Source organism: Candidatus Thiodictyon syntrophicum (genome assembly GCF_002813775.1).
Taxonomy (GTDB): domain Bacteria; phylum Pseudomonadota; class Gammaproteobacteria; order Chromatiales; family Chromatiaceae; genus Thiodictyon; species Thiodictyon syntrophicum.
Genome location: NZ_CP020370.1, coordinates 2,061,776 through 2,116,278 on the forward strand (window position 1 = coordinate 2,061,776; position 54,503 = coordinate 2,116,278).

Annotated in this window: 57 protein-coding genes (1 of these 57 cut by a window edge); 25 read left to right on the forward strand and 32 right to left on the reverse strand. The window is 66.1% G+C overall.

The window, feature by feature from the left end; all coding sequences use genetic code 11:
• From lysS to THSYN_RS08810, 4 genes are all read left to right on the forward strand, one after another.
• Positions 1-801 carry the 3' portion of a lysine--tRNA ligase gene (lysS, locus tag THSYN_RS08795; RefSeq protein WP_100918801.1) on the forward strand. The gene continues 699 nt to the left of window position 1, outside the view, so the window shows 801 of its 1,500 coding nt (coding positions 700-1,500); its start codon lies beyond the left edge, outside the window; it ends in the stop codon at positions 799-801.
• A 3-nt stretch (positions 802-804) separates the two neighbouring features.
• Positions 805-975 (forward strand): hypothetical protein, encoded by a 171-nt coding sequence (locus tag THSYN_RS08800; protein WP_216644717.1) that lies wholly within the window; start codon positions 805-807, stop codon positions 973-975.
• 20 nt (positions 976-995) lie between these two features.
• Positions 996-1,484, forward strand: a complete 489-nt coding sequence (locus tag THSYN_RS08805; RefSeq protein WP_100918802.1) for a glutaredoxin domain-containing protein — start codon at positions 996-998, stop codon at positions 1,482-1,484.
• Positions 1,485-1,697: 213 nt separating this feature from the next.
• Positions 1,698-2,990 carry a DUF3422 family protein gene (locus tag THSYN_RS08810; RefSeq protein WP_100918803.1) on the forward strand — a complete coding sequence of 431 codons (1,293 nt, stop codon included), beginning with the start codon at positions 1,698-1,700 and terminating at the stop codon, positions 2,988-2,990.
• Between the two features lie 333 nt (positions 2,991-3,323).
• On the opposite strand, the gene THSYN_RS08820 is transcribed toward THSYN_RS08810, so the two are convergent.
• Complete coding sequence (locus tag THSYN_RS08820; protein ID WP_100918804.1) at positions 3,324-3,872, reverse strand: Smr/MutS family protein; 549 nt, start codon at positions 3,870-3,872, stop codon at positions 3,324-3,326.
• A gap of 160 nt (positions 3,873-4,032) precedes the next feature.
• On the opposite strand from THSYN_RS08820, the gene surE reads away from it, so the two are divergent.
• The 4 genes from surE to rpoS are packed head-to-tail and all read left to right on the forward strand — an operon-like array spanning position 4,033 to position 7,297.
• Positions 4,033-4,779 (forward strand): 5'/3'-nucleotidase SurE, encoded by a 747-nt coding sequence (surE, locus tag THSYN_RS08825; protein WP_100918805.1) that lies wholly within the window; start codon positions 4,033-4,035, stop codon positions 4,777-4,779.
• Positions 4,761-5,441 carry a protein-L-isoaspartate(D-aspartate) O-methyltransferase gene (locus THSYN_RS08830; RefSeq protein WP_236848830.1) on the forward strand — a complete coding sequence of 227 codons (681 nt, stop codon included), beginning with the start codon at positions 4,761-4,763 and terminating at the stop codon, positions 5,439-5,441. The genes surE and THSYN_RS08830 overlap by 19 nt, the downstream gene beginning before the upstream one ends.
• On the forward strand, positions 5,438-6,205 hold the full coding sequence (locus tag THSYN_RS08835) for a peptidoglycan DD-metalloendopeptidase family protein (protein WP_100918806.1): 768 nt from the start codon (positions 5,438-5,440) through the stop codon (positions 6,203-6,205). The genes THSYN_RS08830 and THSYN_RS08835 overlap by 4 nt, the downstream gene beginning before the upstream one ends.
• Positions 6,206-6,235: 30 nt before the next feature.
• Positions 6,236-7,297: an RNA polymerase sigma factor RpoS gene (rpoS, locus tag THSYN_RS08840; RefSeq protein WP_236848831.1), complete on the forward strand. Its 1,062-nt coding sequence runs from the start codon at positions 6,236-6,238 to the stop codon at positions 7,295-7,297.
• A gap of 425 nt (positions 7,298-7,722) precedes the next feature.
• Here the strand turns inward: rpoS and THSYN_RS36635 are convergent, their stop codons facing one another.
• Positions 7,723-7,851, reverse strand: coding sequence for a hypothetical protein (locus THSYN_RS36635; RefSeq protein ID WP_257791239.1), 129 nt, complete (start codon positions 7,849-7,851; stop codon positions 7,723-7,725).
• Between the two features lie 19 nt (positions 7,852-7,870).
• Here THSYN_RS36635 and ccoN point away from each other — a divergent pair, with 19 nt between their 5' ends.
• The 11 genes from ccoN (at position 7,871) to THSYN_RS08890 (ending at position 19,954) form a co-directional block, all read left to right on the forward strand.
• Positions 7,871-9,304, forward strand: a complete 1,434-nt coding sequence (ccoN, locus tag THSYN_RS08845) for a cytochrome-c oxidase, cbb3-type subunit I (protein WP_100918808.1) — start codon at positions 7,871-7,873, stop codon at positions 9,302-9,304.
• Positions 9,305-9,327: 23 nt separating this feature from the next.
• A complete protein-coding gene (gene ccoO / locus THSYN_RS08850) occupies positions 9,328-10,125 on the forward strand; it encodes a cytochrome-c oxidase, cbb3-type subunit II (RefSeq protein WP_100918809.1) in 798 nt (265 codons plus the stop codon).
• Entirely contained in the window at positions 10,118-10,333 is a 216-nt protein-coding gene (locus THSYN_RS08855) for a CcoQ/FixQ family Cbb3-type cytochrome c oxidase assembly chaperone (RefSeq protein ID WP_100918810.1), read from the forward strand. Before ccoO ends, THSYN_RS08855 begins: the two co-directional genes overlap by 8 nt.
• Entirely contained in the window at positions 10,320-11,234 is a 915-nt protein-coding gene (gene ccoP / locus THSYN_RS08860; protein ID WP_100918811.1) for a cytochrome-c oxidase, cbb3-type subunit III, read from the forward strand. Before THSYN_RS08855 ends, ccoP begins: the two co-directional genes overlap by 14 nt.
• Before the next feature lie 82 nt (positions 11,235-11,316).
• Complete coding sequence (locus THSYN_RS33575; protein WP_157817538.1) at positions 11,317-11,472, forward strand: hypothetical protein; 156 nt, start codon at positions 11,317-11,319, stop codon at positions 11,470-11,472.
• Positions 11,473-11,770: 298 nt separating this feature from the next.
• The gene (gene ccoG / locus THSYN_RS08865) at positions 11,771-13,204 is read left to right on the forward strand and encodes a cytochrome c oxidase accessory protein CcoG (protein ID WP_100918812.1); all 1,434 of its coding nucleotides are present in this window, start codon (positions 11,771-11,773) and stop codon (positions 13,202-13,204) included.
• Between the two features lie 295 nt (positions 13,205-13,499).
• A complete protein-coding gene (locus THSYN_RS08870) occupies positions 13,500-14,015 on the forward strand; it encodes a FixH family protein (protein WP_100918813.1) in 516 nt (171 codons plus the stop codon).
• Positions 14,016-14,254: 239 nt separating this feature from the next.
• Entirely contained in the window at positions 14,255-16,765 is a 2,511-nt protein-coding gene (locus tag THSYN_RS08875; protein ID WP_100918814.1) for a heavy metal translocating P-type ATPase, read from the forward strand.
• Positions 16,766-16,782: 17 nt separating this feature from the next.
• Positions 16,783-16,998, forward strand: a complete 216-nt coding sequence (ccoS, locus tag THSYN_RS08880; RefSeq protein ID WP_100918815.1) for a cbb3-type cytochrome oxidase assembly protein CcoS — start codon at positions 16,783-16,785, stop codon at positions 16,996-16,998.
• A gap of 384 nt (positions 16,999-17,382) precedes the next feature.
• The gene (locus tag THSYN_RS08885; protein ID WP_100918816.1) at positions 17,383-19,248 is read left to right on the forward strand and encodes a M6 family metalloprotease domain-containing protein; all 1,866 of its coding nucleotides are present in this window, start codon (positions 17,383-17,385) and stop codon (positions 19,246-19,248) included.
• A 94-nt stretch (positions 19,249-19,342) separates the two neighbouring features.
• Complete coding sequence (locus THSYN_RS08890) at positions 19,343-19,954, forward strand: hypothetical protein (protein WP_100918817.1); 612 nt, start codon at positions 19,343-19,345, stop codon at positions 19,952-19,954.
• 366 nt (positions 19,955-20,320) lie between these two features.
• Here the strand turns inward: THSYN_RS08890 and THSYN_RS08895 are convergent, their stop codons facing one another.
• From THSYN_RS08895 to nifH, 16 genes are all read right to left on the reverse strand, one after another.
• Positions 20,321-20,710, reverse strand: coding sequence for a VOC family protein (locus tag THSYN_RS08895; protein ID WP_100918818.1), 390 nt, complete (start codon positions 20,708-20,710; stop codon positions 20,321-20,323).
• Positions 20,711-20,771: 61 nt separating this feature from the next.
• Complete coding sequence (locus THSYN_RS33580; protein WP_157817539.1) at positions 20,772-20,987, reverse strand: hypothetical protein; 216 nt, start codon at positions 20,985-20,987, stop codon at positions 20,772-20,774.
• 31 nt (positions 20,988-21,018) lie between these two features.
• Positions 21,019-21,882, reverse strand: a complete 864-nt coding sequence (locus THSYN_RS35770) for a toll/interleukin-1 receptor domain-containing protein (RefSeq protein WP_236848832.1) — start codon at positions 21,880-21,882, stop codon at positions 21,019-21,021.
• Positions 21,855-22,343 (reverse strand): Fic family protein, encoded by a 489-nt coding sequence (locus THSYN_RS08910; RefSeq protein ID WP_100918819.1) that lies wholly within the window; start codon positions 22,341-22,343, stop codon positions 21,855-21,857. Before THSYN_RS08910 ends, THSYN_RS35770 begins: the two co-directional genes overlap by 28 nt.
• A gap of 236 nt (positions 22,344-22,579) precedes the next feature.
• Positions 22,580-23,068 (reverse strand): DUF2147 domain-containing protein, encoded by a 489-nt coding sequence (locus THSYN_RS08915; RefSeq protein WP_100918820.1) that lies wholly within the window; start codon positions 23,066-23,068, stop codon positions 22,580-22,582.
• Between the two features lie 200 nt (positions 23,069-23,268).
• Entirely contained in the window at positions 23,269-23,832 is a 564-nt protein-coding gene (locus THSYN_RS08920) for a hypothetical protein (protein WP_100918821.1), read from the reverse strand.
• A gap of 151 nt (positions 23,833-23,983) precedes the next feature.
• Entirely contained in the window at positions 23,984-24,385 is a 402-nt protein-coding gene (locus THSYN_RS08925; RefSeq protein WP_100918822.1) for a Rieske (2Fe-2S) protein, read from the reverse strand.
• Positions 24,375-25,331: a hypothetical protein gene (locus tag THSYN_RS08930; protein WP_172965251.1), complete on the reverse strand. Its 957-nt coding sequence runs from the start codon at positions 25,329-25,331 to the stop codon at positions 24,375-24,377. The genes THSYN_RS08925 and THSYN_RS08930 overlap by 11 nt, the downstream gene beginning before the upstream one ends.
• A 384-nt stretch (positions 25,332-25,715) precedes the next feature.
• Entirely contained in the window at positions 25,716-26,456 is a 741-nt protein-coding gene (locus THSYN_RS08935) for a 4Fe4S-binding leucine-rich repeat protein (RefSeq protein ID WP_100918823.1), read from the reverse strand.
• Positions 26,457-26,493: 37 nt separating this feature from the next.
• A complete protein-coding gene (locus THSYN_RS08940; protein WP_100918824.1) occupies positions 26,494-26,778 on the reverse strand; it encodes a hypothetical protein in 285 nt (94 codons plus the stop codon).
• Positions 26,775-27,479, reverse strand: coding sequence for a dinitrogenase iron-molybdenum cofactor biosynthesis protein (locus THSYN_RS08945; RefSeq protein WP_100918825.1), 705 nt, complete (start codon positions 27,477-27,479; stop codon positions 26,775-26,777). The genes THSYN_RS08940 and THSYN_RS08945 overlap by 4 nt, the downstream gene beginning before the upstream one ends.
• Positions 27,480-27,676: 197 nt before the next feature.
• Positions 27,677-27,871, reverse strand: coding sequence for a 4Fe-4S dicluster domain-containing protein (locus THSYN_RS08950; RefSeq protein ID WP_100918826.1), 195 nt, complete (start codon positions 27,869-27,871; stop codon positions 27,677-27,679).
• 66 nt (positions 27,872-27,937) lie between these two features.
• On the reverse strand, positions 27,938-28,153 hold the full coding sequence (gene nifT / locus THSYN_RS08955) for a putative nitrogen fixation protein NifT (RefSeq protein WP_100918827.1): 216 nt from the start codon (positions 28,151-28,153) through the stop codon (positions 27,938-27,940).
• Positions 28,154-28,301: 148 nt separating this feature from the next.
• Complete coding sequence (gene nifK / locus THSYN_RS08960; RefSeq protein WP_100918828.1) at positions 28,302-29,873, reverse strand: nitrogenase molybdenum-iron protein subunit beta; 1,572 nt, start codon at positions 29,871-29,873, stop codon at positions 28,302-28,304.
• 120 nt (positions 29,874-29,993) lie between these two features.
• Positions 29,994-31,478 carry a nitrogenase molybdenum-iron protein alpha chain gene (gene nifD / locus THSYN_RS08965; RefSeq protein WP_100918829.1) on the reverse strand — a complete coding sequence of 495 codons (1,485 nt, stop codon included), beginning with the start codon at positions 31,476-31,478 and terminating at the stop codon, positions 29,994-29,996.
• A gap of 117 nt (positions 31,479-31,595) precedes the next feature.
• The gene (nifH, locus tag THSYN_RS08970; RefSeq protein ID WP_100918830.1) at positions 31,596-32,471 is read right to left on the reverse strand and encodes a nitrogenase iron protein; all 876 of its coding nucleotides are present in this window, start codon (positions 32,469-32,471) and stop codon (positions 31,596-31,598) included.
• A gap of 211 nt (positions 32,472-32,682) precedes the next feature.
• Between nifH and THSYN_RS08975 the strand changes: the two genes are divergently transcribed.
• On the forward strand, positions 32,683-33,534 hold the full coding sequence (locus tag THSYN_RS08975) for an NAD(+)--dinitrogen-reductase ADP-D-ribosyltransferase (protein WP_100918831.1): 852 nt from the start codon (positions 32,683-32,685) through the stop codon (positions 33,532-33,534).
• A gap of 148 nt (positions 33,535-33,682) precedes the next feature.
• Here THSYN_RS08975 and THSYN_RS08980 read toward each other — a convergent pair whose 3' ends face one another.
• The 6 genes from THSYN_RS08980 to THSYN_RS09005 form a co-directional block, all read right to left on the reverse strand.
• Positions 33,683-34,267 (reverse strand): Uma2 family endonuclease, encoded by a 585-nt coding sequence (locus THSYN_RS08980; protein ID WP_100918832.1) that lies wholly within the window; start codon positions 34,265-34,267, stop codon positions 33,683-33,685.
• Between the two features lie 233 nt (positions 34,268-34,500).
• Positions 34,501-34,758 (reverse strand): hypothetical protein, encoded by a 258-nt coding sequence (locus tag THSYN_RS08985; protein WP_100918833.1) that lies wholly within the window; start codon positions 34,756-34,758, stop codon positions 34,501-34,503.
• Between the two features lie 133 nt (positions 34,759-34,891).
• The gene (locus THSYN_RS08990; protein ID WP_100918834.1) at positions 34,892-35,365 is read right to left on the reverse strand and encodes a hypothetical protein; all 474 of its coding nucleotides are present in this window, start codon (positions 35,363-35,365) and stop codon (positions 34,892-34,894) included.
• A 329-nt stretch (positions 35,366-35,694) separates the two neighbouring features.
• Positions 35,695-36,279, reverse strand: coding sequence for a Uma2 family endonuclease (locus THSYN_RS08995; protein ID WP_100918835.1), 585 nt, complete (start codon positions 36,277-36,279; stop codon positions 35,695-35,697).
• Positions 36,280-36,333: 54 nt separating this feature from the next.
• A complete protein-coding gene (locus THSYN_RS09000; RefSeq protein WP_100918836.1) occupies positions 36,334-36,960 on the reverse strand; it encodes a LysE family translocator in 627 nt (208 codons plus the stop codon).
• Between the two features lie 177 nt (positions 36,961-37,137).
• Complete coding sequence (locus THSYN_RS09005) at positions 37,138-38,622, reverse strand: cryptochrome/photolyase family protein (RefSeq protein WP_100918837.1); 1,485 nt, start codon at positions 38,620-38,622, stop codon at positions 37,138-37,140.
• 198 nt (positions 38,623-38,820) lie between these two features.
• On the opposite strand from THSYN_RS09005, the gene THSYN_RS09010 reads away from it, so the two are divergent.
• Positions 38,821-41,676 carry an SUMF1/EgtB/PvdO family nonheme iron enzyme gene (locus tag THSYN_RS09010; protein WP_100918838.1) on the forward strand — a complete coding sequence of 952 codons (2,856 nt, stop codon included), beginning with the start codon at positions 38,821-38,823 and terminating at the stop codon, positions 41,674-41,676.
• A 210-nt stretch (positions 41,677-41,886) separates the two neighbouring features.
• On the opposite strand, the gene trhA is transcribed toward THSYN_RS09010, so the two are convergent.
• From trhA to THSYN_RS09025, 3 genes are all read right to left on the reverse strand, one after another.
• Positions 41,887-42,504, reverse strand: a complete 618-nt coding sequence (trhA, locus tag THSYN_RS09015; RefSeq protein WP_100918839.1) for a PAQR family membrane homeostasis protein TrhA — start codon at positions 42,502-42,504, stop codon at positions 41,887-41,889.
• Between the two features lie 80 nt (positions 42,505-42,584).
• Entirely contained in the window at positions 42,585-43,565 is a 981-nt protein-coding gene (locus tag THSYN_RS09020; protein WP_236848833.1) for a serine hydrolase, read from the reverse strand.
• Positions 43,566-43,745: 180 nt separating this feature from the next.
• Positions 43,746-44,795 (reverse strand): response regulator, encoded by a 1,050-nt coding sequence (locus THSYN_RS09025; RefSeq protein ID WP_100918840.1) that lies wholly within the window; start codon positions 44,793-44,795, stop codon positions 43,746-43,748.
• Between the two features lie 434 nt (positions 44,796-45,229).
• Here THSYN_RS09025 and cqsA point away from each other — a divergent pair, with 434 nt between their 5' ends.
• Positions 45,230-46,480 carry an alpha-hydroxyketone-type quorum-sensing autoinducer synthase gene (gene cqsA / locus THSYN_RS09030; RefSeq protein ID WP_236848834.1) on the forward strand — a complete coding sequence of 417 codons (1,251 nt, stop codon included), beginning with the start codon at positions 45,230-45,232 and terminating at the stop codon, positions 46,478-46,480.
• A 24-nt stretch (positions 46,481-46,504) separates the two neighbouring features.
• On the opposite strand, the gene THSYN_RS09035 is transcribed toward cqsA, so the two are convergent.
• Complete coding sequence (locus tag THSYN_RS09035; protein ID WP_100918842.1) at positions 46,505-47,824, reverse strand: sensor histidine kinase; 1,320 nt, start codon at positions 47,822-47,824, stop codon at positions 46,505-46,507.
• 379 nt (positions 47,825-48,203) lie between these two features.
• Between THSYN_RS09035 and recJ the strand changes: the two genes are divergently transcribed.
• A complete protein-coding gene (gene recJ / locus THSYN_RS09040) occupies positions 48,204-49,922 on the forward strand; it encodes a single-stranded-DNA-specific exonuclease RecJ (RefSeq protein WP_100918843.1) in 1,719 nt (572 codons plus the stop codon).
• On the opposite strand, the gene THSYN_RS33585 is transcribed toward recJ, so the two are convergent.
• On the reverse strand, positions 49,919-50,077 hold the full coding sequence (locus tag THSYN_RS33585) for a hypothetical protein (protein WP_157817540.1): 159 nt from the start codon (positions 50,075-50,077) through the stop codon (positions 49,919-49,921). The two genes, recJ and THSYN_RS33585, sit on opposite strands and share 4 nt — an antisense overlap.
• Before the next feature lie 27 nt (positions 50,078-50,104).
• Here THSYN_RS33585 and yjgA point away from each other — a divergent pair, with 27 nt between their 5' ends.
• Both yjgA and THSYN_RS09050 read left to right on the forward strand, forming a co-directional pair.
• Positions 50,105-50,554: a ribosome biogenesis factor YjgA gene (yjgA, locus tag THSYN_RS09045; protein WP_418219934.1), complete on the forward strand. Its 450-nt coding sequence runs from the start codon at positions 50,105-50,107 to the stop codon at positions 50,552-50,554.
• 302 nt (positions 50,555-50,856) lie between these two features.
• Positions 50,857-51,402 carry a DUF4124 domain-containing protein gene (locus THSYN_RS09050; RefSeq protein ID WP_100918845.1) on the forward strand — a complete coding sequence of 182 codons (546 nt, stop codon included), beginning with the start codon at positions 50,857-50,859 and terminating at the stop codon, positions 51,400-51,402.
• A 214-nt stretch (positions 51,403-51,616) separates the two neighbouring features.
• Here THSYN_RS09050 and pdxA read toward each other — a convergent pair whose 3' ends face one another.
• Genes pdxA through cbiQ form a run of 3 tightly spaced genes read right to left on the reverse strand, consistent with a single transcriptional unit; the run spans position 51,617 to position 54,347 of the window.
• Positions 51,617-52,633 (reverse strand): 4-hydroxythreonine-4-phosphate dehydrogenase PdxA, encoded by a 1,017-nt coding sequence (gene pdxA / locus THSYN_RS09055; RefSeq protein WP_100918846.1) that lies wholly within the window; start codon positions 52,631-52,633, stop codon positions 51,617-51,619.
• A complete protein-coding gene (locus tag THSYN_RS09060; protein ID WP_100918847.1) occupies positions 52,630-53,469 on the reverse strand; it encodes an energy-coupling factor ABC transporter ATP-binding protein in 840 nt (279 codons plus the stop codon). The genes pdxA and THSYN_RS09060 overlap by 4 nt, the downstream gene beginning before the upstream one ends.
• Positions 53,469-54,347 carry a cobalt ECF transporter T component CbiQ gene (gene cbiQ / locus THSYN_RS09065; protein ID WP_100918848.1) on the reverse strand — a complete coding sequence of 293 codons (879 nt, stop codon included), beginning with the start codon at positions 54,345-54,347 and terminating at the stop codon, positions 53,469-53,471. The genes THSYN_RS09060 and cbiQ overlap by 1 nt, the downstream gene beginning before the upstream one ends.
• Positions 54,348-54,503 lie beyond the last annotated feature (156 nt).

Sequence of the window (54,503 nt, forward strand, 5' to 3'; positions counted from 1 at the left end):
CCTGAGTTGTATCTCAAGCGCCTGGTGGTGGGCGGCTTCGAGCGCGTCTATGAGATCAACCGCAACTTCCGCAACGAGGGGCTCTCGACCCGGCACAACCCCGAGTTCACCATGCTGGAGTTCTACCAGGCCTATGCGGACTACCGCGACCTGATGGATCTCACCGAGGACCTGCTGCGCGGCATGGCCCAATCCGTCCTGGGGACCACGACCTTCGATTACCAAGGCACCGCCTTCGACTTCGGCCAGCCCTTCGAGCGCCTGACGGTGCGCGAGGCCGTCCTGCGCTTCAATCCAGCGTTCAGTGCTGCGGATATCGACGACCTCGACGCCGCCCGCCGCAGCGCCGCTACCCTGGGGATCGCGGCACAGGACGACTGGGGCCTCGGCCGCATCCATATCGCCATCTTCGAGCAGACCGGCGAGCACCGACTGATCAATCCCACCTTCATCACCGAATACCCGACCGAGGTCTCCCCGCTGGCGCGGCGCAATGACTTAAACCCCCTGGTGACGGACCGCTTCGAGTTCTTCATCGGCGGGCGCGAGATCGCCAACGGCTTCTCCGAGCTGAACGACGCCGAGGACCAGGCCGAGCGCTTCCGTCACCAGGTGGCGCAAAAGGACGCCGGTGATGAAGAGGCGATGTACTACGACGCCGACTACATCCGCGCCCTGGAATACGGCCTGCCGCCCACGGCGGGCGAGGGCATCGGCATCGACCGGCTGGTCATGCTCTTCACCGATGCGCCATCCATCCGCGATGTCCTGTTATTCCCGCATATGCGCCCAGAGGATTAGTGAATGACCGCCATCGTCGGGGAGGCGTCGCAGGTCGCCCCTGTGGATAAGTGGAGTCTTGGCTTGGTAGCGATCTTCGCGGTCAACTTTCTCGGCGAACGGCCGACGCTCCGTTACTGGGGTGGGATCGGCATGGTCGCTGGCGGCGTTCTGCTGCTTGCCCTGAAACGCTGAAATTGGCATCCTCAGCCGCCATGAGTACCCAATCCCGACTGACGGGCTTGAGCGCGGTCCTCCTGGCCGCCCTGATGGGCGGCGCGCCGGGCCCTGCCCAGGCCGAGATCTACAAATGGACAGACGCCCAGGGCGTCACCCATTTCTCCGATCAGCCTCCGGCGGGCGGGACTGCCGAGCAGGTTCGGCTTCCCGCGACTCCGGACCCGGCACCGCCGGCCGTGCGGCCCGCCGCGCTCAGCACCCCACCCCCGGCCGCCGCACCAAACCGCCCGGCCGCCAAGCGGGTGGTCATGTACGCTGCCGCCTGGTGCGGCTACTGTAAACAGGCGCGGCGTTATTTCAATACCCATGGGGTCGCCTACAGCGAATACGATGTCGAGCAGGACGCCGCCGCCGGCCGTGAATTCAAGCGCCTGGGCGGTCGTGGGGTACCCCTGATCCTGGTCGGCGAGGCGCGTTTGCAGGGATTCTCGGAGGGCGGGTTCGAGCAGCTGTATAACCAATGACACGGACCTGGGGGCGGCGCGAGGGACCATGGAGTATTCCCGTTCGTGAACCGTTCCTAAGGGCGGGATTGCCGACTTTCGCTGCGCTCTACCCGGCGTGCGGACCGGTCACGACCGGGGTACCGACCGCAGTGCCGGGCCACCCGATCGCCGCCCTGTTTTCCCCCGACCGCCCGGTTATAATCGTGCATCGCAACCCGGATCATCTAAATCATGCCGCCTGTTTTCCAAGAGCATCCGCTACGGCGCGTCGTCACGGCCGAGCTTCACGCCCGCACCTTCCAGCCGCTGCGCGCGCCGGAGCGGGTGGCCTATCTCGCGGTGGTGTGCGGCGAGCAGGGGATCGAGCGCAATGTCGAGTATCTCAAGCGGTTACTCGAACATTATGGACGGCCGATCCCGGAGACGGTCGACCGGCACTACTCGGCCGACCTGGGGCCGATGCGCATGCGCTGGGAGCGTCACACCGAGTTCGTCACCTACACCTTCAGCCGGCAGGGTGCCTACGAGCATCCCTTCGCCGCGCCCCTACTCCATGATCTGCCCGAGGCGTGGCTGCGTGAACTGCCCGGCGAGGTGATCTCGGCGGCCGCGATGGCGATCGACGCCTGTGCCACGCCGGAGCGCAGCAGTGACGAACTGGCCGAGTTGTTCAGCGGCAATGCCGTCATCGGCTCCGAGGCCGTGGGTGGCCTGGCCCGCATCTGGTCGGATTTCAGGATCGATGCAGACGGTTTCGTCCGCATCCTGGTGCGCGACTGCAGTCTGTCGAAGAACCAGGCCGGGCGACTCGCCAAACGGATCCTGGATCTGAACTGCTACCGGGCGCTCGCCTTGCTCGGGTTTCCGCTGGCGCGCGAGGTCTCCGCCACGCTCAGCGATGCCGATCGGCGACTGGCGCTGCTGTCCGCGCGCATGTCCGCTCCGGGGGCGGCGGGCCGGGCCTTCGAGAGCGAACTGCTGGCGGATCTGACCAATCTTGCCGCCGAGATCGAGGAGGTCTCGGCGCGCACCACCTATCGCTTCGACGCCTCGCGGGCCTATTACGCGATGGTCCGGCAGCGGCTCGAGCAACTGCGTCAGCAACGCATCGAGGGCCTGCAGACCTTCACCGAATTCCTCGAAGCCCGCCTGGCGCCGGCGCTCGCCACCTGCGCCTCGACCCAGCAGCGCCAGACCGATCTGGCGGAGCGCGCGGCCCGGCTGACCAGCCTCTTGCGGGCGCGGGTGGACGTGTCCCTGCAGGAACAGAACCGCCAGTTGCTGGAGTCCATGGATCGCCGTGCGCACATCCAACTGCGCCTCCAGGAGACGGTCGAGGGTCTGTCGGTCATCGCGATCGGCTATTACGGCGTGGGGCTCATCGGTTATGCACTCAAGGGGCTGGAGGATGGCGGGGTGCCGATCAACGCGACGCTCGCCATGGGCATCGCGGTGCCCCTGGTCTTAGGGTTTGCCTGGCTGGGGCTGCGGCGGGTCAAGAAGCACCTGAGCGGATCAGCTTGAATCATACCGCGTAACGATTCAAGAACAAGTTAAACGCAGTCGTTGTCGTTGTCGTATTCGTATTCGTATTCCGAAAAGCGACGCAATTTCGGGTGCCAGAGAAGCCAGGGCTCTACGATACTGTCGACAACGACAACGACAACGACAACGACAACGACAACGACAACGACAACGACAACGACAACGACAACGACAACGACAACGACAACGACAACGACAACGACAACGACAACGACAACGACAACGACAACGACAACGACAACGGTGCAACACACGTTCCTAATGGAATTGTTTTATTAGGCCAGCGCCGACACGCGGCGGCCGGGGCCAGGATCAAGGCCCCTGCCGCCGCGCCTTGTTGGGATTGCGCAGCAGGACATAGACGGCGCCGGTGCCGCCGTCGCGACGGGTGGCGGAGCAGAAGGCCAGGACCTCCAGGTGCAGGCGCAGCCAGTAGTTGACCTTTTGCTTCAAGACCGGTTGCCGCTCGGACGAGCGGATGCCCTTGCCATGGATGATGCGGGCGCAGCGGACCCGGCGGTGACTGCACTCGGTGAGGAACTCGGCCAGGACGCGGCGGGCGACCTCGACGGTGAGACCGTGCAGGTCGACCTCCAGCCCGACCTCGATGGCGCCGCGCCGCAGGTCGGCGAGAACACGCTGCTGGAGCCCGGGGCGGGTGAAGAGCAGGAACTCGTGGGTCTCGACCTCGGACTCGGACAGGGTGGTGCCGCCGTCCTCGGGCAGCGTCGGCGGGCGCGGACGCGGGATGGGGGGCGGGCGCCGACGGTAGGGCTCGGGGTCCTGGGGCGCCAGCGGTTGGGCGTCCTGGACCTCCGTGCGGAAGAGCTCGAGATCGGCCGGGTCGGTGTGTTTGTTCATGGGACCTGTGCCTTGCCGCGTGCTTGGCGCTGAGTATAACCGCGCCCCGGTCCGCAGCGCGGCGTCCCGTGCCCGCCGACAGGATGTCCGCGGCGAGGCTTTCCAGTATCATCCCCGGGCCTCATCCCTTTAAGTCTGTTTCACCGCGGGCGCCGGTCGCATGAAGATTCTGGTCAGCAATGACGACGGTTACCAGTCCCCGGGGCTGCTTGCCCTGGCGGCGGGGCTTGCCCGCTTGGGGGAGGTGACGGTGGTGGCCCCGGACCGCGACCGCAGCGGGGCCAGCAATTCGCTGACCCTGGACGTGCCGCTGCACGCGGTGCGCATGGGCAACGGCTTCATCCGGGTGGACGGGACCCCGACGGATTGCGTGCATCTGGCGCTTACCGGTCTCTTGGAGACGGAGCCGGACATCGTGGTCGCCGGGATCAACCATGGGGTCAACCTGGGGGACGATTGTCTCTACTCCGGGACCGTGGCGGCGGCGACCGAGGGGCGTTTTCTCGGGCTCCCGGCGATCGCGGTGTCGATCGATTCGCGCGAGCCCCGCCATCTGGACACCGCGGTGCGGGTGGCCTGCCTGCTGGTGGAGCGATTGCGCGAGGCGCCGCTGGACTCCAACCTGATCCTCAACGTCAATGTGCCGGACATGCCCTACGCGGACTTGCAGGGGTTCGCGGCGACCCGGCTGGGCCATCGCCACAAGGCCGAGGCGGTGGTGACGGCCAAGGACCCGCGGGGCCGGACCATCTATTGGGTCGGTCCGGCCGGTCCCGAGCAGGATGCGGGGCCCGGGACCGACTTCTACGCGGTGCGCGGCGGCTGCGTGTCCATCAGCCCGCTCCAGGTGGACCTGACGCGCCACGCCGCCTTGGAGGCCCTGGGGTCATGGCTGCGCTCATGTTGACCTCGGAGGCCAGTCGCCGTGGGATCGGGATGACCTCCCAGCGCACCCGCGAGCGGCTGATCGCGCGCCTGGGCGCGGCCGGGATCACCCATCCGGACGTGCTGCGGGTCATGCGTGAACTGCCGCGGCATCTGTTCGTGGACGAGGCCTTGGCGAGCCGCGCCTACGAGGACTCGCCCCTGCCGATCGGCCATGGTCAGACCATCTCCCAGCCCTATACCGTCGCGCGCATGACCCAGACGCTGTTGGAGCACGGACCCTGCGATACGGTGCTGGAGGTCGGCACCGGCTCCGGGTTCCAGACCGCGGTGCTGGCCGCCCTGGTGCGGCGGGTCTACAGCGTCGAGCGCATCGCGTCCCTGCAGGAACGCGCCCAGCACTGCCTGCGTCTGCTCAAGGTGCGCAACGTGCGCTTCCGGCACGGGGACGGATTCCTGGGGTGGTCGGACTACGCGCCCTACGACGGTATCCTGGTCACGGCCGCGCCGCGCGGGGTGCCGCGCGCCCTGGCCGACCAGTTGGCGCCGGCCGGCGCCCTGGTATTGCCGATGGGCGAGGGGGACCGTCAGGTGTTGATCCGGGTGACCCGCACGGCCGATGGGTTCGACCAGCGGGTGCTGGAGCCCGTGAGTTTCGTTCCCTTGATCGCGGGGGTGGCATGATACGGGTGTGGTCCGCCATCCTGGCGACCCTGCTCTTGCTGGGCGGCTGCGCCTCCACCGGGCCAGCGCCGGTGGGCGGCTGGGGCGGTCAGAAGGCGGGCGCCAGGAGTTACGCACCGGTCCCCAAGGGCTATTACCGGGTCCGCCGGGGTGACAGCCTGGGCGGGATAAGTCAGCGGCGCCGTGTCAGTGTCGATCACCTGATCCGCTGGAACGGCCTCAAGCCCCCTTATACCCTTTATGTCGGGCGGGTGTTGCGGGTCGCACCGCCGCGCGCGGGGACCTCCCGGGCCGCACGGGTGACGGCCAGACCCGGGGCTGCCAAGTCAGTGCGCCCCGCCGTCGGCGCCGGCGTAGCGCCGGTCTCGGGCAGCGGCGCCGGCGCCTCCGCGGTGGTCTGGGCCTGGCCGCTCGCCGGCGCCGTCGTCCAAGGTTTCCGGGCCGGCGACCCGGCGCGCCCGGGGCTGCGGATCAGTTGCCGGCCGGGCGAGGAGGTGCACGCGGCGGGCGCCGGAGCAGTCGTCTACAGCGGCAGTGGACTCAAGGGTTACGGCAACCTTATCATCGTCAAACACAACAAGAACTATCTCAGTGCCTACGGCTTCAACCGCCGCCTGTTGGTCAAGGAGGGTGACAGCGTGACACGCGGGCAGGCGTTGGCGGAATGCGGTGAAGGACCAGGTGGTGCCCCCCTGCTGCACTTCGAGGTACGCCGCAACGGTGCCTCGGTCAACCCGCTGCTCTACCTGCCCCCGCGCGCCTAACCCCGTCTGAGCGGACGGAGGGAGATGTGGATGTCTACCACTGAGGACCCGGAAATCGTCGAGTCCGAGAGCGAGCCCGAGATCGAGCTCGATGCCGACAGCGAGGCCTTGATCCTGCTGGGGCAGGAGGAGCCCGACGAGGCGCTTGAAGTCGTGGAAGACGGGGAAGACGCGCAGGACGCGGACGAGGCGCAACTCATCGAGAGCATCGACCCGGAGGCCGCCGAGCCGACGGCGGAGCGCTTTGTCACCGGTGACGGCGACTTCGACGCGACCCGCCTCTACCTCAATGAGATCGGTGAGTCGCGCCTGCTGACCGCGGAGGAGGAGATCACCCTGTCGCGCCTGGCCCAGCGCGGGGACAATCTGGCGCGTCAGCGGATGATCGTCTGTAACCTGCGCCTGGTGGTGAAGATCGCGCGGCGCTACCTCAATCGCGGCCTGCCGCTCCTGGACCTGATCGAGGAGGGCAATCTCGGGCTGATCCGGGCGGTGGAGAAGTTCGACCCGGAGCGCGGGTTTCGCTTCTCGACCTATGCCACCTGGTGGATCCGCCAGACCATCGAGCGGGCCATCATGAACCAGACGCGCACCGTGCGGCTGCCGATCCATGTGGTCAAGGAGATCAATATCTATCTCAAGGCCGCGCGCCTGCTGTCCCAGCGCCTCGACCACGAGCCCACCACCGAGGACATTGCGGTCCTCCTGGACCGGCCGATCAACGAGGTCAAACGCATGCTGGGTCTCAACGAGCGGATCGCCTCGGTGGACACCCCCTACAGCAAGGATGCCGACAAGCCGTTGGTCGACATGCTCCAGGACGAGACCGCCGACGACCCGACCGAGCGGATCCAGGACGAGGACATCCACGCCAACTTCGAGCACTGGCTGGGCAAACTCAACGACAAACAACGCGAAGTGGTCGAGCGCCGTTTCGGGCTCCACGGTCACGAGCATTCGACCCTGGAGCGGGTGGCGCAGGAGCTGGGTGTCACCCGTGAACGGGTACGGCAGATCCAGATGGACGCATTGCGGCGTCTGCGCGATATCCTGGAAAAAGAAGGGTTCTCCGTCGAATCCTTCTTCAAGTGATGGGCATTGGTTAACCCGTTCACGTTCAGCAGAACCTTCCGTGCCCTCGGTTGCCGGCCCCCGGCGCCTGGCGCGCGCCGCACATCCACCCTCTCTTTACTGACAGGTTATTGTAATATAAGCTGTTGTCCTGCCGCTTAGAGTCAACGCATACCGCGACGACCGGTGTGTCGCACCAGTGTCCATGGTGCCGTCTCTGTTGACTTTATACGCATATTCCAGTGTAGTTGCCGCCACTGCCCGCTTGGGTTCGTGGCGCGGCACGGCGTCTGCGCCACCGTCGCGATTGCGCGTTCAAACGGCGAGAATCAATAGAGAGGATTAACGCAATTTCGCAGGATTCACCGGCATTCGGTGCGGCTGGCCTGACCGCCCATCATCCTGAAAGGTCATCCTGAAAGATTGTGTGGATTCGCGCTGATTTCTCACTGGCGGGTACGGCCTTCCGCGGTGGCCCGGCCGTCTGCTGCCTGGGTGTCCCAGGCCCCGCCGCGCCAGGGATCGACGGTGCGGCACTCATGGCCGGAGCGCCCCCGTCTCTGCTGTTGTCTCATTTAATTCACGGGAGGGCTTATGGAATCCGGATTGGAGCAGAAGTACAACTTCGACGTTGTACGCTGGTTCACCGTCATGGCGGCCGTCTACCTGGTGGTGGGGGCCTCGGTCGGCGTCTATATCGCATCGGAACTGGCGTGGCCGTTCCTGAACTTCGACAGCCCCTACATCTCGTTCGGGCGCTTGCGGCCGCTGCATACCAATGCGGTCATCTTCGCCTTCGGCGGCTGTACCCTCATGTCGACCGCCTTCTATACGGTCCAGCGCACCTGCGGCGTGCGCCTGTGGAGCGACAAGCTCGCCTGGTTCGTCTTCTGGGGCTGGAACGCGGTGATCCTGTGTGCGGTCATCACCCTGCCGTTGGGCCTCACCGAATCCAAGGAATACGCTGAACTGGAATGGCCGGTCGACATCCTGATCGCCGTGGTGTGGCTCAGCTTCACCTTTAATTTCATCATGACGATCGCCCGGCGCAAGTCCTCGCACATCTATGTGTCGAACTGGTTCTTCCTCGGCATGATGGTGATGATCGTCTACCTGCATGTGGTCAACAGCCTGGCCATCCCGGTGGGGCTGTTCAAGTCCTATTCGCTGTTCTCCGGGGTCCAGGACGCCATGATCCAGTGGTGGTGGGGGCATAACGCGGTGGGCTTCTATCTCACCGCCGGCTTCCTCGGCATCATGTACTACTTCGTGCCCAAGCAAGCCGGGCGTCCGATCTATTCCTATCGCCTGTCGGTCATCCATTTTTGGGCCCTGATGTTCGGCTATGTCTGGCTCGGTGCCCACCACCTGCAATATACCGCCCTGCCGGACTGGACCGGGTCCCTGGGTGCCGCGGTCTCGATCGCGATGATCATCCCCTCCTGGGGCGGCGCGGTGAACGGCATGATGACCCTGTCGGGAGCCTGGGACCGGCTGCGCACCGATTATGTCCTGCGCTTCCTGATCATGGCCCTGGCCTTCTACGCCATGTCCACCTTTGAAGGTCCGGTGATGGCGCTCAAGACCGTCAACGCCCTCTCCCACTATACCGACTGGACCATCGGCCATGTGCATTCCGGGGCCTTGGGCTGGGTCGCCGGGATCTCCATCGGTGCCATCTACCACCTGATGCCGCGCCTGTTCCATACCGAGATGTTCTCCGAGCGCCTGGTGAACTTCCATTTCTGGACCGCGACCATCGGCACCGTGGTGTATATCGTGGCGATGTGGGTCTCCGGCATCATGCAGGGCCTGATGTGGCGTGCCTATGACGAGTACGGTACCCTCGCCTATACCTTCGTCGAATCGGTCGACGCCATGCACCCATACTATGCGATGCGCGCGGTTGGCGGCGCCATCTTCCTGACCGGTGCCGTCGTCATGCTGTTCAATGTGCTGATGACCATTCGCCGCTCTGCCGTCGCCGGCAGCCTGGCACAGGCGCGCACCCTTCCGGCCGCGGCCTGATCACCTCGGGAGACTATAGAGAAATGGCTGAGCAAAGAGTAAAGGCGAAGGGCTTCCAGGAATGGATGGAGATCAACATCTGGGGGCTGCTCTTTTTCCTGGCCCTGGCCCTGTCGGTGGGTGGTCTGGTCGAAATCGTGCCGCTGTTCTTCATGAAGAAGACCATGGAGTACAACAAGTTTCCCGAGATCGTCTGGTCCAAGGTGGGGGTGACGCCGGTCGTCACCGTGGATGAGGCCGGCAAACAGGTCTGGAATTGGACCGCGGGTGACGGCGTGCGCCCCTATACCGCGCTGGAACTGGCCGGGCGCGATATCTATCAGCGCGAGGGCTGCTACCTCTGTCACTCGCAGATGGTGCGGCCCTTCCGTGACGAGAAAGAGCGCTATGGTCACTACTCGCTGGCCGCCGAGTCGATGTTCGATCACCCGATGCAATGGGGTTCAAAACGGACCGGTCCGGACCTGGCCCGCCTGGGCGGCAAGTATTCGGACGAGTGGCACCGCCAGCATCTGCGCCGGCCCCAGGACCTGGTGCCGGAGTCGGTGATGCCGGCCTATGTCTGGCTCGACCAGACCCCGGTGGACCCCGACCGCTCATTGGTGGTGTTCGGCTGGACCCTGTGGCCTGCCCCGACCGGCTCCAGGATGCAGCGACACATGAAGGGCCTGCGGCTGGTCGGGGTCCCTTACACCGACGCCGACATCGCGGCCGCCGGCCCCTTGGTCGAGGGCAAGACCGAACTGGATGCCCTGGTGAGCTATCTGCAAGTGTTGGGTACCATGGCGAAGCTGGACGATGCCAAGGCCTATCGTGAATAGCATCAGCGCGTACTTCCACACCGATTGGGCGGCGATGACGGTCAGCGACTGGGTCGGGACCATCCTGACCGTCGTCATCTTCGTCCTGATGGTGGTGGTGTACTTCCAGGTCTTCCGTCCCAAGAACCGGGATCGCCTCGAGGCACAAAAGCACATCCCGTTCGAAGTGGACAACGAATCCAACGGAGACAAAGATGGCGGAAAATAATCCCTTCCCCGGTGAGAACAACACGGGGCACGTCTGGGACGGCAATCTGCGCGAGTTGAAGAACCCGCCGCCGCGCTGGTGGATGCTGGCCTTCTGGGCCTCGATTGCCTTCTGGATCGGCTATGCGATCCTCTATCCCATGTGGCCCGTGGGCCAGGAGCCGACCCAGGGCGTGCTGGGCTGGAGCCAGATGAAGGAATATCAGGAGGGCCTGGATCAGATGGTGGCCAAACGCGCCCGCTTCGAGGACCAGCTCGCCGCCATGACGCCGGCCCAGATCATTGAGGACCCGGGCCTCAAGCAATACACCCTGGCTGCCGCCAAGGTGCTGTTCGGCGACAACTGTCGCGCCTGTCACGGTACCGGGGGTGCCGGCAATCCGGGGTATCCGGTCCTGGCCGATGACGATTGGATCTATGGCGGTACCACGGTGAAGATCCAGGAGTCCATCGTGGGCGGACGCCAACCGGCGATGACCGCCCACGAAAAGACCCTCACGCCGGCCGAGGCGGACACCCTGGCCAAATGGGTGGTGCAGATGAATGAGACCGTCGGCAAGGGCGGGAGTGACGAGGGTTGGGCCCTGTACAAGACCAAGGGCTGCACCGCCTGCCACGGTGAGAAGGCGAACGGCCATGTGGTCGACCTGCCGGGCGGGGACTTCGTGACCGTCGGTGCGGCCAACCTCACGGACGGGATCTGGCGCTTCGAGCCGGGCGGCTACGACAGCGCCAGGCACACGATCCTCTACGGGGTGAACCAGGCTGGTGTGACCCAGACCCGCAATGCGGTGATGCCCGTCTGGGGTCCCGACCCGGCCCGTCAGGGTCAGGCGAAGCTCAGTGCGGAGGAGATCAAGAAACTCGTGGTCTATGTCCACGAACTGGGCGGTGGCTACTAGGGCATCGCCCGACTGACGCGGGTCCGGCGGGCGGCGGCGGCGCCCTCCGTCGGCAGATTAAATTCAGAGAGGGGGAGTCGCCATGGGTGTAGTCACCAACCTGATGAACTGGGATCCGGTGGCCTGGCTGTCGATCCTGATGGTGGTGGGCGCCATCGCCATCGTCGTCTTCCTGTCCTTCAAGGTCTCGGCCCTCATCAAGCGCGACGCCGAGGCGCACAAGGACCAGAAACCGTAGGGTCCGCTGCGCGGACCGCGGACCGCGGACCGCTGGCCGGAACGCCGGAATGATGATCGAGGCCGCCGTGGGGTCTTCAGTCCGCACAGCGGCCCCGACGCTGGCCGGCAGCGCGGGCAAGGTGGGCCGGGCGCGCCCCCGCATCCCCCTTGTTTCTGCCTGGAAGCTCTTGATACTCAATCAGTTATAATTGCGAAAACGCATAGTTCGAGGGGCGGCGAGGGCGCACTGTGGCGGCTTGGCCGTCACCGGCCGCACCGGCGGCGTGGCCGGTCGGTCACCCGATTGGAGAGGGTTCTTGAGTACGAGCAACGTGATTCCGGGGTCGGCGGCCGTCGATGCACTCTATGACGAGGCCGAACACTGGCATGTCAACACCGGTAATGCCAGGATCCACGCCAAGCGTCTGCGCGGGCGCTGGCGCACCATCAAGTGGGCGAGCGCTGCCGTCTGGCTGATCTTCTTCCTGGGGCCCTATCTGCGCTGGGATGGGCGGCAGGCGGTCCTCTTCGATATCCCGAACCGCCAGTATCATCTCTTCGGCGTGACCGTCCTCCCCCAGGACTTCTGGATGCTGTCGCTGCTGTTGTTGTTCTTCGCGATCCTCTTGGCGGTCGCCACCGCCTTGGCCGGGCGTGTCTGGTGCGGCTTTTTCTGCTTCCAGACGGTCTGGACCGACATATTTACCTGGATCGAGGAGCGGCTCGAGGGGCCGCCGCCGCAGCGGCGCAAACTCGACGCGGCGCCCCTGACCCGCGACAAGTTGCGCATCAAGGCCACCAAGCACGGCATCTGGCTCGCCATCGGCTTCTTCACGGGCTTCAGCTTCGTGTCCTGGTTTACCCCGGCCCCCTCCTTGTGGCTGGAGTTCTTCTCCGGCCAGGCGAACGGTGCCGTCTATATCACGGTCGCCCTCTTTACGGTCGGCACCTATCTGCTCGCGGGCTTTCTGCGCGAGCAGGTCTGCTTCTGGTTGTGCCCATACGCCCGTATTCAGGGGGTAATGCTCGACAAGACCACCCTGGTGCCGACCTATGACGAGCGCCGTGGCGAACCCCGGGGCCGGGTCCAAAAGGGGGAGGGCGCGCAGCAGCGGACCTTCGGCGACTGCGTGGACTGCAAGCAGTGCGTCGCCGTCTGCCCGACCGGTATCGATATCCGGGGTGGGCAACAGGAGGGCTGCATCACCTGCGCCCTGTGCATTGATGCCTGCGATGAGGTCATGGACAAGGTCGGACGCCCGCGGGGTCTGGTCCGTTACGCCTCGCTCGACGAGTTGGAGGGCAAGCCCGCGCGCCCGCTGCTCAAGCGCCCGCGGGTCTGGGTCTATTCGGCCATCCTGCTCTTGGCCCTGTCCGGCATCCTTTACGGGCTGTCATCCCTGGACGCCATCGATCTGAAGGTCCTGCACGAGCGCGCGCCCCTGTTCGTGACCTTGGGTGACGGCTCAGTGCAGAACCGCTATACGCTGAAGGTCCTGAACAAGATGCCGGAGCCGCTCACGGTGCGGATCAGCGTCACGGGTCCGCCCGGTCTCACCCTGGTCGGCGCCGATGCGCCGGTCAATGTCCATGAAGGCGGGGTCACGGCGACCGGGGTCTTCGTCAAGGTCCCGAAGAAGAACCTCACGCAAGAGCAGGCGCCGATCCGGTTCCGGGTCGAGGCGGTCCGTCCCAACGGGCAGGCCATCGCCTCGGAGCGCACCAGCGTCTTCGTCGGGCCGCCGCGTTAGACGGGGTTGAGCAAGCCCCAACTTCCCATGCGTCAAGTTCTTGTGGTGGGCGTGAACGCGGCCAAATGCGCAATCACAAGGCGAACTCCGAGCCGTCAGCGAATAAATGGACAGGATTAACAGGATTGCCGATGACTACGTTCGTGACGTTTTCATCCTGTTAATCCTGAAAAGTCCTGTTAATCTTCTCTAATTTCCAACCGGCGGGCCATGACTTCCAGTGTGACATAGCGGTCTATGGTCGCGGTTTTTTTTCTTAGGGTGTGCCGCCGTGTGCACCGGGAGAGTGATGGCAATGCAACTATTCGCACAGCCGGTCGTCCAGTCGAACTCACCGTGGCGCAGCCCTTGGGTGCTCGCCTGGATCGGCCTGATCACGGTGGTCCTGCTGGTCAATGTGACCTTCGTCTATCTGGCCTTCGCGACCAATCCCGGGTTGGTCAACGACGACTATTACGAGCGTGGTCAGCATTACGAGAAGACCCTGAGTTCCCGCCTGGCCAAGGACCCGGGCTGGACCCTGAGCGCCGACATCCCCGACGACCTCAAGGCGGGTGAGGCCGCGGCTATCCTGGTCACCCTGGTGGACAAGACCGGTCAGCCGGTGACGCCGGACCAGGTCAACCTCTATGCCTACCGGCCGTCCGACAAGACCCGGGACTTTTCCGCCCCCATGGTGGCCGTCGGTGCCGGCCAATACTCGGCGCGGGTGGTCTTCCCCCTGTTCGGGGCCTGGGACGCACTGATCGCCGTCCGCCAGGGCGAGGACGAATTCACCACCGGGGAACGACTCACCGTCGCGCGACCCTGACGGCCGCAGCGCGGCGGTCCACCAGTTCCAAGGGGCACTGCCTGTGCCGAGTACCGCCAAGCGTAACGCCTGAAACCACGCTGACGAGTGACCAAGCGGCAGGAAATTGGACAGGATTAACAGGATTTCGCAGGATTAACCAGGATAACGAGGGTGCGATGTTCATCAACAACACATCCTGTAAATCCTGAGAAATCCTGTTAATCCTGTCTAGTTCTCCAGTTCACGGATATTCTCGAATGGTATCGCGATCTGCCCCTGAGGGTACCAGGTCCGGGTGCTTTCACTGCGGTCTGCCGCTGAACCCGGGGTCGGAGGTGACGGCCGTCATCCGTGGGGGCGAGCGGGCCTTCTGTTGTATCGGCTGCCGGTCGGTGTGCGAGGCGATCCATACGGCTGGTCTGGACGGCTTCTACCGCCGCACCACGGCGGGCGAGCCGCTGGGACCGCCCCCCGAACTGCCCAGGGACCTGAGGCTCTACGACCTCGACGCGGTGCAGGAGGAGTTTGTCGATATCGCTGTCGATGATCGGGAGATCAACCTGCTGGTCGAAGGCATCCACTGTGCCGCCTGTGTCTGGCTGATCGAGACGGGGCTCAAGACCCTGCCGGGCGTCACGGAGGCCCGGGTCAACCTGACCGGGCGGCGGCTGCGGGTGCGCTGGGACAACGGTCGGCTGAAGCTCTCCACCCTCCTGCGGCGGCTCGGCGACCTGGGCTTCAGCGCCGTCCCCTTCGATCCGGAGTCCGCCGAGGGCGCCCTGCGCCGCCAGGGTCGCGACCTGCTCTATCGGATGGCCTTCGCCGGGTTCGCCATGATGAACCTGCTGTGGGTCTCCATCGCACTCTACAGCGGGGCCGATCGGGGGGAGTTCCGGGGACTCTTCCAGTGGGTCGGCTGCGCGCTCGCCACCCCCACGCTGCTCTACAGCGGCTACCCCTTCTACCAGGGCGCCTGGGCGGGCCTGCGCTCCGGGCGGCTCGGCATGGATCTGCCGATCGCCATCGGCGCCTCGATCACCTATGTCTATTCGCTCTATGTAACGGTCAGCGGCACCAGGGCCGGGGAGGTCTACTGGGACACGGTGGTCAACTTCCTGTTCGTGATCCTGCTCGGGCGCTTCCTGGAGGGCCTGTCCAGGCGCGCGGCGGTCGCCTCGACCCAGCGCCTGCTCGATCTCCAGCCCAAGGTCGCCACCGTGCTGCGCGACGACACCGAGACCCTGGTCCCGATCCGCTCCATCGCCCGGGACGAACTGGTCCTGGTGCGCCCCGGGGAGCGGGTGCCGGTGGATGGGGCCGTGGTCGAGGGTCTGAGCGAGGTCGACGAGTCCATGCTGACCGGTGAGTCCAGGCCGGTGCGCAAGACCCAGGGGGAGACGGTCTGCGCCGGCACCATCAACGGCGCCGGGGTGCTCAAGGTGCGTGCCACCGCGACCCTGCGCGACACCGCGCTGGGGCGCATCATCCGCCTGGTGGAGGATGCGCAGGCGAGCCGCGCCCCGATCCAACGCCTGGCCGACCGCATCGTCCCCTGGTTCGTGGCGCTCACCCTGGGGCTCGCCGCCCTGACCTTCATCGCCTGGGTCGGGGTCGACCTCCAGACCGCCATCCTGGCCGGGACCGCGGTGCTCATCATCACCTGCCCCTGCGCCTTCGGTATGGCCACCCCCATGGCGGTCGCGGTCGCCGCGGGCCTGGGCGCGTCGCGCGGTATCCTGATCAAGAACGGCGCCGTGCTGGAGCGCCTCTCGTCGATCGAGCACTTCGTCTTCGACAAGACCGGCACCCTCACCACCGGACGGCCGGAGGTCACCGGATGGCGCTTCGGGTCGGCGCCCTGGCAGTCGTTGGGGTCCGAGCCCTTGGTCCTGGCGGACGATCGGCGCGACCTGCTGCGTCGCGTCGGCGCCCTGGAGCGACTCTCGGAACACCCGGCGGCGGCGGCGGTGCTGGCCCTGTGCGAGCGGCTGGATATCGCGACGGCGCCCGCCCGGGTGGCGTCGGTCGAGGTAGTTCCGGGGCTCGGCATCCGCGGCCAGGTGGACGGCGCACTTGTCGTCGTCGGGAGTGCCGATTGGCTTGCCGACAACGCGCTTGCGCCGGCCGCGTTGGACGGCGCCGCGCCGCGGTCTGATGGATCGAGGGAGGGCGGTCTGATCCACTGTGCCGTCGCGGGCCTGGGTACCCTGGTGCTGGCCACCGCGGACCGCCTGCGCCCAGGCGCCGCCGCGGTCATCGCACGGATGCGCGCCCAGGGTCTGCGCGTGACCCTGCTCACCGGTGACCGCTGCGCCGCGGCCGAGCACATCGCCACCGAGCTTGGGGCCATCGAGGTCATTGCCGAGGTCCTGCCCGCGGACAAGGATCGGGTCATCGCCGAACTGCAAACCAAGGGCCGGCGCGTCGCCATGATCGGCGACGGGGTCAACGACGCCCCGGCCCTGGTGCGCGCGGACGTCGGCATCGCCATGGGCAGCGGGACCGATGTGTCCATCGCCAGCGCCGACATCGTCCTCATGTCAAACGAACTGGAACGGGTCGCCGAGGCCGCCGAACTCTCCCGCCGGACGCTGCGCACCATCCGCCAGAACATCGGGATCTCGATCGTCTATAACCTGATCATGGTCCCGCTCGCCATGGCCGCGGTGCTGACGCCGCTGATCGCCGCTATCGCGATGCCGCTCAGTTCACTCGCCGTCATCGGTAATTCCGCCCGTATCCGCGGTCTGTTCAAGGGCCGCCCCTGATCCCACGGAGGTCCCCAATGGACGTCATCTATGGCCTGATCCCCGGCATGATCATCCTCGGCCTGGTCGCGGTCGGTGTCCTCTTCTGGGCTGCCCGCAGCGGCCAGTTCGACGACCTGGAAGGCGACGGCCGGCGCATCCTCATGGATGAGGATGAGGTCGACCCGCGCTGTATACCGGACGCCGACCGGGACCCCGAGCCGCCCAAGGCGGGCGGTAGCGCCAGCAGGTAGGATCGGGCAGAGTGAGGGCGATGCCCACATCCTTACGCCGCCGAGCGGATCAGCCGCCGGAACCGCGTCAAGGCGGTGCTCTCGGGGATCAATGCCGCCATCGCGCGGATTCGCGAGGCGCCCGCGGTGTTCGTCCAAAAAGGTGAGCCATTACGCAGAATCCGCCATCGCAGCGACCAGCGGGGCGCAGAACGTCCGACGCTGCCTGGAAGATCCTGGAAAGCAAGTTAAACTCCAGTGGTGTTTTCCCCGGCGCCGTGCGGTGAGTGTGACCGGTGTCGATCCCAGAAGAACCCCGGTCTCCCGGGTGTCGATGCCCGTTTCAGTCGCGACACCGATGGGAGGGGGACCGTCTCGCATGCGACTCAGACTCAGGAGACAACAATGAAGATCAGCACACACGAATCGGCGGGGCGGCGGGCAGGCTGGATGGCCAGCCTGCCGCTCCTGGGTTGCTCCCTCCTTGCGTTGTATGGCGCGCCGATTGGGGCCGGCCCGGCGAGTCCGGGGCCCTTCACCCTCGAGCAGCCGGACGGACAGCAGGTCGTCGCCAGACAGCGGGGCGACGAGCGCAATCACTGGGTGGAGACCGAGAGCGGCTATACCATCGCCCGGGACCAGAACGGGGTGTGGCACTATGTCAGCGGCTTCGTCGCGCCGGGCGCGGCGGCTGCGCAAGTGCCTGCCCTGGGCCCCGATGTGACCCCGGCGATGACCCCGGTGCTGACCCCGGTGCTGACCCCGGTGCTGACCCCGGTCCCGGCGCAGGACCCCCCGCCGGCCGGGCTGCTGAAACACCTGCACGCGACGATTATGCCGCCGGCGGCCGCGTCGGGCGTCGCGCCCGCCACTGCGACCGGGTGGTCAACGCCGACCGGCGGCACTGCCCCACCGCCCACCCGGGTTCTGTTGATCCTGGCGAGCTTCAATAACCAGGCGGGGACCTTCGGGCAGCCGCTGTGGGCCACCGGATTCATGGACGGCCTCCTCGACTATTACTACCGGGCGTCCTACGGCGCGGTCGGCCTGCTGCCCGCGTATGAGGATGACAGTGCCTTGGGTCAAGGGGCAGCCGCCAACAACGGCGTCATCGGCTGGGTCAACATCAGCGGTCGCTTGCAGCAACTGGAGCAGGTCCTCGGAATGTCCGATCAGACCGGGAATCATCCGAGCCCGGGCGAGAGTGCTGCACTCGCCCAATATAACCGGCTGATCGCCAAGGTGGCGATGCAGGCCGCCGCTCCCTACATCGACTATTCCCAGTATGACCACGACGGCGATGGTCAGGTCACGGCCGATGAGTTGGCGGTCGTCATCGTCGTGGCCGGCAGCGAGGCGTCGGCCGAGGGTCCGGCCCCTCATGTTTGGGCTCACGCCGCGGATCTCTTTCCCATACTCGACGATGGGCCGCTCGTCCTGAACGGCAAGACCCTCGGCGTCGGGGTCGCCCGGCCAGGTGTGGGCCCACTGGGAGCGACCTCCGGATATGCCATGGTCGGCGAGAAGTTTCCCAATCTTTCGGGGTCTCCCGTCCAAGCCACGATCGGCCTGACGCTCCACGAACTGGGCCATGAGATATTCGGCCTCCCGGATTTATACGAGGTGAACACCTTCCTGTGCCCTGACCTGAAGCCCAGCCGCGGTGTCGGCGCCTGGAGTCTCATGGGGCTCGGGAATTGGGGAGCCCGCACGGGGGAGATCAAGGGCGCCACGCCGGTATTGCTGGATGCCTGGTCGAAATTGCAGCTGGGCTGGGTCCTGCCGATCGACCGGGATCGGGCGATACTCGTCGGCGCCGGGGAGGCGGACGCGACCAGACTCAATACCGTTTATGGGGTGGTTACCGGGGGTCCCGCCAGCGAGTATTTCCTCATCGAGAACCGCCAGAACCAGGGCTATGATCAGGGCCTGCAGAGCATCGTTTCCGGCTTCACCGGCGGCCTGGCCATCTGGCACATCGACGACAACATTTCCTGCCTCAACAACGAGTGCAACTCCCGGGTGACCAATCCGCACCCCCGGGTCTATCTGGAGGCCGGGGGCCGCACCTGTGTGTCCACATCGAGTGCCAACCAATCCGATCTGTTCATCAACGGCAGCGGCTCGCGGACGGTCCTGAATGCGGGTAGCGCGCCGACCAACAGCCGGTTGTGGAGCGGCGCCGTCAAGGGTGACGTCAGCGGCGTGAGCATCATGGACATCCTGCAGGCCAAGACCTCGCGGCTGATCCGGGTGCGCGCTTCGCGGTAACGGCGGCCCGGCGCGTCCTGGACCACGGCGGTTCAGGGCGCGCCGACTCGCCCGGCATTGCCTTCTTACTGGAATCTCAACGAGGTCATTCAGAATGAACAAGCGGCTCCTGGCGGCGGCGCTGGCCTCGGCCTTCGCGGCCAACGCCCACGCCTTTCTGATCACGGTGGAACCGGACGACTTCACTCACGAACAGAATATCTCCGCCCTCACCCCGGGCGTGACATTGCAGTGGGTGTCGGGGAGCCCGGTGTACGCCTATGAGACCGACGATTTCGAATACGCCTCGACCGGGACCAGGGTGTTCGGCTATGACGCCGGGTTCGGCGTCGAGCCTTACTGGGATGACGAGAATCAATTCCGCGCCGATTTTGCAGGATGGGTCAACTACGTGTCGATCGACGTGGTCAACAACGATGAAGAGGGCGACAACGACAGCGCCTATATGGAGGTATACGGCGTGAGCGGTCTCCTGGCGACGGTCTATACGAACGGCATTTCCTTCCCTGGGTTCGAGACGCTGTCCTTCTATGAAGGCACTGTCAACATCAGTTATATTTTAATGTCGAGTGCCGACGGCGCCGACTACAATCTCGACCGTATGGAGTTCGGGATTCCCGCGGCTCCAACCCTGGCGTTGTTCAGCCTCGGCCTGCTTGGCCTGGCCTCGACGCGTGCGCGAGTGGGTGGCCCGCGGCGACTGTAGGTCACCCCTCAGCCCTGGGGCGGAACGCCGCCGGTGGTTCCGCCGCTTCGGTGCTCCGCGCTGCATACCGGGCGCCGAGCAGGACCCCGAGCCGCCCACGCCGGGCGGTGGCTCCAGCAGGTAGGATGGGCAGAGCGAGAGCGATGCCCACCCTTTGAGGATCGCGGTGCTTTGTGTTCTTTGTGTCTTTGTGAGAGCAATTGCCGGATTCAGGTTCAAGTGCCCAAGCGCCCGGGACCCCGATCCGCATCCCCGCAGGGGTATGACCTATCAGCCCAGGGTAACGCCCTGGATTATACCGAAGAGACTGTCCAGCCCTGAAAGGGCGTGACATACGAGAAACCACATCAATCTGCGGGCGCCGGCTCAGGCCGTGATCTCGATGCGATTCCCATCCGGGTCCAGGACGACGCTCTCGTAGTAACCGTCCCCGGTTCTCCGGGGGCCATCGAGAACCGGATACCCGTCGGCCTTCAGTCGCCGCGTCAGCTCATCGACGAGCCGCTCCGACCCAAGCGAGATGGCGAAGTGCGTCAGTCCCATGCGCTGTACACCTGGGGCGATGACCAGTGGGTCGAGCATAGTCGTCATCATGGCCTCGATCCGCGCCCCGTCGGTGAACCGCAGGAAGCAGGACGCGAAGCCTTTCTGTGGATTGGTGTATCCGCTGTCCGCGACCGCGCCGAAATACGCCACGTAGAACGCCTTGCAGCGCTCCAGGTCATTGGTCCAGAGGGCGATGTGGTCGATGTGCATCCGTGGTTCGGCTGGTGCGCAGCCTCAAGCCGCCTTCAGCACGACGTCGACGTGTATCTCGTCAAAGGGGAAGAGGACCTGATCCCGACCTAGGACCCTGCTGTCGCCATTGCTCCCGGATACGCTCGGCGGATTCATGGGCCATCTGCACCAGAACATCGATACGATAATCGGCCGCGCGATTGATCTCGCGTTTGACCTCCCAGAGTTCCGCAAGGACTGCGTCCGGCGCTCTTGGAATGGTCAATTGTGGTCCGTTGGTTTCGTCCGGGATCATCTTGCAATCTCCAGAAGTTCTTCAGGGGTGGTCAGGAGTGGCAGTGTGTGCCCAAGTGCACGCAGGGTATCCAGCAGTCGGAGTTTTGTATCCGGACCGACGAGATGGGCGAAATTCCAGGTGACGAGGTAATGGGCCTGAGAGATGGTGGCAATGGCGATATGCAGCGCGTCCTCGGGTTCAGTGACGGGAATCGCTCCGGCGTCCATGTATGGCGAGGAAAGCGACGAGCGGCGATAAAGTGCTGCTGCCAACCAGCCGGAGGCCGAGCCGACAACTGCAAGAAATAATCCTGCAATCCGGAGTACTGCGGGTCCTGTCGTGTTCTTTCTTTCACGATTCCTACGATCCGAAGTCCTTCTGTATTTCCACCTCCAAGATTGGGCCGCAGAGTAGCGCCCGTCGTCGATGGTGCGGAGATTGCGAGGCTTCGTTCTTTCTGTACCCACGCTGATCCTATCGAGTTGGATGATATCACTGCCGCCACAAATTTCATCTGATCAATAGCGGCCGATATCTTATCAATTAGCGAATCGCCGATGTTGATCTCGGCTTCGTCGAGCCAAACGACTACGCCGTCAGCTGTGAGCCGCTTGGCCTTGTCCCACACGACCAACCCCTGATCCCGCAGCCCTTGCAGATCACGCTGTTTGGTCTTGTCGGTGCGCTCAAGGTAGAGCGCACGATACCAAGGCGCGCGACGCAGTTCGGCCAATGCGACGGGGCGGCCGGCCTGGAGTATCTGGGTGGCGATGGCATACTGACGGGCGTTGATCCGCTTCTCCTCGTGGCGGCGTTTGAGATCGTTCTCGAACAGCAGCAGGTGCACCAGCCGATTGACCCGGTCGTGCAGGGTGTTGAGGCTCGTCAACATGCCTTCCAGGAAGAAGAGCACGAAGTCTGTGTTGGGGGCCGCGGCGCCCTTTCCGCCGCCTTGCGGCAGGTGTTGAAGAGGGTGAAATAGCGGTCGATCTGATCGAGGTAGAAGCGGGCCTGGGCGAAGGGGGCGTATTTGAAACCCTCCCGCAGCAGCAGGCTGGCCTCGATCACGCGGCCGACACGTCCATTGCCGTCCCAGAAGGGGTGAATGCACTCATAGTCGAGGGCCAGTCGGGTCTCTTCCTCGGAGAGAGTACCGCCCTCGATGCTGTTGGTACCGAAGACGCTGGTCGCCACGACCTCAGGTTCCAACTGGCCGGCGACCTGGGCGAGCGGCGATCCCTGGAGACGTTGGTGGGCGTCGCCGACGCGCAGCAAGGCGGTCTCAACGGCCGCGGGATTGACGCCCACCTGGAAGGTGAAGGGGCCGAAGCGGGCGGTCTCGACGGTGAGCCTGTGGTCCGCGAACTCGGGCATCGGCGATCTGGTCTTGTTGTCCGGCGGAATGTCCGGTGGAATGTCCGGCGAAAGATGATCGCATCTTATTGATGTCGATGGGTTATTTTAACCGGGGCGGGAAGGAATGTCCGAAAAAATGTCCAGTCCGGTTTTCATCGACAGCCCCTCGTGGGGAACCTGGCCGTCCGACGGTGGGGCGGACCTGGATGACGCGCGTCGAGCGGCGCACCAGTGTCAGTGCGCCGCCGGCTCGGTCAGGGCTTGAGCCCGTACTTGCCGGGGTCCACGCGGGCCCAGGTGCTGGTACGCCCGATCAGGCTGACCATGATGTAACCGCGCAGTTCCAACCGGTCCTTGCCCGCCATGGTGATGGTCCCGGAGTAGGTCTTGCCGTTGCGCGGGTCGTAGACCTGCCCCCCTTCGCACACCCCCTTCGCGTCGGGCGGCGCGAAACCCCAGACGATGGGCAGGCCCAATAGCTTGCGCTCGCGCTGCGCGCTATCCGGGTTGCGCTCGTCCACCTTCGGCTGGCCCGTCCGCCCCCGCGCGTCCCCGGCCGGATAGTTGGGCTCCTTCAGCCAGACGATCCGGCCGCCCAGTTTTCCGCCGGATTCCTCGATCCGGACCACGGAGGTGCCTTCCTGAACGAGCCAGTAACCCACCGGGGCGGGGGCCGCCGACAGCGCAGCCGAGGGCAGGGCGAGCGCGAGACAGACAATCAGGAGGTAGTCGCGGCGGGTCATTGCAGGCTCCGATGATCGCAGGGGCCTTGATTATAATCCCGGCCGATCAGCTAACGGCGAGGTCTGTGGTCCGCACAGCGGACCCTACGACCCCGCACCCGTAGGGTCCGCTGTGCGGACCAGCGACATCCCGTCCCGCAGGGTGGCCGGAGCGATGATCAAGGCCGGTCGCGGGCGTCCCGGACGCGTGCGGGCCGACCCTACACCGCCCCCCAAACCTCCCGGCGACTCCCGGTCTTGCCGGCCAGCACCTGCTCCAGGGTCTGTAACGGGTACTTGTGGGTGTGGCCCTTGGCGGCCTGGGCGACGGTGAGCACCTTGTCCTCTGAACTCTGGCCCTTGAGGTCGCCTTTCTCCACGAAGAACTCGTCCATCAGGTTGTTCCAGACGATGCCGTCGTGGTATTGGATCAGGCAATAACGCTGGTCGCCGACCTGGACCTGCGCGCTGGCGGCGATGTCGTCGATATAGAAGACCGGGACGCACCCGGGGGCCAGGTGGCCCTGGAAGTATTCGATGAACTGCGGCAGTTCCTCAATGCTCGAGAAGTTGCCCGCGACGAATTCGAGCCGGTCGGCCGTTGCCAGCACCACGGCCTGCTTGAGCAGGGCCTGGGGCGGGTTGCGTTTACGGGCCGCCTCGTCGAACTCTCCGGCCAGTATGATCAGGTCGCCGCGGAAGGCGTAGAGCCCGGCGGTGCTGGTCTGGCCCTGGGCGGTGATAAGCCAGTAGCGTTCCTGTTCCTGGTAGGTGTCGAGCAGCATCGGTGGTGGTCTCTCAGGTTGGTAACGAGTTAAGGACAAGTCAAACACAATCGTCGTTGTCGTTGTCGTTGTCGTAATCGGAGAAGCGATGCACGAGAGAGTCCGGGGCGCCAGGATCGCCTCGATTACGACAACGACAACGACAACGACGCTAGTCGAGCAGCGTGGTGCGCTTCTCGGTGAGGTACAGGGTGCCGTCGCGCTCCTGCACCCGCAGCCGGGTCAGCGACTCGCCCGCGCAGATCTCGCTCAGGCACTCGCCGGTCGTGGGTGCATAGGTGATGCCGTGCATGGAGCAGCGGATGGATTCGCCGGCGGCGTCGAAGACATGGCAGTGTTCGCAGTCCAATTCCTTGGGCATGTGCACGCACTGATTCAGATACCCATAGGCGACACCGCGGAAGCGCACCAGGATCGCCTCCCGCGGGTCGCCGCGGTAGCGCACACGGAAGCGGTGCCGGCCCAGTTCCGCCAAGGCGGCGGACGGGCAGATCGGGGCCGCGGTCCGGGGCAGCGGTGCGGACAGGTCCGCGCCCGGTGTCTCAGGCGCCATAGGGCTGGTTATACCAGTCGCGCAGGACCTTGAGGTCGCGCACGGGAAGATAGGCGTAGGCGCCGATCAGGTCGTCGTGGACGGCCGTGGCCAGGCGGTGCGAGACCTTGGGGTTGGTCAGCATGTAAAAGTACCAGGCGAAGGGGTAGCCGAGCACCCGGTCGAAGCCGTGGATCTGGTTGGCCAGTTGGGCGCCGCGCGCGACCACGCCGTCGGGCAGGGCCGGCGGCACCGCGGCCGACACGGGGATCGGTTTGGCGCTCAGATGGTCGTCACCCTCCTGATCGCGATATTCGCGGATGGACAGGACCCAGTGCTCGCAGAAAATCGAGGTCTCGCCGGCGCTGCTGCGGTCCCAGTCGTCCAGGAAACGGACCAGGCGCGGTCCCGCGTCCGAGGACTTCAGGAGTCTATTCACCGGGACCAGGCGGCGAAAGACGAGCCGCGGCGGCCCTACCGGCTCGGGCTCCAGGCGGGGGAAGTCCAGCGGGTCGACGAACTCGGCGATGCTGTCCGGGAACCAGTCCGGGTCCGTGATGCAGCGGTCCAGTACCTCCTGCAATTCCTCCACCTCGATCTGGATGAAGTCGCGCGCGGCCGGGCCGGTCGGCACCACCAGGTAGTGGGTCTGACCGTTGAGGCGGGTGACGAAGAGCCGCAGGTCCGCGACCTTCTGCATCAGTTCATCGATGTCCCCGCCGGAGATCGTCTCGGCCCAGGTCCCCAGGTGCTCGGCAATGCGGCCCCCGTCCAGGTCCACCACCCCGCCCAGGCGGTGCCATCCGCCCCGGGTCAGGGCGTGCTGGACCTGAGCGCCGGGCAGCAGGCCCTCGATGGCAGCGACCAGGCCCGGGACGCCGGCGCGGGCCGGCAGCGCCGCGCAGGCCTCGGCAACCCGCAGGGCAAGGGTCTGGGACTGGTTGGGGTCAAGGTCGGTCGCTGTCATCGTCTTGGCCTGATAGTTCGGTGGTCGGTGAAGTTATTAAGAATCATTTGTCCGCAAATGAACGCAAATAAACGCAAATCTTCACGAAACGCGCTGATCGTTGAACTTCCGGGCCGGACGAGGACGGCGCCCCATCCGGAGCGTTGTCTCCGGACCCGCGGCCACGCGCCAATCGCAGCCGCAGCATTAAACGTTCGGGACGGGGCGAATGCCCCGTCCCGCCCCCGGGCGCGGCCCGTGTTCCGGGCCGGACAGGGCCGGCGCCCCGCCCCGCCCTCCGTCGGTAGCCGACAGTGCCCGACACGATGCCGCCTAGCTCACATTCATTTCTTTATTTGCGTTCATTTGCGTTCATTTGCGGACAATCGTCTTTCCTGCCCGCGTTCATTCGCGGACCTCTTGCTCGCCCGCCGCGGCACGCGCCTGCGCGGCGGCCCGGACATCCGGGTCGGCGTCCTCCAGCAGGGTCCCGAGCTGGCCGATCGGCAGGCGTTCCGCCAGGCGCAGGCGCACCCGCCAATCGGGGTCGCGCAGCAGGCCGTTGGCCTCCTCGCAGCGGATGCGCCCCGCGACGGTGATGCGCACCTCCGCGTCGGGGTCGTTGCGCAGCAGGCCCAGGCTTTCCAGCGGCAGGCGCCCCGCCACGGTGCAGCGTACCTGCCGGTCCGGGTCGCGGATCATCCGGAACAGGCGCCCGACCGGCAGTCGCCGCGCGACATATTGGCGCACCAGATAGTCCGGGTCCGCGGCCAGCCGCTCCAGGCGTTCGGGGGGCAGGCGGTCGGCGACCATCACCCGCACCTCCCGGTCCGGGTCGCCGATCAGCGGGTCCAGGGCCTCGACCGGCAGGCGGTAGGCGAGTACGCGCCGGACCACCTCGTCCGGGTCATGGATCAGCGACAGCAGTTGGCGCTGGGAGAGATAGCGGGCGGCGATGGCACGGCGTTCCCAGAAGGCATCGCCCGCGTAGGTGTCTGCCAGAGACGGGTTGACCCGGAAGAAGCGCTCGATCTGACGCCCGCTCATGGCGCGCACGCACACATCCCCCGGGGTGCAACGGCCCTGGGTGAGCAGGTCGCGCCGGTGGGGGCACTCGGCGCAGTTGGCGATCGGCGTCGCGGACATGCCGGGCGGACTCGCCACTGGCCCAGGGGCGGGTGCCCTACTGGGCACCATGGTCCAGTTCCGCCAGGACCAGGCCGGTGGCGGCGTCCGGATCGGCGGTGAGGCGCAGGCAATGGGCCTGCCCATCGACCAGATAGAGATTGAAGCCCGCGGCCCGGCGCACCGGCGCCGCGACCCCGATCCCCTCGCCGATGTCCTCGTCCCGGCAGTAGGTGAAATGGATGGGTGCCAGGGTCTCGCGCAGGGCCCCGACGGTCTGCTCGGAGAGGCCCGCCCGCTCCACGATCTGCACCACCTGGTCGAGACGCTCGGTGCTGATCATGCCGGGTCCTCTTCGCTCAAGGCAAAGCGGATACGCTCCTGCGGGGGCTTGCCCATCGCCTTGGCGAGCCACGGCGGGGTCTGGTGGGCCAGGGTCTCCTGGAGCCGGACCATGCGCTCCCGGGCGCTGCCGCCGCCGGAGTCCTTGATCGGGTGGATATCGAGCTTGATCACCTTGGCGGCGGCCGGCCCGCCGATGGAGGCGACATAGAGGACCTGGCAGTCACCGATCAGCCCGGCGCGGTAGGCATTCTTATCCTCGGCACCGGTGTCCTCCACCCGCCGCACGGCGATCAGCCGGCACTGGGTGGCGGAGACCTGGTAGATCAGGAAGCGGCGGGCGGCGCCGAAGTGCCCGTCCAGGTTCTCGCCCGTGTCCGAGGCGCAGGCGACGCGGATGGAGTCCGGCATGTCGTTGTCGGCATAGGGATCGAGCGGGGGCGGGGGGGCCGCATCGGTGAGCCCCTCGCCCTTGAGATAGGTCAGGGCGGCCTTGAGTGCATCGGGGTCGATGTCGCCCAATTCCCCGGCCGCCGCGGTCTTCAGGTCCTTGACCTTGAGGGCGGCGAGCTTCTCCGCCGTCGGCGGCAGCCCGACCGCATCGGCCAGGACCCGCAGCAGCCGCGCCGGGTCGGTCTCCGGCAGTGCGCGGGCGGCCAGGCCGATCCGCAGGGCGAGGTCTTCGGAGATGGGGCTGGGCATGGGATGTCTTGTCCGCAAATAAACGCAAATAAACGCAAATGAAGAAAAGGTCCGCAGAATGAGTGATTAACGCCGGCCGATCCATCCGTCGACCGCTGCCGCGACCTGCGGTGTGATCCGGCCCGCTCGTACGGGCCGCACTATCTTCATTTGCGTTAATTTGCGTTCATTTGCGGACCATACTCTTCTTCAGTGCCTCAGGCCGGGACGATACAGTTGTCCTCCATGCAGGCATTGACACACTGGGGCATGTCGAATTCGCCCTCGCACTCGGTGCAGGTGTCGGGGTCGATCTTGTAGAGGCCCTTGAAGGGGCTGATCGACTTGGTGGGGCAGACTGTCACGCAGTCACCGCAGGCGGTGCAGGCGGATTTCAGGATTTGCATGGCCATAGGAGTCTCCGGTGTTCGTTGAAACGGGGCCGCACGCGGCGGCGGCTTACAGGTCTATCGACCGGTCTAGTCGGCGCGCTTGAAACGCAGGGTGGTCGGAAAGACCGGCGGCGGGCTGATGGGGTCGACATACCACCGCGACCCGTCGGTCAGTTCCACCTCGCCGCCCCAGGTCTGCGGGGTGTCGGTCTCCACGGTGGCGATGGTCTCCTCCATGTCCTTCTTGGCGACATAGAAGAGGAGCGCGCCGCTGTCGCTCTTACGGATCATTACGCTGGGCATTGGTTTACCTTGAGTCTGTGTCGACCGCCGTCGTCGTAGGTCGGGTCAGGCGCGCCGCGGCGATCGGTCCTTGCCGCGAACTGCCGCTGCGCGCCTTGACCCGCGGCTTCCTGCCGGCTGCTGTCGGGTTACGCTTCGCTGACCCGACCTACCGCACCAGGTCGTAATTATAGTCCGTGGTGCCCATGCCTCGGGTCTCCTCGTCGAGGCGCTCCAGGACCGCGTTGACCAGGGTGGTGAGGATATACATGGCCCCCTCATACCCCAGGGTCGTCATCCGGTGCAGGTGATGACGGTCGAAGATCGGGAATCCGATACGGATCAGCGGGACCTCGAACTCCTTACCCTTGTGCAGGGTGTCGCGCTGAATGAACTTGCCGTAGGAGTTGCCGATCATGAAGTCCGGCTTGTTGGTGAACATCAGGGAGCGGAAGTGCCACAGGTCCGCGCCGGTATGGACCGTCGCGAGCTTGCCGTAGGGCGAGGCGGCCAGAATCCCCTCCAACTCCTTCTTCCAGCGCTTATTCGCCTGATTGCACAGGATGTCGGTGGGCTCGGCGCCCAGTTCCAGCAGGAACTTGACCATCCCCAGCACATAGTCGGCATCGCCGTAGAGGGCAAACTTCTTGCCGTGCAGCCAGGCGTGGCTGTCGGTCATCATATCCACCAGCCGGCCGCGCTCCTTGGCCAGCGAGGCGGGGATGGGCTTGCCGCTCAGCTCGGAGACCTTCATCAGGAAGTCGTCGGTCCATTCCAGCCCCATCGGGATATTGATGTGGGTGGCCGGCTGGTTCCAGACCAGTTCGACATGCTTCTTGGTCTTGGGCAACTGCCAGGGCTGGAGCATCAGGGTGTCGATGGCGTTGGGGGCGTCCTTGATCTCGGCCTGGGTCGTGCCGCCGGCGTACATGCGATACTCGCCGTCGGCCGGGGTATCCAGCACCTCGGTGGGGTCGCACAACATGCTGTGGGCCACGCCCATCTCATCGAGCATCCGGTGGATGACCCGGTAGTTGCCCAGATAGGTCTCGAAGCCGGGCACGATGTTGAGCTTGCCGTTGCTGCCGACCTTCTTGCTGTCCATCACGTTGAGGCTGAAGAAGCGGATGATGCCCTCGAACATGTTGTCCCAGCCGGTGGTATGGGAACCGACGAAGCTCGGGGTATGGGCGAAGGGAACCGGCAGTGCGTCCGGGATATGACCCTCCTTCTTGGCGTTGGTGATGAAGCTGCTGAGATCATCGCCGATGACCTCGGCCATGCAGGTGGTGGAGACGGCGATCATCTCCGGCTTGTAGAGCGCGAGCGCGTTCTCCAGACCGTCGAACATGTTCTTCTGGCCGCCGAAGACCGCCGCGTCCTCGGTCATGGAATCGGAGACGCAGGCGATCGGCTCCTTGAAGTGACGGTTGAAATAGGAGCGGAAATAGGCTACGCACCCCTGGGAGCCGTGCACATAGGGCAGGGTCTTTTCAAAGCCCAGGGCGCAGAGCACCGCGCCCAGCGGCTGGCAGGCCTTGGCCGGGTTGATGGTCAGGGCCTCGCGCTTGAAATTGAGTTCCTTGTACTCCTCGGTGGTGGTCCACTGGAAGACCTGCGCGAGCCGCTCGGGCGTGTGGGCCTCCTCGACCGTGTCGCGCTTTTTGGCGAGGTTCTCCTTGTACTCCGGCGTCCGGAACAGCGGGTAGCTCGGCTTGATGTCGTCGACTGTCTGGCTCATCTCAATTCTCCTGCCGCGCCGCTAATCCGCGGACGACGGCATGATGGGATCGGGCCGGGTGCGCCAGGCGCACCCGTGCGAACGTGAACCGGGTGCGCCGGGCGCACCCGCGGGGCGGTCTCAGGCGCGAGCCCGCAGCGGCTGTGCCTGGGCCTCCTCCTCGACCAGCCAGGGGGCCGTCATCTTGCCCCAGCAGGGGTTGTTGATGGTCATGTCCATGTCGCGGGCGAAGATCGAGAAGCCGTCATAGCCGTGATAGGGGCCGGAGTAGTCCCAGGAGTGCATCTGGCGGAAGGGGATGCCCATCTTCTGGAAGATGTACTTCTCCTTGATGCCGGAGCCGATCAGGTCGGGCTTGATGCGCTTGACGAATTCCTCGAACTCGTAGCCGGTCACGTCGTCGTAGAGCAGCGTGGAGTCGGCCATGTCCTTGATGGTGCGGTCATAGTCGTCGTTGTGGGCGAACTCGTAGCCGGTGCCGACCACCTCCATCCCGAGATCCTCGTAGGCGCCGATGATATGGCGCGGACGCAGGCCGCCGACATAGAGCATGACGCGCTTGCCTTCCAGCCGCGGACGGTACTTGGCGATGACGGCCGCGTGTTGCGCCTCGTACTTGGCGATGACCCGCTCCGCCCCGGCCTGGATGGTCTCATCGAAGAAGGCGGCGATCTTGCGCAGGGACTCGGCGATCTTGGTGGGCCCGAAGAAGTTGTATTCCATCCACGGGATCCCGTACTTCTCTTCCATGTGCCGGCTGATGTAGTTCATGGACCGGTAGCAGTGGATGAGGTTGAGCTTGACCTTGGGGGTCAACTCCATCTCGGCGATGGTGCCGTCGCCGGCCCACTGGGCGACCACCCGCAAGCCCATCTCCTCGAGCAGGATGCGCGAGGCCCAGGCGTCGCCGCCGATGTTGTAGTCGCCGATCACCGCCACGTCATAGGGTGTGGTCGGGAAGGAGTCGTCACCGTCGCGGTTGCCGATGACCCAGTCGCGGATGGCATCGTTGGCGATGTGGTGACCGAGCGACTGGGAGACCCCGCGGAAGCCCTCGCAACGCACCGGGACGATCGGCTTTTCCAGTTCCTTGGCCTTCTTCTTGGAGACCGCCTCGATGTCGTCGCCGATGAGCCCGATCGGGCATTCGGACTGGATGGTGATGCCCTTGTTGAGCGGGAACAGCCCCTCGATCTCGTCGATCAGCTTGGCGAGCTTCTTGTCGCCGCCGAAGACGATGTCCTTCTCCTGGAAGTCGGACGTGAAATTCATGGTGCCGAAGGTGTTGACCCCGGTCATGCCGACATAGTAGTTGCGGCGCCCGGCGCGGGAATACTGACCGCAGCCGACGGGTCCGTGGGAGATATGGATCACGTCCTTGATCGGCCCCCACACCACCCCCTTGGAACCGGCATAGGCACAGCCGCGCACCGTCATGACCCCGGGCAGGGACTTGCGGTTGGAGGTGATGCACTTCTTGGACTGCTCGATCGACTGGTCGTTGACCGCCAAGTGCTTGGCCCGGTCCTTCTTGGCCTTTTCCGGGTAGACTTCCAGGACCTCGGCGATGAGGTCCATGGTCTCTTCACGAGTCAAATTTGCCATAGTGGCTCTCCGCATCGGGCGCCGCGGCTAATCCGCCGACGGGACGCCCCGCAACAACACTGTTCTGAACCACCAGGGCGCCGGGGCGCCTGGGGCTCGATCTTGGTCCCGGCCCGATCAGGCCACTTCGACCGCCGCCTTGCCGACGATCGACTCGTCTTCCTCGTCCATCAGACCGAAGGCCATCAGCAGTTCTTCCAGGGCATCCATGGTGATCGGGGTCGGGATCACGAAGTTCTTGTTGTTGATGATCTTGTGCGCGAGATCCCGGTACTCCTGGGCCTGCTTGGCGGTCGGGTCGTACTCGATGACCGTCATGCGGCGGATCTCGGCACGCTGCACTACATTGTCGCGGGGCACGAAGTGGATCATCTGGGTGCCGAGCTGGCGGGCCAACTCGATGATCAGCTCGTCTTCACGGGCGGTGTTGCGGCTGTTGCAGATCAGGCCGGCCAGGCGCACGCTACCGGAGTTGGCGTACTTCACGATGCCCTTGGCGATGTTGTTGGCCGCGTACATGGCCATCATCTCGCCGGAGCAGACGATGTAGATCTCCTGGGCCTTGTTCTCGCGGATGGGCATGGCGAAGCCGCCGCACACCACGTCGCCCAGCACGTCATAGAAGACGAAGTCCAGATCCGCCTCGTAGGCGCCTTCCTCTTCCAGGAAGTTGATGGCGGTGATGACGCCACGGCCAGCGCAGCCGACACCCGGCTCCGGGCCGCCGGACTCGACGCACTTGATATTGCGGTAGCCGACCTTGAGCACGTCCTCCAGTTCGAGGTCTTCCACGCTGCCGGCGTTCGCCGCCATCTCCATGATGGAGTTCTGCGCCTTGGCGTGCAGGATCAGACGGGTGGAGTCGGCCTTGGGGTCGCAGCCGACGATCATCACCTTCTTACCGGCCTCGGCCAGGCCGGCGACCAGATTCTGGGTGGTGGTGGACTTGCCGATTCCACCTTTGCCGTAGATGGCGCATTGACGCAGTGCCATGGGTAGGTTCTCCTGTAGGTCGCTTTCGCAGCGGTTGAACAAAATTCGCGTTCAACGGGCAATCAGCAAATCGCGTGCCATCTCATGTACTGTAATATAAACGTCGTGAAAACAACTATGTATATTGATATTTCGGGCCGCTGGGCCTTGGTAGCATCCACGACAAGGCGGCGGCGGCTGTATGGATAATGACAGACAGCCGGAGTCGGAAATGGACCTTGCCCGACACGCCTCCTTCCTCGCCGCCGCGGCCACCCTGCCGCCGGCGGCGCGCCTGTGCATCAACCGTTGCAACCTGCCGGCCTGGATCCTGGGCAGCCTCGCCTTCCAGCGGCACCCGGTGCCGCTGGCGATCGATGGGGTGCACGACTTCCACAGCGATCTGTGCCGGCGCCTGGACCCCATCGCCGACCACGGCGCGCGGGCCCAGTGCTTCGCCGACTACATGACCGTCCGCTTCTGCCTGGAGGACTTGGAGGAGGCGGGGCTGACGCCGGGTCGGCGCAAGAAGTCCCGGGCCAACGCCAACTATCTGCGGCTGGTGCGCGGCTGGTCCTTCGACTCGGACGGCCGCGAGGGGGCCGTGCTCAAATACTGGGCCGAGACCCGCTTCGGCCTGCTGGCCCGCCACCACGGGCGGCCCCTGCACGGTCGCGGCAGCGAGGACTATCTCTGGTTCCAGGGGGAGGCGGTGCGCGGGATCTATGGCACTAACGCCGTGGAGTCCCAACTCGACCTGCTCTACACCTACTGTCAGTACGAACTGGCCCGCCAGCACCCCGGGACGACCCACCTGACGCTGCACCGGGGCATCAACTCCATCGGCGACCACGAGGTCTTGGGCCGCGAGCCGGACGGCTCCTATCTCGTCCTGCTCAACAATCTCAACAGCTTCACCAGCGACCGGGAGCGCGCCGACGAGTTCGGCGACTACCTGCTGACCGCCCAGGTCCCGCGCGCCAAGGTCTTCTTCTACAACCGCCTGCTGCCCGGGATGCTCAAGGGCGAGGACGAGTTCGTCGTGGTCGGCGGGGTCTATGGGGTGCGCATCGCGACCCTGTGAGGTGTCGGCCAACCCGAACTCAGGACCGGCGCGCACCCCAACCGGAGGTCGAGACTTCAGCCGGACGGCGGGTCGCGCCGTCGTAGGGTCCGCTGTGCGGACCAACGCCCTCGCGGTCGGCGAAGATGGTCGGGACCACGACCGCCGCCTACGAGCCCGCCCCGAACTCGACCTTGTCGTAGACCTCGCTGAGCGGCAGCACGGCATCGAGCGCAATCAGCGGCACGTCCTCGCGCAGGTCGCTGTAGCTACGCAGCAGCCAGTCCCCACCGCCTTGACGCAGAAAGAGTTCGGCACCGACCCGGTGCTGGGAGAGCAGCAGATAGGCGCTCAGGCTCGGGAGGCTGCGGTAGTAGGCGAACTTGTCGCCGCGGTCGTAGGACTCCGTGCTGTCGGAGAGGACCTCGACGATGAGCGTGGGATTGGTGATGACATCCCGGCGTTCGTCCCAGAACCGCCGCTCCCCGCAGACCGCCATCACGTCCGGGTAGGTGCCCAGGTTGGCGGACTCGATCCGGACCTTCATGTCACTGGTGTAGACATAGCAGGGGCGGCCCTTGAAGCGGGTGCCCAGTTCACGCAGGACGTTCCCGCAGATCAGGTTATGGGTCTCGGTGCCGCCCGCCATGGCGAAGACCTCGCCGTCCAGGAATTCGGTGCGGCCCTGATCCGAGGCGCGCTCGGCGGCCAGCCAGTCGGCGAACTGGAGTTGTGGTTTGGGCTGCAGGGACATCGTTTCAGTTCCCGGTCGAGGTGGAAAGGAAAAGATTATAGGGCCGAAACCGGTGGTCGACTGGTCCGGCCGGAACAGAAAGGCCCTTGTGGGAGCGGGCGGCGGCCGCGATCCGGCGCCGCGGCGAACGCCGATGCCGCGTTCCCCGCGCGGGCCGTCGCGGCTGAAGCCGCTCCCACAGCGTCGGTGCGCGACTTTCATATGCAGGATTTGCGATGCGCCCGGACGACGATTTAGATCCAAATAAGACGGCCGACGTACTTGGCTTGGTTCGTTGTCCTCGGCTCCGCGGTGGCGGTTTGCAGTTGCGCGCTGATCTCCGCCGCTAACCGCCCGGCCATCTTCACCATGGTCAATCGCATCGTCCGGGAGACCGTATCCTCGTCGATCTCTTCGCCGGCTTGGTCTGCGGCGATGATGGACAGCAGCGCACGCGCTTCTTCAATCATGGCGGTCCGCCCGCTTTCTTCGTTCCAGCTCATGGCGTTCATCGCATGCTCCTGGGATTCCCAGATGGCCGTCCGTTTGCGTGAGGGGCGCGCGGATTCTGTACTATTCTCCCGGCGCTGCGACAGCATGAGGGTTCGCTCACGAAGGCGCAACGCGCGGGTTCAGTCGGTTCGCTCAGGCTGGGTGTTGGGTCAAATCAGCAGTAAGCGTCGGGTTTCTTGCGTCGCGTCGGCGGCCGCCGAACATGGCAGCATTACTCGCGACCACAGCCCCAAACAGCAGCGACAGGAACAGCCAGATCGCGGCGGTGGCGGATGCAGTACGGGCCTTCTCAGCCACTGCCCGATCGGTCACCGAGGCATCCTTGCGCGCGGCTTGCCAACGCGCAAAGGTATCAGCCACGCGCGTCTGGGCCTCCGACTGGCTGAGCCCCGTCTGGGTGACCACCAACTGCCCGGCATAGCGGATATCATCCGCCGGTAATGCACCCAGGCGTAGACCATTGGTGAAGATGCGGGTCGTCTTCACGGACACGGCCGCACTGGGTCCGTCGCTGTTGACTGCCGTAGGACCCGCGCGGAACAATGAGTCGACGAAGTAGTCCGTATCGTCGTTCACTGTGCCGGGCGTGCCGTCGGCAGCGGCCATTGACGCGTCCGCGTCGGCAACGCTGGTTGCCGGTGTTATCACACTGGATTGGATGCCGCCACTGATGATTGCTCCGATTCCACAATGAAGCGGCAGCGGCGGCGCCGCCGACGATCGCGCCCCAGCTTAACGCGCTGTGGCCGCTCTGATATTGGTTCTGAGTGCGGTCGACGATCAGCGTTTCGTTACCGAAGGGGTTGACAGGTACAGCTTGGGCAGTGAGCATGTTGCTTAGTCCGTTAGTGGGGGTAACTATCCATACTGTGCCGACCGTCGCCGGGAATCTGTACGGTGGCCCACGTAGAGCCAAGACCAATGCGCGTCCTCGCCTACGAGCCCGGCCCGAACTCGACCTTGTCGTAGACCTCACTGAGCGGCAGTAAGGCATCGAGCGCGGTCAGCGGTATCCCGTCGCGCAGGTCGCTGTAGGTACGCAGCAGCCAGTCGCCGCCGCCCTGACGCAGAAAGAGTTCGGCACCGACCCGGTGCTGGGAGAGCAGCAGATAGGCGCTCAGGCTCGGGAGGCTGCGGTAGTAGGCGAACTTGTCGCCGCGGTCGTAGGACTCCGTGCTGTCGGAGAGGACTTCGACGATGAGCGTGGGGTTGGTGATGACATCCCGGCGGTCGTCCCAGAACCGCCGCTCCCCGCAGACCGCCATCACGTCCGGGTAGGTGCCCAAGTTGGCGGACTCGATCCGGACCTTCATGTCACTGGTGTAGACATAGCAGGGGCGGCCCTTGAAGGCCGTGCGCAGTTCCCCGTAGACGTTGCCGGCAATCAGGTTGTGGGCCTCGGAGGCGCCCGCCATGGCGAAGACCTCGCCGTCCAGAAATTCGGTGCGGCCCTGATCCGACGCGCGCTCGGCGGCCAGCCAGTCGGCGAACTGGAGTCGCGGTTTGGGTTGAAGGGACATCGTTTGAGTTCCTGGGTGGGGTGGCAGGGTGGCTGTTATCCCGGAAACAGCAGTTTAGCCGCAAATTAACGCAAATCCCAGTAGTCTCAAGCCGTCACGAAAAAGGCCCAAGGCCAGGATACACAACACCACCCCAATCACTCGGGAACTGTAGATATACATCCTGCCGCTCAGGAACGAGCGCGAGGTCTCGACCGCCAGCGCGAGGGCGATTTTCGCGCCGACCAGGGCGCAATAGAAGGCGCCAATGAACGCCAGCGCGTAAGAAGGGTCGAGCTGCAGTGCCTTGACCATGGTCGGGGCGCCGACGCTGAACCAGAACAGGTAGGGATAGGGGCTGAGAAGATTGGTCAACATGCCCTTGGTCAGCGATCTGGGCGCTCGCTGCCCATCAGCGAGTCTGAGTCCCTGGGAGCGGATGCTCTCGTAGCCGAGATAGCCGATGAAGCAAGCGCCGGTGAGTGAGATTATTCCCAGTATGTGATTGAAATGCGTGAGCCGTGCCAGGATGAAGACGGTGGCGACGATCACCGGCAGGTCGGTCATCAGCGGGGCCAGGGCCACCTTGATACCGGATCTCAGCCCATGGGCCAGGGTTTCGGAAATCACGAGTGCTAAGACCGGGCCGGGCGCGAAACCGGCGGCCAGACCCAACAGGAAGCCGATGGTCAGGAATGCCATAATTCAAGAATCCACAGATGAACACAGATGAACACAGATGTTCTTTGAATCGTCATGCGCTGATCGCCATTGTCACAATCACCGGCAAGGTGAGTCCCCGGCCAAGCGTAAGTCGAGGAGTCATCTGTGATAATCTGTGTTCATCTGTGGATGACTGCTCTCTCTGGGAGCGCGCGATCATGCGGTCTTGATGCTGTCGAAGGCCGCCAGTGCCTCCAGCCGGGAGCGGGCGAGGTCGACCAGGGGGTGCGGATAGTCGCGGCCCAGGACCACCCCGGCGCTGCCCAGGATGGCGGTGGGGGCGGCCCAGGGCTGGTGGATGAACCGGTCCGGTACCCGGGCGAGTTCGGGACACCAGCGCCGCACATAGTCGCCCCGGGGGTCGAAGCGCTCGCCTTGGCGCACCGGGTTGAAGACGCGAAAATAGGGGGCGGCGTCGGCCCCGCAGCCGGCGATCCATTGCCAACCCAGGGTATTGGCCGCGAGATCGGCATCGACCAGGGTGTCCCAAAACCAGTCGGCGCCGGCCTGCCAGGGCAGGCGCAGGTTCTTGGTGAGGTAGGAGGCGACCACCATCCGCACCCGGTTGTGCATCCAGCCGGTGTGCCAGAGTTCGCGCATCCCCGCGTCTACCAGGGGGACGCCGGTGTGGCCGCGCTGCCAGGCGGCGAGCAAGGCCGCGGCGTCGGCGGTGCGCCAGGGGAAGCGGGCGAAACGGGGGTCCAAGGGCGTGGTCGTGGTGTGCGGGAAGTGATAAAGCAGGTGGTGGGCGAATTCACGCCAGCCGAGCTCGCGCACAAAGGCCTCCGCGGCCGGGGCCGTGATCGATCCGTACCGTTGCTCGATGAGTGCGAGCAGTCGTCGGGGGCCGATCTCGCCGAAGTGCAGGTGGGGCGATAGACTGGAGGTGCCGGGTTGGCCCGGCAGGTCGCGGCCCTGCGCGTATCCGTCCAGCGCGGCGGTGCCAGGGGGCGGGGCGTCCGGCGCACCGCCGATGAAACACCGGGCGCGCGCCAGGGCGGCGGACTCCCCCGGTTGCCAGCGCGCGGCGAGTCCCTGGTCCCAGGGGATCCGCGGCAGGAGGCCCAGGGCGTCGAGCTCGACCTGCACCGGTGTGTCCACGGCGGGTGGCCGTTTGAGTCCGGCGGGGGCCGGCAGCGGTGCGTTGGCGGCCAAGCCGCTCAAGTCCGACGACGCCTTGCGCCAAAAAGCGCTGTACACTTTATAGGGACTGCCGGTTCCGGTGAGCAGGTCCCAGGGTTCGCGCAGCAGGGCGGCATTATGACTCTCGCAGCGCAGGCCCTGGGCGCGCAGGGCCAGCTTGATGTGGGCGTCGCGCGCGCGGGTGGCGGGGTCGTAGAGCCGGTTCCAGTAGACGCGGGCGGCACCGGTCTGGGCGCTGATCCGGGCGAGGACCGCGAGGCTCTCGCCCGTCGCGATCAGGAGTCGGCTGCCCCGTTCGCGCAGGTCGTGATCGAGTGCGCGCAGACTGCCGTGCAGCCACCACCTGGCGGCGGCACCGGGGGCCCAGGGTGACTCCTCGGCGGGCGCATGGATATAGAGCAGCAGGACCCGTTCACACTCCGCCATGGCCCGGCTCAGGGCCGGGTTGTCGTCGAGGCGCAGGTCGCGCCTGAACCAGAGGATCGCGGTGTCGGGCATGATGTGGCTCAGTGGTCGGTAACAGCAGCGGATCGCGCGCCATGCAGCGCGCCCAGGTGCGATGAATGCAATGGCATAATGACCGGGCGCGCGCAGGGCGCCGCGCGTCGCCGGGTGTGTGCGCAACGGTGGCGGCGCCAGGCTGGTTAGATTAAACGCATACGGCGCTCTGGCGAACCATAAAGAGAGGGCAGAGGCGTGTGGGAAGCGGCGGCGGAGGGCGAACAAGAGAACCCGGTGGGGCCGGTCGCGGCGGCGTCCGTGACGACGGACGCCGAGGCGGAGGCCTTGCGGCTACGCGCCCAACTTGGGGTTCTCCAGGAGCGGGCCCAGGCCCTCGACGACCGCCTGCGGGCGCAGGTGCGCAGCCGCTGGGTGGTCGGGGAGGGCGGCGGTGCGGCCGGGGTCGCCCCCAGCTTCATCAACGGCATCTTCGTCGGCGAGCGCTCCGAGGCCCCGGAACGGCAACTGCATATCCTGCGCGACCTGGCGGCGCTGAGTACCTACTGCCTGCCGCTGCGTGGGATCGATGACGTGCAAGCCGGTCCCGGGATCGGCCGTCTCTATGTCCCATTGGCGACCGATCTGACCCTCGCGGAGGACTTGGCCGCGCAGGTCCTGGCGGCGGCGGCGGACGGGGCCGCGCCCCCCTTTCCGGAAGCGGACCCCGGCGCGGAGCGGATCCCGGATCAGGCCCGGGCGCGTCACCTGAGCGCGTGCGAGGCGAGCATCCTGCGGCGTTCCCTGGTAATCCTGGGAGAGCCCGGCGCGGGCAAGACCACGCTCCTGGCCTTTCTGGCCCACGCCCTGGCGACCGGCGACCGCGCGGCCCTGCCGGGCTGGCCGCAGCCCGAGTGGTCCTGTCTCCCGCTATTGATGCGGCTGCGCGATTTTGCGGCCTGGTTGGCCGAGTCCGGGGACCTGGCCGGCGCCGGGACGGCGACGAGCGACGCGTTGGTGTGGGGTTTTGTCCGCCATGAACTGGCCGAGCGCAACCTGACTTTCTGTCTGGGGGCGCTCGAGTCGGCGGTGCGCGGCGGGCGCGCGGTGTTGTTGTGGGACGGCCTGGACGAGGTGCCGCCGGGGGCCCTGGCGACGGTCCGCGAGAGCCTGCTGGCCTTCCGTGAGCGGGCTCCGGGTTGTCGCTATGTCCTCACCAGCCGGCTGTTGTCCTATTGCCGGCCGGAGCGGCGGTTGCCCGAGCCGGACTTTCCGGTCGTCTCGTTGCTCCCCTTCGACCGCGACCGGATCGGTCGTTTCGTCACCGATTGGTTCCAGGAATTGGGCGCCTGCGGCGACCTGCCCTGGGCGGAGGCGGAGCGCCTGGCTCTGCTCTTCCAGCAGGGGCTCGGCGAGGGGCACCTCACCCACCTGGCGGCCAATCCGCTGCTGCTCACACTCCTGGCGCTGGTCTTCACCCACCGCCGGGATCTGCCGACGGCGCGCGCCCAGGTCTTCGAGGCCGCCACCGGTATCCTGCTGGCACGCCTGGATGGGCCGCGCACCGCGGGGGGGCCGCGCATCAGCGACCTGCTGCGCGAGGTCCATCGGGACCGCTGTGACCTGATCCGCTGGTGCGAGCGCCTGGCCATGCGGGTGCAATCCAACAGCGAGCGCGGCCTGGAGCCGGGTGCCCCCGGACAGGTGGGGGTCGCCGGGGTCGGTGAGGCCGAGTTACTCGAGTCATTGCAGGCGCTGCACGCGCGGCGGGACCTGGAGTGGGCGCAGTCGCTGGTGGACCTGATCAAGCAGCGCGCCGGCCTGCTGCGCGAGGAGCGTCCGGGGGACTTCGACTTTCCGCACCGCGCCTTGCGCGAGTATCTGGCCGGTTGTCAGCTGGCCCATGCCCCCGATTTCGCCGCGCAGGTCGCTGCCCTGGCCGTCGATCGCAGCGATTGGCAGGAGACCATCCGGCACGCGGTCGGCTTCCTGGTCCAAGGCCACCGCGAGTGCGCGCGCCCGCTCGCGCTGATCGAGCACCTGTGCCCCGCGGACGCCCCGGCGGACGACGCGGCCTGGCGGCGGGTCTGGCTGGCGGGCGAGGCGGCGCTCGAGCTCGGCGTCACCCGCGCCGCCGAGTCGCCGGCCGGCGCCCGCACCCTGGAGCGCGTCCGTCATCGACTGGCCGCCCTGGTGGAGGCCGGGCGGCTCCAGGTGGGTGAGCGGGTGGCGGTGGCCGCGGTCCTGGCGCGGCTCGGTGACCCGCGTTTCCATCCCCGGGGGCTGCATCTGCCGGTGCGCTATCGGGGCCAACGCGAACCCGCCTTGGGCTTGGTACGGGTCAGGCACGGCAGCTTAACGCTCGGCGGTCCCGCGGACCTGGAGAGTGCCCTGTCCAACGAAGTCGGCGGCGAGGGGCGCCTGGAACTGGACTATGCCTTCTGGATCGGCCGCTATCCGGTGACCGTGGCGCAATTCCAGGCCTTCGTCGCGGCCGGTGGCTATGAACGGCGGGACTGGTGGCCGGATTTGGGGTGGGCCTGGTGCCGGGGGCAGCGGCGACGCGAGCCCGAGCGGTGGTCGCACCAACGCCGCCAGGGCAATCGGCCGGTGGTGGGTATCACCTGGTTCGAGGCGCTCGCCTATGGTGTCTGGCTCGATGCCCAGTTACGCAAGCGTCACACCAAACTGCCGCGCGGCTATGGGCTGCGCCTGCCGACCGAGGCGGAGTGGGCACTGGCAGCGCGCGGCGGCCAGGGGCGGGTCTATCCCTGGGGAGGGGGTTTCAGCGCGGGCCAGGCCAATTGCATGGGCAGTGTCGGCGAGCCGTCAGCGGTGGGGACCTTTCCCCTGGGCGCGACCCCCGAAGGGGTCTTGGACCTGGCCGGCAATGTCTGGGAGTGGACCCTGAGCCGCTACCTGCCCTATCCCTATGACCCCGCCGACGGCCGCAACGATCCCCAGAGCAACGGGGCGCGGGTCCTGCGTGGGGGCTCCTACGACGCGGGGCCGCTGCGGGCCCGGACCGCGGCCCGGGCGCAGGCGCCGCTGGGCGAGGCGGCCCGGGATATCGGCTGCCGTCTGGTACTGTCGCTGGTGGATACGGGGGTGTGAGGTCGTGCAGGGAACGCGGCCCTGCGGAACATTGCTCTAAGCGCCGTTGTCGTTGTCGTAATCGAGGTTAATCGTAGTGCCGCGGATTCTCTCGCACATCAAAGTGCATCGCTTATCCGATTACGACAACGACAACGATTACGGCAACGGCAACGGCAACGGCAACGAGTGGGTTTGTGTTTGATTTTGTCTTTGACTCGTTACTTATCCTTACAGATACAGCAAGATCGCAAAGTAGTGGCTGACGCTCCCGGCCAGCACGAACAGGTGCCAGATGCCGTGGCACCAGGGCCAGCGGCTGTCGAGGGCGTAGAAGGCCACCCCTACGGTGTAGAAGAGCCCGCCCGCTACCAGCCAGGCGAAGCCGGCCGGGGGCAGGGCGGCGATGATGTCGCCCAGGGCGAAGACGATCAGCCAGCCCATCAGCAAATAGATGCAGACCGACAGCAGGCGTCCGCCCCCGCCACGCAGGGTGTCGGTGATCATGCCGATCAGGGCCAACCCCCAGACGGCGCCGAACAGCCACCAGCCGGTCTTGCTGCCGCGTAGTGCGACCAGGGTGAAGGGGGTGTAGGTGCCGGCGATCAGGAGATAAATCGCGTGATGGTCGAGGACCTGGAAGACCTCCTTCGCGCGCCCCCGCAGGCTGTGGTAGAGGGTCGACGACAGGTACAGCAGGAACAGCGTCACCCCATAGACGGTGAAACTGATGATCCGCGTGGCCCCGCCCTCGACCCCGGCCAGGGTGACCAGCACCGTCACCCCGATCAGGGCCAGCACGGCCCCGACCAGGTGGGTGATACTGTTGAAACGCTCGCCTTCGTACATGCTGGTTATGACTCGGTGTTTAACTTGTTCCTGACGCGTTACCAAGGCGTGGTTACACGCTCGCGAGCGGGGCACTGGGCTCAGCCCGACAGACCGTGCGGGTGCGTTTCCAACCATTTGCGCAGGCGGTTGGAGTCACCCACCGGGCTGCGCTTGCCGGGCGAATCCAGGAGCACGATCGAGAGCAGCCGCCCGCCGATGACGGCGCGCATGACCAGACAGTGCCCGGCCTCGTTCACGAAGCCGGTCTTGCTCAGTTCCAGGTGCCAGTCAGGGCTTCTTACCAGCGGATTGGTGTTGCGGTACTGCAAGGTGCCCGCGTCGCCGTAGGGGTGGACCTCCATGGACGCGCTGGTGGTGAGCTCGCGGATCAGGGGATAGGCCGCGGCCGCCCGCGCCATCATCACGAGGTCCTCCGCGGTGGAGGTGTTGTTGCCATCCAGGCCGGTGGGGTCCGCGAACCGGGAGTCGAGCATCCCCAGCGCCTCGGCCTTGCGGTTCATGGCCGCCACGAAGATCGGTTTGCCGCCGGGGAAGGTGGTCCGCCCCAGGGCCGCAGCAGCGCGGTTGTCGGAGGACATCAGGGCGACGGCCAGTACCTCGCGCCGTTGCAGGGTGGCCGCCCGGTCGATGCGCAGGCGCGAACGGCTATGGCGCAGTTGGTCCCGGTCCTCCTCCAGGATCGTCAGGGGTTGGTCCAAAGGCACCGCGGAATCCAGCACCACCATGGCCGTCATGAGCTTGGTGATGGAGGCGATGGGTCGCTGGTCGCGGGTCCCTTTGGCATAGAGGGCCCGGCCCGCCTCGTCCACCACCAGGGCCGAGGCCGAGCTGAGGCCTAGGCCCGGCGGGACCAGCTCGGCGATGGGGGGGCGGGGCGGCCGTTGCGGGGCCGGCGGCTGGACGATGACGGGGATCGGCGGCGCGGGCGCGGGAGTGTCCCCAGCGGACTGCGCGGCGACCTGGGCGGGGCGCGGCGGCACCAAGGCCAGGGCCAGCGGCAGCACCAGGGCCAGCGCCAGCGCCGGCAGGGACCAAGGGGTGCGGGGTTTCGATCTCACTGGGATATCCTTGCAGGACTGATGGCGCGGGTAGTGCGGCGCACCGGGTGAACCCACCCGGGCGGGTGAGCGGTGACGGGCGGTGCCGCGGACAGTTGCTATAGTATCCCGGGTTGCGCCGTGGGTTAAGCGGTGAATTTGCGCGCGGGGTGCGGTTGGCCGCGGGTCACGGGGCCGACCTCAGGCCTGTCCTTGCAGATAGGCGCGCAGTCCCAGCACGGTGTTGGGCGACACATCGAAGGGAGCAGGGGCCTCGAGGAGGGCATAGTAGCGGTCCGGGCGGGTCGGAAAGGGCTGCACGGGCACGCAGGCGAGGCACCAAGCCGCCGCGTCGAGCACGGCCTCGCCCTGCTCCTGCGCGAAGAAGGTGGCGGCCTGCCGCCGCTCCAGGCGCTCCACCACCGTCGGCGGGGCCCCCGCGATCCGCGCCATGGTGGCCTGCGCGGCGAGCGCGGCGGCGCTGAAGGTCAGCAACAGACGGCCCCGGCCGTGCTCGTCCACCAGCATGAAGCCGTCCAGCGGGTCGGCAATCACGTAATACTCGATGATGTCCAAATCCTCGCACAGGTGGGCGAAGAGGTCACAGAAGCCCGGGTCCTCCCAGTCCATGAGAATCTCGGCACGCAAGGCCTGGCGGACCAGGCGGGAGGCGTCGGCGATGAAGGCCCGCTGATAGCGCGCAATGCGCTCGCGCAGGAGGCTGACGCAGTTGCGGGCGCCCTTAGGCAGGAAGAAGTCGATCAGGTCCTCGTTGAAGGCGGCGACCGCGTGCGCCTCGCTGGCCTGGCCGGTCAGCAGGATTTTCCGGCAGGGCAGGTGGGCGAGCCGTCGGCATAGTTCCAGGCCGTCCATCTCCGGCATGTCGTAGTCCACCACTATGACACTTACAGGGTTGAAACGGTGCCGTCCAAAGACCCGCATCAACAGCATCGTCTTGTCCAGCGACAGCATCTGCTCGAGCTGCGGGTCAGCGAAGCGGCCCGTGTAACTGCTCCAGCACTCGACCTGGAGCTGGGTCTCCAACCGGCCCCGGGCGATATCGGTCAGCAAGGCCCCGGGCGATGCGTAACACGAGATGGGGAAGTTGGCGTTCAGGCCCGGCGGGAAGTATTTGAGAAAATTGGGATCATCATCGACGAACACGACTCGCGTCGGGTGAAAGAACGGCAGGCACCCGGTGTCCGGCGTCGGCGGACCCTTGAGGTGCGGCAAGGATTTCTTGTTGTTCAACACGGTATTGGCCCGCTTTTTGGCGTTCGTCGGGCGGATCTTACCATCGGACGGGCTGGCTCGTGTCGCTCGCCCCGCCTGTCTTTCGCGGGGTCCGCGGTCGAGCGCCGACAGCCGCCGCGCGGGTCGCCGCGCGGGTCGCTCGAAAAAAAAGGCCTGCGCACCTGATCGCGAGGCGTGCCCCGCGCCGCTTTCCTGTCTAGACTGTGTCCGGGGCCCTGGGCGCACCGCCCCGGTCCCAAGGTTCCAACCACTGCCTGCGAGGCAGTCCACACCGGAGCCGGGCGGGAAACCGCTGACCTCCTGTCCGTTGCTCCGATTCACGCAACCGACAGGACATCCCGATGACGACTAGAGCGCCCCGTTGCCTTCTTTCGCGTTCCTTCCCGCTCCCGCCCCTCACTGCTGCACGTATCGATCGATTCGAGGCTGAGATGGCTTATGCCGACACCACGGCCCGCTCGCTCGTGCTCGGACCAGCGCCCGCTCCGGGCGACATCAATCTCAGATCAAACGATTACCTATCCCTCGGACGCCACCCTGAACTCGTCGATGCCCAGGTAAAGGCACTGGTGGAAAGCGGGAACGGGGAGATGATGTCGGCGGTCTTTCTGAATCCCGGTAATCCGCAGTTTGATCTGGAGCGAAAGTTCGCCGATCTGCTCCATGCCGAGGGCGCTGTCCTATTCCAGTCCGGCTATCAAGCCAATACCGGTTTGCTGGAGGCTGTGGCCTGCCCCGGACTGCCGGTTTACATCGACCAGATGGCCCATGCGTCGCTGTATCAGGGCGTAATGATCGCGGGCGCCGACCTCAGGCCATTTCGCCACAGCGATGTGGAACATCTGCTACGGCAGTTGCGCAGATATGGGCCGGGCATTATTCTGATGGAAACGGTCTACAGCACTGACGGCAGCCTGGGGCCAATTGCGGAGATAATGGATGCCGCCGAGGAGTTTGGGTGCATTTTGATTGCGGATGAATCACACTCGTTAGGCACCCACGGTCCCGGTGGTGCCGGCCTGGTGGTGGCACTCGGCCTTCAGGACCGGGTGCATTTTCGCACGGCCAGTCTGGCGAAGGCGTTCTGCGGGCGGGCGGGGCTGGTGGCCTGCCCCCGGCGCCTGGCGCCGTACCTCAGGTTTACGAGCGCGCCGAGTATCTTTTCAAGTGCCGTCATGCCCCACGAGTTGGTTGGCTTTGCCAGGACGATTGACATCGTGCAGCGGGATGAATACCGTCGGGTCCGTCTCCACCGCAACGCCGATCGCCTGCGCTCCAACCTCGATGCGCTCGGTTACAACGTCTCGGCGAGTGCCTCACAAATCATCGCCCTGGAGGCCGGAAGCGAACAGAGTGTGGTGCGGCTGGGACAGGCGCTGAACGCGCGCGGGGTCTATGGTTCGCCCTTCTTCGCTCCGGCTACACCCAAGCATCGCGCCTGTATCCGGCTGTCGGTAAACGCGGCGCTGGTCGATGATGATCTGGAGAGGATTACGGCGGTCTGCGGTGAGATTCGCGCAGCGGTGGGGTTGGCGGAGTGGGCTTCGACGCGGCGCAAGGGCCGCCGCCGAACGCCACTGCAGCGGGAGCCGGCGGGGGCCGGGGCGGGAGGGCATTTGCCCGTGGCCCAGGCAGTGCGGGATGAAGCGGGGGGCGAGACCGCGCTGCGCCAGGCGGCATAAGGCGACCGGGCGCCGCCCGGTCAGTCAATCCGCCGACGGCCGGGCGGGAAACCGCAGAATCATCTCGGTGAATTTGCCTGGAACGCTACGACAGCGGATATCCCCGCCGAAACGACGCATCACCGATTGACAAAAGTGCAGGCCGAGCCCGGTGCCGTTGGTCTTGGTGGAGAAAAAGGCTGTGAAAATTGCAGTCTGCAGGTCGCGCGCGATCCCCTGCCCATTATCGCGAAAGTGCAGACAATGAACCTGGTGGCCAGGGACGGCCCAGATCCTGATTTCGCCGCTGTCGGTACGACCGGCGGCCTGGATTGCATAGATGCTGTTTTTCAATAGATTGAAAACCAGATGGTGGAAGAGTAACGGGATGACCTGGATGGGCACGCTCGTCGTCCGCGAAATCCGCAGCCACTGCCGTTGGGCCTGGTCTCGGAAGGGATACCGATCAAGGGCTTCAGTGGTCAGGGTCATGGCGTCCACCGCCCGGGATTCATCGGCACCAAAAGGGCGCAGTCCGGCGTTGGCAAGCGCCAGGTCGATGATCATGAAGGCGTGCTCGACTTCCCGGCCGATCATCGTCGGCGCCTCGGCCAATAGTTCGCGCTCCGCGCCCCCAATCGGTGTATGGTCGTCGGCGCTTGCCTGTGCCTCGTCGAGCGCGAGCAGCCGCGGAAGTTTGCCGCCGACGATGTGCGATGCAGCCTCGATCGTCATCAATGGGGTTCGCAGTTCATGGGCGATATGGCTGCCGAGGGCGATGGCGGCAGCGATCTTTGCGCGCTTCTCCCGCGCGAGTTCGCGATTGAAGAGGCTGGTGGTTACGACCGCGAACAGGTAGACTGGAAATTGCTCAGCGAGTTGGGGCCAGGGCACGGGCTGGATACTGGTAAGGGAGTATGCCAGGAACGCGGCGCCGATGCCAAGGGAGAGCATTAAAATGGCATTGAGCACGTCGGAGATCAAGAACACCATCACGATTCCCGCCAACAACGAACCTGACCACACCGTGTTGGCCTGATTGTGCAGAAGCATGAAGGTGAAAAAGAACGGCGAACAGAGCAAAATGGAGAACCACCAGTAGCCGGGGACGTAACGCCGCGCCGCCGGTGGCCAATACTTGATGATCAGTGCGGGAGCGGCAACGCACATGCCGCCGATCCGGATGGCCAGGTTTTCATACGGTTGAGGAAACAGATAATTCCAAACGAAATAAAAAAAGGGGAAGCCGAAAACGCCGAACAGTCCGAACAGCAGCAGCTTGGGTTCGGCATCTTCTGCTGACTCCACGATGGATTGCACGAGCCGACGATAGAGTTGATGGAGTTGCTTGACCAATTTCAGCATGACTTTCCCCGGGGGTGGACCGCACGCAGGACCTGTCCCGAATGAAGGGCGCAACGGCGACGGGGCGCGGCTGCCGGCGACACTGGCACCCCGGTTCGGTCAGTCGGCCGACGGGGCGAGGCCGGAACCCTGGCGCGCGCGTCGATTCCGGCGCAAGGATAGCGCGGGTGCGTCGTCCGCACCGCTTCCACTCGGGCCCCGAGTTCCTGCCGCCCCGCAAATCCGGTTACGATGCCGCCACTCGTGCGCCCGGCGTCAGGCCCGGCGACCGCCGGTCCGCCAAGGCTACCCCCGGCGGTCAATCGTTCGGTGCGCGGGTTCGCCCCCGGTTCCCGTCACCCAGTCCCTCAACCCCCTGCGCGACAGCTTCAGCCAACCAGTGACCCCAACCCAGATCCACCGCGTCCCGACCAATCCCACTGCGGCTCCACCCGCCAACCCCGCGGACCTGCTGCGCCAACTTTATGCCTGCCGCGGCCAGGCGGAGTCCGAGTCGGAGTTGGGGCTCGCCGGGCTTGCGCCCTATCAATCCCTGGCGGGACTGGAGGCGGCGGTGGCGCTGCTCGCCGCCAACCTGGGCGCGGGTGGCTCGATCCTGGTGGTCGGCGACTATGACGCGGACGGGGCGACCGGCAGTGCGCTCGCCGTGCTCGGGTTGCGCGCCCTGGGCGCCCCCGCGGTGTCCTATCTGGTACCGAGTCGCTTTGCCTACGGTTACGGTCTGAGCCCGCCGGTGGTGGACGCGGCGGCGGCGCTCGCGCCTAAGCTCCTGATCACCGTGGACAACGGCATCGCCGGTGTCGCCGGGGTGGAGCGCGCCAATCAACTCGGCATCCCGGTGCTGATCACCGATCACCACCAGGCCGGGGCGGTGCTGCCGGCGGCGGCGGCCATCGTTAACCCCAACCAGCCCGGCTGCGGTTTCCCGAGCAAGCACCTGGCAGGGGTCGGGGTGGTCTTTTATGTGCTGGTCGCCCTGCGCGCCCAACTGCGGGCAGCGGGCTGGTTCAGCGCCGCGCGACCGGAGCCGAATCTGGCCGAGTATCTGGACCTGGTGGCCCTGGGCACGGTGGCGGACGTGGTGACGCTCGATCGCAACAACCGCATCCTGGTCGAGCAAGGGCTGCGGCGTATCCGTGCCGGCCGCTGTCGGCCCGGTATCCGCGCCCTGCTCCAGGTGGCGGGGCGGGACCCGGCGCGGGCCACGGCGACTGATCTCGGGTTCTTCGTCGGCCCCCGGCTCAACGCCGCCGGGCGGCTCACCGAGATGACCCTCGGGGTGGAGTGCCTGCTGTGCGACGAGCCCGCCCGTGCCCTGGACCTGGCCGGTCAGCTCGACGGGCTCAACCGGCAGCGCCGCGAGATCGAGGGCACGATGCGTGAGCAGGCCGAGACCCTGGTGGAGCGCATTCAACTGCGCGGTGACGACCTGCCGCCGGCCTTTTGTCTCTATGGCAAGGGCTGGCACCAGGGGGTGTCCGGGATCGTCGCCGCCCGCATCCGGGAGCGCTATCATCGGCCCTGCATCGCCTTCGCGGACGCCGGGGAGGGGGTCCTGCGCGGCTCTGCCCGCTCGGTGGACGGCCTGAACATCCGCGACGCCATCGATTTGGTGGATCGGCGGCGGCCCGGGCTCATCGAACGCTTCGGCGGCCACGCCATGGCGGCGGGGCTGACCCTGCGCACCGCGGCCCTGGCCGATTTCCGCGCCGCCTTCCGGGAGGCGGTGCGCGAGCAGCTCGGCGAGGCCCCGGTGGTACGCCAGATCCGCTCCGACGGTGAACTGCCCGCGCGGCTCATGAACCTGGAGACCGCCGAGGTCCTGCGTCTGGGCGGACCCTGGGGCAAGGGGTTCCCCGAACCCCTGTTCGACGGCGAGTTCGAGGTGGTCCAGGCGCGCCTGGTGGGTGAGCGGCACCTGAAGCTGCGGCTCAAGCCCGAGCGCGGCCCCTTTCTCGACGCCATCGGTTTCGGACTCGGTGAGCGGCTGGAGCAGGCGCGCGGCTGCGTGCGCCTTGCCTACCGGTTGGATGTCAATGAATATAGGGGGGAACGCGCCCCCCAACTGATCCTGGAGCACCTGCAATCGACCACCTAGACGATGACCCGGACCGCCCGGACCCCTGGGAGACGGACGACGGCGATGACCGCGACGCGACCGACCCCGGTCCGCCCCAGGGCGCCGACGCGCACCTGCAAGACGAGGAGGAAGCGCCCGCCGGCCCCAGCAAGAGCCACTTCAAGCGCGAGCACCAGGCGCTCCAGGCCCTGGCCGAGCGCCTGACCGCCATGCCGCGGGTCGAACTGGAACGGCTGCGGCTCAGCGCCGTGACCTGGGCGGCAATCGAGGAGACGGCCCGCATCAAGGACATTCGCGCCCGCGGCCGACACTACAAGCGCATCGCCAACCTGCTGGAGCGCGAGGACATGCACGCCGTTCACGCCCTGATGGACCAGGCGCAGGAGCGCGAGCGCGCGGACGCCGCCCGCCACCACCGGTTGGAGCGCTGGCGCGAGCGCCTGATCGGCGAGGGCGACGCCGCCTTGAGCGAGTTCCTGGACGAGTATCCGGACGCCGACCGCCAGCAATTGCGCACCCTGGTACGCGCCGCCAAGCGTGACACCGAGCGCGGGCGCCTGGAGGCGCCGCGCAAGCTGTTCCGGTTTCTGCGGGGGGTGGTGGAGGCGCAGCCGGATCGGGACGATGAAACCGAAGATGAAAACGAGTGAGTACAACTGAGGGACGGATTTTCCTGCGCCCCGCTGAAGCCCCGAAGGGGCGTCACATACCAGCCCAGGGCAACGCCCTGGGTATGAGGTATGAGTGAGCCTAGCCCTGAAAGGGCGTGACATAAAGGTCTGCGCCACTATGTCACGCCCTTTCAGGGCTAGGCCGATTAAACTTTCCCAGGGCGTTGCCCTGGGCTGGTATGTTCGACCCCGTTGGGGTCGGCATGCAGATCAACGCAATTGCGCAGCTAAGATGGCGGCAGCGTTTTCGGTGACTGTGAGTCTTTGTTAAGGAGGTCAGTATGCATTTCCCGATCTCAATCCTGAGGCTGTTCGCGGTCGGCCTGGTCGGCCTGGCGGCAGCCTGGAGTCTCGACGCGGCGGCCGAGGAGGCCGCGGTGCAGGTCTATGAATGCCATCAGGGCGGGCAGGTGACCTTCTCCGATGAGCCCTGCGCCGGGCGCGAGCAGACCCTGGAAGTGGATTATTCCCGCCCGGATGCCGCCCAGGCGCGGGCCGCCGCCCAGTCCGCCGCGGCGCGGGAGTATCAGGCGGGGACGGTGGCGCAGGGCTACGTGCTCGATAGCGAGATCCTGAGCCTGGAGCAGCAGATCACGAACCAGGAGACGGAGCGTGATGCCCGCATCGCCGCCCTGCGCAACCAATTGGCCCAGGGCACCGAAGGGACCGACACCGCCGCCTGGGAGGCGTCGTTGAATCAACAGATCGCCTCGACCTACGAGGGCTACACCGACAACCTCCTGGCCCAGCGGGCGCGGCTGGGCACGCTCAAGGCCCAGCGCGAGGCGCTGGGGCGCGAGCCCCCGCGGTCCGGGCCGGCGCCTTAGCTGAAGAAAGAGTATCCGGCCGCAAATGAACGCAAATAAGCGCAAATAAATCGGATAGTTGGCATCGTCCCGGGCGTCACCCGGACGGTCAACGGGCAGCCAAGGCCAAGGTTGTAATTATTTGCGTCAATTTGCGTTCATTTGCGGCTAAACAGCTCTTCCTAGGGTTTCTTGGCCTTTGCTCACCGGCCCGACTGGAATCGGCAGTCGCGCCTCAAGGTATCATCTGTTGCGTCTGTCGATAGGCGGGCGCATAGCGCGCCGCCACCAGCAGCGATTCGATCATGCCCACCGGGCTCGCCGTCCCCTGCCAGGCGATGTCGAAGGCGGTGCCGTGGTCGACGCTCAGGCGCAGAAAGGGCAGCCCCAGGGTCAGTGAGATGGTGCGCTCGAAGTCCAGGGTCTTGGTGGCGATATGGCCCTGGTCGTGGTAGAGCGCCAGGACGGCCGCGTAGCGCCCGGTCTTGGCCTGATGGAAGACCGAATCGGGGCCGATGGGGCCGGCGACGCGCCACCCCCGGGCCCGCGCCTCGGCGACGGCCGGCGCCACCTCCCGAACCTCTTCATCGCCGAACAGGCCGTGCTCCCCGCAATGGGGGTTGAGGCCCGCGACCGCGAGTTCGCCGCCGCCCAGACCGAGTTGGTCCATGGCCTGATGACAGCGTGCGATGTAGTCGAGCAACCGCGCCCGCGTGACCAGGGCGCAGGAGTCGCGCAGCGAGACATGGCGGCTTAAGAAAAACACCCGCAGGCCGAGCGTCTCGAACATCGTCAGCGGGTCATGGGCCCCGGTCAGGGCCGCCAGCATCTCGGTATGGCCGATATAGGGCACGCCGGCCGCCTGGATCGACTCCTTGTTGATCGGGGCGGTGTCGAGCGCCGCGACCTCACCCCGCAGGGCCGCCTGCACGGCCGCCTCGATATAGTCCCAGGCGGCCTGCCCGCAGCGGGCCTGGACCTGGCCCGGCACGAAGGCCGCCGGGTCGGCGTTGGCGAAGTCGATGACCTCGATCGACCCCGGCGCATAACGCGCCTCGTCCCCGCGGTGGATGGCCCGGACCGCAAGTCCCAGGCGCGCCTCCCGGACCGCCTTTTCGACCACCCGGGCGTCGCCGTAGACCAGGCAGCGGACGGCCTCCTCGACGCGCGGGTCGGCGAGGGCGCGGACCAGGATCTCGGGGCCGACCCCGGCCGGATCGCCCAGGGTGACGGCGATGATGGGCTTGCTCATAAGGGTTCTCCGGCGGCGACGTGATGCCGATGGTCGTGCGTGTGGGCGAGACCGTCGGCATGGACGTGCCAGTGCGCATGCAGCAACTGTGTGGCACGCAGCAAGGCACCATCGCCCAGGATGTCGGTTGGCGTGCCTTGTGCCACCAGGCGTCCGGCCTGGAGCACGAAGCAGTAGTCGGCGATCTCGGCCACGATATCGAGGTTGTGGGTCGCCGTGACAACAGTGCGGCCGGTACCGCGGCAGTCGGCGAGGAAGCGCACGACCTCACCCTGACTGCGCGGGTCCAGCGCGGCCGTGGGTTCGTCCAGCAACAGCACCTCGGGCCTGGTGATGAGCACGCATGCCAGCGCGACCCGCTTCTTCTCGCCGCCCGAGAGCCGGTGCGGCGAGCGGTGCCTTAAGTCCACAAGCGCAAACTCGGCGAGCATCGCGTCCACGCACCGCAGGATTTCCTCTCTGGTCCAACCCAGTTGCAGCGGCCCGAAGGCCAGTTCGTCGAAGACGGTCGGATTGAAGAGTTGCACCTCGGGATTCTGGAACACCAGACCGACCCGACGGCGAAAGGCATAGGCGAGCGCCTCCTGCTGCATCCGCTCATCGGACAGGTCCTCGCCGAACGCGGCAAGGCGCCCGCGGTCGGGAAAGCACAGTGCCGCGAGCAGCCGCAGCAGCGTCGACTTGCCGGAGCCGTTGGCGCCCAACAGGGCGATGCACTGACCGGTCGGAATGCGCAGGCTCACCCCATTCAAGGCGGGGATGTCCTGATAGGCGTAGTGCACCTCGACCAGCTCGAACGCCGCCGCGGCTTGCGGATGCGCAGCAGCGGCTGGCATCAGCCGCCGTCACCGATCGCGGGCAGCCAGGGCCAGCCGATGGCGACTGCCGCGATGCTCAGCAAGCCGGCCAGGGCCAGCCAATCCCGGGGGCGGGTGCGCAACTCATCGAGCAGGTGCACCTCACCGCGATAGCCGCGCGCGATCATCGCCAGATGGACCTCCGTGGCGAGCTGTAACGACCGCTCGAGCAAGACCACGACACTGGTCATGGCCAGCCGTCGGCGCTGCGGGCCGGGCAGCGGACCCATGACCCGACTGCGCTTGGCCTCGAACAGTTGCACGCTGCTCTCGAGCAGCACGAAGATATAGCGATGGGTCATACCGAGGATCGCGACCAGTATCAGCGGCACGCCCAGACTGCGCAGCGCCTTGAGCACCTGCGGCCAGGGCGTGGTCAGCACCACCAACAGGGCGAAGGTCGCCGCCGTCTGTGCGCGTCCGATCAGGAAGGCCGCACCCCGCAGCCCCTGCCGGGTGATGGTCCAGTCCAGCAACGGCACCACGGCCACGGCGTCGCCGGGGACCAGCACGATGGCCGGAATCGCAAGCACCCCCGTGAACAGGAATACGCCGATCCAGACCTGACGGGCCAAGCGCCGCAGGGTGATCCCCGAGGCCAGGGCCAGGGCGGTCGCGCAGGCGAAGAGCAAGGCCAGGGCGACCAGCGACTTCACGAAGACCGCGGTCACGACGAGCGACAGCAGCCCGAGGGTCTTGAGCCGCGGGTCGAGGCGCTGAAGCAAACCGGGAGCCGCGGCGAGCCGCTCGGCGTCGGCCGCATGATCCATCGCGTCCAGCAGGCCGCGCAGCAGTCGCTCCAGAAAATCCCCCCGCCCCCGAGGATGACCACCGCGCAGAAACGATTGCTCCCCCATGGTCTTTAGCGGGCGCCCGTCGTCATGGATTGGCTATGATTACGAACGGGAACGCCGCGACTACCGCGACCGCAGCAGCGCCCGCGCGGGTCAAGGGGCTCAGGTGACCATCAGTAATGTGCATTGTTCGGTGCTCTTCATCACGCAGGCCGTGGG

What these genes read in the sequence shown, in the direction of transcription:
- THSYN_RS08800 (WP_216644717.1), top strand. Translation starts at nt 805, where the DNA reads ATGACCGCCATCGTCGGGGAGGCGTCGCAGGTCGCCCCTGTGGATAAG.
- THSYN_RS08805 (WP_100918802.1), top strand. Translation starts at nt 996, where the DNA reads ATGAGTACCCAATCCCGACTGACGGGCTTGAGCGCGGTCCTCCTGGCC.
- THSYN_RS08810 (WP_100918803.1), top strand. Translation starts at nt 1,698, where the DNA reads ATGCCGCCTGTTTTCCAAGAGCATCCGCTACGGCGCGTCGTCACGGCC.
- THSYN_RS08820 (WP_100918804.1), bottom strand. Translation starts at nt 3,872, where the DNA reads ATGAACAAACACACCGACCCGGCCGATCTCGAGCTCTTCCGCACGGAG.
- surE (WP_100918805.1), top strand. Translation starts at nt 4,033, where the DNA reads ATGAAGATTCTGGTCAGCAATGACGACGGTTACCAGTCCCCGGGGCTG.
- THSYN_RS08830 (WP_236848830.1), top strand. Translation starts at nt 4,761, where the DNA reads ATGGCTGCGCTCATGTTGACCTCGGAGGCCAGTCGCCGTGGGATCGGG.
- THSYN_RS08835 (WP_100918806.1), top strand. Translation starts at nt 5,438, where the DNA reads ATGATACGGGTGTGGTCCGCCATCCTGGCGACCCTGCTCTTGCTGGGC.
- rpoS (WP_236848831.1), top strand. Translation starts at nt 6,236, where the DNA reads ATGTCTACCACTGAGGACCCGGAAATCGTCGAGTCCGAGAGCGAGCCC.
- THSYN_RS36635 (WP_257791239.1), bottom strand. Translation starts at nt 7,851, where the DNA reads ATGAGACAACAGCAGAGACGGGGGCGCTCCGGCCATGAGTGCCGCACC.
- ccoN (WP_100918808.1), top strand. Translation starts at nt 7,871, where the DNA reads ATGGAATCCGGATTGGAGCAGAAGTACAACTTCGACGTTGTACGCTGG.
- ccoO (WP_100918809.1), top strand. Translation starts at nt 9,328, where the DNA reads ATGGCTGAGCAAAGAGTAAAGGCGAAGGGCTTCCAGGAATGGATGGAG.
- ccoP (WP_100918811.1), top strand. Translation starts at nt 10,320, where the DNA reads ATGGCGGAAAATAATCCCTTCCCCGGTGAGAACAACACGGGGCACGTC.
- THSYN_RS33575 (WP_157817538.1), top strand. Translation starts at nt 11,317, where the DNA reads ATGGGTGTAGTCACCAACCTGATGAACTGGGATCCGGTGGCCTGGCTG.
- THSYN_RS08870 (WP_100918813.1), top strand. Translation starts at nt 13,500, where the DNA reads ATGCAACTATTCGCACAGCCGGTCGTCCAGTCGAACTCACCGTGGCGC.
- THSYN_RS08875 (WP_100918814.1), top strand. Translation starts at nt 14,255, where the DNA reads ATGGTATCGCGATCTGCCCCTGAGGGTACCAGGTCCGGGTGCTTTCAC.
- ccoS (WP_100918815.1), top strand. Translation starts at nt 16,783, where the DNA reads ATGGACGTCATCTATGGCCTGATCCCCGGCATGATCATCCTCGGCCTG.
- THSYN_RS08885 (WP_100918816.1), top strand. Translation starts at nt 17,383, where the DNA reads ATGAAGATCAGCACACACGAATCGGCGGGGCGGCGGGCAGGCTGGATG.
- THSYN_RS08890 (WP_100918817.1), top strand. Translation starts at nt 19,343, where the DNA reads ATGAACAAGCGGCTCCTGGCGGCGGCGCTGGCCTCGGCCTTCGCGGCC.
- THSYN_RS08895 (WP_100918818.1), bottom strand. Translation starts at nt 20,710, where the DNA reads ATGCACATCGACCACATCGCCCTCTGGACCAATGACCTGGAGCGCTGC.
- THSYN_RS33580 (WP_157817539.1), bottom strand. Translation starts at nt 20,987, where the DNA reads ATGATCCCGGACGAAACCAACGGACCACAATTGACCATTCCAAGAGCG.
- THSYN_RS08910 (WP_100918819.1), bottom strand. Translation starts at nt 22,343, where the DNA reads ATGCCCGAGTTCGCGGACCACAGGCTCACCGTCGAGACCGCCCGCTTC.
- THSYN_RS08915 (WP_100918820.1), bottom strand. Translation starts at nt 23,068, where the DNA reads ATGACCCGCCGCGACTACCTCCTGATTGTCTGTCTCGCGCTCGCCCTG.
- THSYN_RS08920 (WP_100918821.1), bottom strand. Translation starts at nt 23,832, where the DNA reads ATGCTGCTCGACACCTACCAGGAACAGGAACGCTACTGGCTTATCACC.
- THSYN_RS08925 (WP_100918822.1), bottom strand. Translation starts at nt 24,385, where the DNA reads ATGGCGCCTGAGACACCGGGCGCGGACCTGTCCGCACCGCTGCCCCGG.
- THSYN_RS08930 (WP_172965251.1), bottom strand. Translation starts at nt 25,331, where the DNA reads ATGACAGCGACCGACCTTGACCCCAACCAGTCCCAGACCCTTGCCCTG.
- THSYN_RS08935 (WP_100918823.1), bottom strand. Translation starts at nt 26,456, where the DNA reads ATGTCCGCGACGCCGATCGCCAACTGCGCCGAGTGCCCCCACCGGCGC.
- THSYN_RS08940 (WP_100918824.1), bottom strand. Translation starts at nt 26,778, where the DNA reads ATGATCAGCACCGAGCGTCTCGACCAGGTGGTGCAGATCGTGGAGCGG.
- THSYN_RS08945 (WP_100918825.1), bottom strand. Translation starts at nt 27,479, where the DNA reads ATGCCCAGCCCCATCTCCGAAGACCTCGCCCTGCGGATCGGCCTGGCC.
- THSYN_RS08950 (WP_100918826.1), bottom strand. Translation starts at nt 27,871, where the DNA reads ATGGCCATGCAAATCCTGAAATCCGCCTGCACCGCCTGCGGTGACTGC.
- nifT (WP_100918827.1), bottom strand. Translation starts at nt 28,153, where the DNA reads ATGCCCAGCGTAATGATCCGTAAGAGCGACAGCGGCGCGCTCCTCTTC.
- nifK (WP_100918828.1), bottom strand. Translation starts at nt 29,873, where the DNA reads ATGAGCCAGACAGTCGACGACATCAAGCCGAGCTACCCGCTGTTCCGG.
- nifD (WP_100918829.1), bottom strand. Translation starts at nt 31,478, where the DNA reads ATGGCAAATTTGACTCGTGAAGAGACCATGGACCTCATCGCCGAGGTC.
- nifH (WP_100918830.1), bottom strand. Translation starts at nt 32,471, where the DNA reads ATGGCACTGCGTCAATGCGCCATCTACGGCAAAGGTGGAATCGGCAAG.
- THSYN_RS08975 (WP_100918831.1), top strand. Translation starts at nt 32,683, where the DNA reads ATGGACCTTGCCCGACACGCCTCCTTCCTCGCCGCCGCGGCCACCCTG.
- THSYN_RS08980 (WP_100918832.1), bottom strand. Translation starts at nt 34,267, where the DNA reads ATGTCCCTGCAGCCCAAACCACAACTCCAGTTCGCCGACTGGCTGGCC.
- THSYN_RS08985 (WP_100918833.1), bottom strand. Translation starts at nt 34,758, where the DNA reads ATGAACGCCATGAGCTGGAACGAAGAAAGCGGGCGGACCGCCATGATT.
- THSYN_RS08990 (WP_100918834.1), bottom strand. Translation starts at nt 35,365, where the DNA reads ATGGCCGCTGCCGACGGCACGCCCGGCACAGTGAACGACGATACGGAC.
- THSYN_RS08995 (WP_100918835.1), bottom strand. Translation starts at nt 36,279, where the DNA reads ATGTCCCTTCAACCCAAACCGCGACTCCAGTTCGCCGACTGGCTGGCC.
- THSYN_RS09000 (WP_100918836.1), bottom strand. Translation starts at nt 36,960, where the DNA reads ATGGCATTCCTGACCATCGGCTTCCTGTTGGGTCTGGCCGCCGGTTTC.
- THSYN_RS09005 (WP_100918837.1), bottom strand. Translation starts at nt 38,622, where the DNA reads ATGCCCGACACCGCGATCCTCTGGTTCAGGCGCGACCTGCGCCTCGAC.
- trhA (WP_100918839.1), bottom strand. Translation starts at nt 42,504, where the DNA reads ATGTACGAAGGCGAGCGTTTCAACAGTATCACCCACCTGGTCGGGGCC.
- cqsA (WP_236848834.1), top strand. Translation starts at nt 45,230, where the DNA reads ATGGCTTATGCCGACACCACGGCCCGCTCGCTCGTGCTCGGACCAGCG.
- THSYN_RS09035 (WP_100918842.1), bottom strand. Translation starts at nt 47,824, where the DNA reads ATGCTGAAATTGGTCAAGCAACTCCATCAACTCTATCGTCGGCTCGTG.
- THSYN_RS09050 (WP_100918845.1), top strand. Translation starts at nt 50,857, where the DNA reads ATGCATTTCCCGATCTCAATCCTGAGGCTGTTCGCGGTCGGCCTGGTC.
- pdxA (WP_100918846.1), bottom strand. Translation starts at nt 52,633, where the DNA reads ATGAGCAAGCCCATCATCGCCGTCACCCTGGGCGATCCGGCCGGGGTC.
- THSYN_RS09060 (WP_100918847.1), bottom strand. Translation starts at nt 53,469, where the DNA reads ATGCCAGCCGCTGCTGCGCATCCGCAAGCCGCGGCGGCGTTCGAGCTG.
- cbiQ (WP_100918848.1), bottom strand. Translation starts at nt 54,347, where the DNA reads ATGGGGGAGCAATCGTTTCTGCGCGGTGGTCATCCTCGGGGGCGGGGG.